Origin of the sequence: Geothrix alkalitolerans, from assembly GCF_022808885.1 — a bacterium.
GTDB lineage: Bacteria > Acidobacteriota > Holophagae > Holophagales > Holophagaceae > Geothrix > Geothrix alkalitolerans.
Genome location: NZ_JAKZLE010000008.1, coordinates 1 through 55,202 on the forward strand (window position 1 = coordinate 1; position 55,202 = coordinate 55,202).

At 67.1% G+C, this 55,202-nt stretch carries 54 protein-coding genes and 1 tRNA gene (1 of these 55 running past the window's edge); 26 read left to right on the forward strand and 29 right to left on the reverse strand.

Annotated elements, in window-relative coordinates; genetic code table 11:
- Positions 1-280: 280 nt before the first annotated feature.
- The 10 genes from MLJ35_RS14365 to MLJ35_RS14405 form a co-directional block, all read right to left on the reverse strand.
- Positions 281-1,120 carry a hypothetical protein gene (locus tag MLJ35_RS14365; protein ID WP_243384891.1) on the reverse strand — a complete coding sequence of 280 codons (840 nt, stop codon included), beginning with the start codon at positions 1,118-1,120 and terminating at the stop codon, positions 281-283.
- 516 nt (positions 1,121-1,636) lie between these two features.
- Positions 1,637-1,972 carry a DUF6572 domain-containing protein gene (locus MLJ35_RS16265; protein ID WP_420843048.1) on the reverse strand — a complete coding sequence of 112 codons (336 nt, stop codon included), beginning with the start codon at positions 1,970-1,972 and terminating at the stop codon, positions 1,637-1,639.
- Positions 1,973-2,100: 128 nt separating this feature from the next.
- Complete coding sequence (locus MLJ35_RS14370; protein WP_243384892.1) at positions 2,101-2,427, reverse strand: hypothetical protein; 327 nt, start codon at positions 2,425-2,427, stop codon at positions 2,101-2,103.
- Between the two features lie 169 nt (positions 2,428-2,596).
- Complete coding sequence (locus tag MLJ35_RS14375) at positions 2,597-3,325, reverse strand: AbiU2 domain-containing protein (protein ID WP_243384893.1); 729 nt, start codon at positions 3,323-3,325, stop codon at positions 2,597-2,599.
- Between the two features lie 159 nt (positions 3,326-3,484).
- Complete coding sequence (locus MLJ35_RS14380) at positions 3,485-4,099, reverse strand: hypothetical protein (protein WP_243384894.1); 615 nt, start codon at positions 4,097-4,099, stop codon at positions 3,485-3,487.
- A gap of 197 nt (positions 4,100-4,296) precedes the next feature.
- On the reverse strand, positions 4,297-4,578 hold the full coding sequence (locus MLJ35_RS14385) for a hypothetical protein (RefSeq protein ID WP_243384895.1): 282 nt from the start codon (positions 4,576-4,578) through the stop codon (positions 4,297-4,299).
- A 165-nt stretch (positions 4,579-4,743) separates the two neighbouring features.
- Positions 4,744-5,166: an energy transducer TonB gene (locus tag MLJ35_RS14390; RefSeq protein ID WP_243384896.1), complete on the reverse strand. Its 423-nt coding sequence runs from the start codon at positions 5,164-5,166 to the stop codon at positions 4,744-4,746.
- A gap of 125 nt (positions 5,167-5,291) precedes the next feature.
- Positions 5,292-5,828 carry a hypothetical protein gene (locus MLJ35_RS14395; RefSeq protein WP_243384897.1) on the reverse strand — a complete coding sequence of 179 codons (537 nt, stop codon included), beginning with the start codon at positions 5,826-5,828 and terminating at the stop codon, positions 5,292-5,294.
- A 1,192-nt stretch (positions 5,829-7,020) separates the two neighbouring features.
- Positions 7,021-8,613, reverse strand: coding sequence for a M28 family peptidase (locus tag MLJ35_RS14400; RefSeq protein WP_243384898.1), 1,593 nt, complete (start codon positions 8,611-8,613; stop codon positions 7,021-7,023).
- Positions 8,614-8,638: 25 nt separating this feature from the next.
- Positions 8,639-9,382, reverse strand: a complete 744-nt coding sequence (locus tag MLJ35_RS14405; protein WP_243384899.1) for an RsmE family RNA methyltransferase — start codon at positions 9,380-9,382, stop codon at positions 8,639-8,641.
- A gap of 105 nt (positions 9,383-9,487) precedes the next feature.
- Between MLJ35_RS14405 and MLJ35_RS14410 the strand changes: the two genes are divergently transcribed.
- Together MLJ35_RS14410 and MLJ35_RS14415 are read left to right on the forward strand one after the other, a co-directional pair.
- Complete coding sequence (locus MLJ35_RS14410; protein ID WP_243384900.1) at positions 9,488-10,432, forward strand: TerC family protein; 945 nt, start codon at positions 9,488-9,490, stop codon at positions 10,430-10,432.
- On the forward strand, positions 10,429-11,379 hold the full coding sequence (locus MLJ35_RS14415; RefSeq protein ID WP_243384901.1) for a bifunctional riboflavin kinase/FAD synthetase: 951 nt from the start codon (positions 10,429-10,431) through the stop codon (positions 11,377-11,379). The genes MLJ35_RS14410 and MLJ35_RS14415 overlap by 4 nt, the downstream gene beginning before the upstream one ends.
- Before the next feature lies 1 nt (position 11,380).
- On the opposite strand, the gene MLJ35_RS14420 is transcribed toward MLJ35_RS14415, so the two are convergent.
- The 3 genes from MLJ35_RS14420 to MLJ35_RS14430 form a co-directional block, all read right to left on the reverse strand.
- Positions 11,381-11,581, reverse strand: a complete 201-nt coding sequence (locus MLJ35_RS14420; protein WP_243288494.1) for a hypothetical protein — start codon at positions 11,579-11,581, stop codon at positions 11,381-11,383.
- Between the two features lie 159 nt (positions 11,582-11,740).
- Positions 11,741-12,055, reverse strand: coding sequence for a hypothetical protein (locus MLJ35_RS14425; RefSeq protein WP_243384902.1), 315 nt, complete (start codon positions 12,053-12,055; stop codon positions 11,741-11,743).
- A gap of 166 nt (positions 12,056-12,221) precedes the next feature.
- On the reverse strand, positions 12,222-12,866 hold the full coding sequence (locus MLJ35_RS14430) for an acyltransferase (protein ID WP_243384903.1): 645 nt from the start codon (positions 12,864-12,866) through the stop codon (positions 12,222-12,224).
- Here MLJ35_RS14430 and MLJ35_RS14435 point away from each other — a divergent pair.
- Positions 12,865-13,551, forward strand: coding sequence for a MarC family protein (locus tag MLJ35_RS14435; RefSeq protein ID WP_243325020.1), 687 nt, complete (start codon positions 12,865-12,867; stop codon positions 13,549-13,551). The genes MLJ35_RS14430 and MLJ35_RS14435 overlap by 2 nt on opposite strands.
- On the opposite strand, the gene MLJ35_RS14440 is transcribed toward MLJ35_RS14435, so the two are convergent.
- Positions 13,552-14,019 (reverse strand): glutathione peroxidase, encoded by a 468-nt coding sequence (locus tag MLJ35_RS14440; protein WP_420843050.1) that lies wholly within the window; start codon positions 14,017-14,019, stop codon positions 13,552-13,554.
- 188 nt (positions 14,020-14,207) lie between these two features.
- On the opposite strand from MLJ35_RS14440, the gene MLJ35_RS14445 reads away from it, so the two are divergent.
- A complete protein-coding gene (locus tag MLJ35_RS14445) occupies positions 14,208-15,638 on the forward strand; it encodes a two-component system sensor histidine kinase NtrB (protein ID WP_243384905.1) in 1,431 nt (476 codons plus the stop codon).
- Here the strand turns inward: MLJ35_RS14445 and MLJ35_RS14450 are convergent.
- The 4 genes from MLJ35_RS14450 to uppS are packed head-to-tail and all read right to left on the reverse strand — an operon-like array spanning position 15,592 to position 19,469.
- Positions 15,592-16,728 (reverse strand): M50 family metallopeptidase, encoded by a 1,137-nt coding sequence (locus tag MLJ35_RS14450; RefSeq protein WP_243384906.1) that lies wholly within the window; start codon positions 16,726-16,728, stop codon positions 15,592-15,594. The two genes, MLJ35_RS14445 and MLJ35_RS14450, sit on opposite strands and share 47 nt — an antisense overlap.
- 14 nt (positions 16,729-16,742) lie before the next feature.
- Entirely contained in the window at positions 16,743-17,897 is a 1,155-nt protein-coding gene (dxr, locus tag MLJ35_RS14455) for a 1-deoxy-D-xylulose-5-phosphate reductoisomerase (protein ID WP_243384907.1), read from the reverse strand.
- 1 nt (position 17,898) lies between these two features.
- Complete coding sequence (locus MLJ35_RS14460) at positions 17,899-18,783, reverse strand: phosphatidate cytidylyltransferase (protein WP_243384908.1); 885 nt, start codon at positions 18,781-18,783, stop codon at positions 17,899-17,901.
- Positions 18,783-19,469 (reverse strand): polyprenyl diphosphate synthase, encoded by a 687-nt coding sequence (gene uppS / locus MLJ35_RS14465; protein WP_243384909.1) that lies wholly within the window; start codon positions 19,467-19,469, stop codon positions 18,783-18,785. Before uppS ends, MLJ35_RS14460 begins: the two co-directional genes overlap by 1 nt.
- A gap of 232 nt (positions 19,470-19,701) precedes the next feature.
- Here uppS and MLJ35_RS14470 point away from each other — a divergent pair, with 232 nt between their 5' ends.
- The gene (locus MLJ35_RS14470) at positions 19,702-22,095 is read left to right on the forward strand and encodes a PAS domain S-box protein (RefSeq protein ID WP_243384910.1); all 2,394 of its coding nucleotides are present in this window, start codon (positions 19,702-19,704) and stop codon (positions 22,093-22,095) included.
- Positions 22,096-22,152: 57 nt separating this feature from the next.
- On the forward strand, positions 22,153-23,343 hold the full coding sequence (locus MLJ35_RS14475; protein ID WP_243384911.1) for a hypothetical protein: 1,191 nt from the start codon (positions 22,153-22,155) through the stop codon (positions 23,341-23,343).
- A gap of 85 nt (positions 23,344-23,428) precedes the next feature.
- Here MLJ35_RS14475 and MLJ35_RS14480 read toward each other — a convergent pair whose 3' ends face one another.
- Together MLJ35_RS14480 and MLJ35_RS14485 are read right to left on the reverse strand one after the other, a co-directional pair.
- Positions 23,429-24,001: an outer membrane beta-barrel protein gene (locus MLJ35_RS14480; protein WP_243384912.1), complete on the reverse strand. Its 573-nt coding sequence runs from the start codon at positions 23,999-24,001 to the stop codon at positions 23,429-23,431.
- A 103-nt stretch (positions 24,002-24,104) separates the two neighbouring features.
- The gene (locus MLJ35_RS14485) at positions 24,105-24,824 is read right to left on the reverse strand and encodes a response regulator transcription factor (RefSeq protein ID WP_243384913.1); all 720 of its coding nucleotides are present in this window, start codon (positions 24,822-24,824) and stop codon (positions 24,105-24,107) included.
- A 52-nt stretch (positions 24,825-24,876) separates the two neighbouring features.
- On the opposite strand from MLJ35_RS14485, the gene MLJ35_RS14490 reads away from it, so the two are divergent.
- Together MLJ35_RS14490 and MLJ35_RS14495 are read left to right on the forward strand one after the other, a co-directional pair.
- Positions 24,877-25,827 carry a glycosyltransferase gene (locus MLJ35_RS14490; protein WP_243384914.1) on the forward strand — a complete coding sequence of 317 codons (951 nt, stop codon included), beginning with the start codon at positions 24,877-24,879 and terminating at the stop codon, positions 25,825-25,827.
- A gap of 3 nt (positions 25,828-25,830) precedes the next feature.
- Complete coding sequence (locus MLJ35_RS14495; RefSeq protein ID WP_243384915.1) at positions 25,831-26,607, forward strand: methyltransferase domain-containing protein; 777 nt, start codon at positions 25,831-25,833, stop codon at positions 26,605-26,607.
- Here the strand turns inward: MLJ35_RS14495 and MLJ35_RS14500 are convergent.
- The gene (locus MLJ35_RS14500; protein ID WP_243384916.1) at positions 26,604-26,795 is read right to left on the reverse strand and encodes a DNA gyrase inhibitor YacG; all 192 of its coding nucleotides are present in this window, start codon (positions 26,793-26,795) and stop codon (positions 26,604-26,606) included. The genes MLJ35_RS14495 and MLJ35_RS14500 overlap by 4 nt on opposite strands.
- 163 nt (positions 26,796-26,958) lie before the next feature.
- On the opposite strand from MLJ35_RS14500, the gene dnaK reads away from it, so the two are divergent.
- The 7 genes from dnaK (at position 26,959) to MLJ35_RS14535 (ending at position 35,989) form a co-directional block, all read left to right on the forward strand.
- Complete coding sequence (gene dnaK, locus MLJ35_RS14505) at positions 26,959-28,860, forward strand: molecular chaperone DnaK (RefSeq protein ID WP_243384917.1); 1,902 nt, start codon at positions 26,959-26,961, stop codon at positions 28,858-28,860.
- Between the two features lie 77 nt (positions 28,861-28,937).
- Positions 28,938-30,017 carry a molecular chaperone DnaJ gene (gene dnaJ, locus MLJ35_RS14510; protein ID WP_243384918.1) on the forward strand — a complete coding sequence of 360 codons (1,080 nt, stop codon included), beginning with the start codon at positions 28,938-28,940 and terminating at the stop codon, positions 30,015-30,017.
- Complete coding sequence (locus MLJ35_RS14515) at positions 30,010-30,384, forward strand: MerR family transcriptional regulator (RefSeq protein ID WP_243295331.1); 375 nt, start codon at positions 30,010-30,012, stop codon at positions 30,382-30,384. The genes dnaJ and MLJ35_RS14515 overlap by 8 nt, the downstream gene beginning before the upstream one ends.
- A 66-nt stretch (positions 30,385-30,450) precedes the next feature.
- Positions 30,451-31,317 (forward strand): sigma-70 family RNA polymerase sigma factor, encoded by an 867-nt coding sequence (locus tag MLJ35_RS14520; protein WP_243318676.1) that lies wholly within the window; start codon positions 30,451-30,453, stop codon positions 31,315-31,317.
- Positions 31,318-31,354: 37 nt separating this feature from the next.
- On the forward strand, positions 31,355-32,248 hold the full coding sequence (locus MLJ35_RS14525; protein WP_243384919.1) for a P-loop NTPase family protein: 894 nt from the start codon (positions 31,355-31,357) through the stop codon (positions 32,246-32,248).
- Positions 32,218-34,809: an MMPL family transporter gene (locus MLJ35_RS14530; protein ID WP_243384920.1), complete on the forward strand. Its 2,592-nt coding sequence runs from the start codon at positions 32,218-32,220 to the stop codon at positions 34,807-34,809. Before MLJ35_RS14525 ends, MLJ35_RS14530 begins: the two co-directional genes overlap by 31 nt.
- A 115-nt stretch (positions 34,810-34,924) precedes the next feature.
- Positions 34,925-35,989, forward strand: a complete 1,065-nt coding sequence (locus MLJ35_RS14535) for an SAM-dependent methyltransferase (protein ID WP_243385021.1) — start codon at positions 34,925-34,927, stop codon at positions 35,987-35,989.
- 74 nt (positions 35,990-36,063) lie between these two features.
- Here the strand turns inward: MLJ35_RS14535 and MLJ35_RS14540 are convergent, their stop codons facing one another.
- Positions 36,064-37,986 carry a CocE/NonD family hydrolase gene (locus tag MLJ35_RS14540; protein WP_243384921.1) on the reverse strand — a complete coding sequence of 641 codons (1,923 nt, stop codon included), beginning with the start codon at positions 37,984-37,986 and terminating at the stop codon, positions 36,064-36,066.
- A 175-nt stretch (positions 37,987-38,161) separates the two neighbouring features.
- Between MLJ35_RS14540 and MLJ35_RS14545 the strand changes: the two genes are divergently transcribed.
- Together MLJ35_RS14545 and aguB are read left to right on the forward strand one after the other, a co-directional pair.
- The gene (locus MLJ35_RS14545) at positions 38,162-39,187 is read left to right on the forward strand and encodes an agmatine deiminase family protein (RefSeq protein ID WP_243384922.1); all 1,026 of its coding nucleotides are present in this window, start codon (positions 38,162-38,164) and stop codon (positions 39,185-39,187) included.
- On the forward strand, positions 39,184-40,053 hold the full coding sequence (gene aguB / locus MLJ35_RS14550) for an N-carbamoylputrescine amidase (protein WP_243384923.1): 870 nt from the start codon (positions 39,184-39,186) through the stop codon (positions 40,051-40,053). The genes MLJ35_RS14545 and aguB overlap by 4 nt, the downstream gene beginning before the upstream one ends.
- Positions 40,054-40,059: 6 nt before the next feature.
- Here aguB and meaB read toward each other — a convergent pair whose 3' ends face one another.
- The gene (gene meaB / locus MLJ35_RS14555) at positions 40,060-40,998 is read right to left on the reverse strand and encodes a methylmalonyl Co-A mutase-associated GTPase MeaB (protein ID WP_243384924.1); all 939 of its coding nucleotides are present in this window, start codon (positions 40,996-40,998) and stop codon (positions 40,060-40,062) included.
- 103 nt (positions 40,999-41,101) lie between these two features.
- Between meaB and MLJ35_RS14560 the strand changes: the two genes are divergently transcribed.
- From MLJ35_RS14560 to MLJ35_RS14570, 3 genes are all read left to right on the forward strand, one after another.
- Positions 41,102-41,512 (forward strand): hypothetical protein, encoded by a 411-nt coding sequence (locus tag MLJ35_RS14560; RefSeq protein ID WP_243384925.1) that lies wholly within the window; start codon positions 41,102-41,104, stop codon positions 41,510-41,512.
- Between the two features lie 13 nt (positions 41,513-41,525).
- Entirely contained in the window at positions 41,526-42,656 is a 1,131-nt protein-coding gene (locus MLJ35_RS14565; protein ID WP_243384926.1) for a hypothetical protein, read from the forward strand.
- 15 nt (positions 42,657-42,671) lie between these two features.
- Positions 42,672-42,748: transfer RNA gene (locus tag MLJ35_RS14570), tRNA-Pro, on the forward strand.
- Positions 42,749-43,148: 400 nt separating this feature from the next.
- Here MLJ35_RS14570 and MLJ35_RS14575 read toward each other — a convergent pair.
- On the reverse strand, positions 43,149-43,733 hold the full coding sequence (locus MLJ35_RS14575; RefSeq protein ID WP_243384927.1) for an acyltransferase: 585 nt from the start codon (positions 43,731-43,733) through the stop codon (positions 43,149-43,151).
- Between the two features lie 254 nt (positions 43,734-43,987).
- Between MLJ35_RS14575 and MLJ35_RS14580 the strand changes: the two genes are divergently transcribed.
- Genes MLJ35_RS14580 through MLJ35_RS14605 form a run of 6 tightly spaced genes read left to right on the forward strand, consistent with a single transcriptional unit; the run spans position 43,988 to position 50,525 of the window.
- Positions 43,988-44,257, forward strand: a complete 270-nt coding sequence (locus MLJ35_RS14580; protein ID WP_243295342.1) for an acyl carrier protein — start codon at positions 43,988-43,990, stop codon at positions 44,255-44,257.
- Between the two features lie 10 nt (positions 44,258-44,267).
- Complete coding sequence (locus MLJ35_RS14585; RefSeq protein WP_243384928.1) at positions 44,268-45,773, forward strand: class I adenylate-forming enzyme family protein; 1,506 nt, start codon at positions 44,268-44,270, stop codon at positions 45,771-45,773.
- A gap of 8 nt (positions 45,774-45,781) precedes the next feature.
- On the forward strand, positions 45,782-47,770 hold the full coding sequence (gene asnB, locus MLJ35_RS14590) for an asparagine synthase (glutamine-hydrolyzing) (protein ID WP_243384929.1): 1,989 nt from the start codon (positions 45,782-45,784) through the stop codon (positions 47,768-47,770).
- A gap of 9 nt (positions 47,771-47,779) precedes the next feature.
- Positions 47,780-48,778 (forward strand): NAD(+) synthase, encoded by a 999-nt coding sequence (gene nadE, locus MLJ35_RS14595; protein ID WP_243325076.1) that lies wholly within the window; start codon positions 47,780-47,782, stop codon positions 48,776-48,778.
- A gap of 30 nt (positions 48,779-48,808) precedes the next feature.
- Entirely contained in the window at positions 48,809-49,738 is a 930-nt protein-coding gene (locus MLJ35_RS14600) for a hypothetical protein (RefSeq protein ID WP_243384930.1), read from the forward strand.
- A 52-nt stretch (positions 49,739-49,790) separates the two neighbouring features.
- Positions 49,791-50,525: a N5-glutamine methyltransferase family protein gene (locus tag MLJ35_RS14605; RefSeq protein WP_243384931.1), complete on the forward strand. Its 735-nt coding sequence runs from the start codon at positions 49,791-49,793 to the stop codon at positions 50,523-50,525.
- A 3-nt stretch (positions 50,526-50,528) separates the two neighbouring features.
- On the opposite strand, the gene MLJ35_RS14610 is transcribed toward MLJ35_RS14605, so the two are convergent.
- The 5 genes from MLJ35_RS14610 to MLJ35_RS14630 all read right to left on the reverse strand — a co-directional run.
- Complete coding sequence (locus MLJ35_RS14610) at positions 50,529-51,512, reverse strand: alpha-ketoacid dehydrogenase subunit beta (RefSeq protein WP_420843051.1); 984 nt, start codon at positions 51,510-51,512, stop codon at positions 50,529-50,531.
- 21 nt (positions 51,513-51,533) lie between these two features.
- A complete protein-coding gene (locus tag MLJ35_RS14615; protein WP_243384933.1) occupies positions 51,534-52,493 on the reverse strand; it encodes a thiamine pyrophosphate-dependent dehydrogenase E1 component subunit alpha in 960 nt (319 codons plus the stop codon).
- A 45-nt stretch (positions 52,494-52,538) separates the two neighbouring features.
- Positions 52,539-53,522: a hypothetical protein gene (locus MLJ35_RS14620; RefSeq protein WP_243384934.1), complete on the reverse strand. Its 984-nt coding sequence runs from the start codon at positions 53,520-53,522 to the stop codon at positions 52,539-52,541.
- A 14-nt stretch (positions 53,523-53,536) separates the two neighbouring features.
- The gene (locus tag MLJ35_RS14625; protein ID WP_243384935.1) at positions 53,537-54,094 is read right to left on the reverse strand and encodes a hypothetical protein; all 558 of its coding nucleotides are present in this window, start codon (positions 54,092-54,094) and stop codon (positions 53,537-53,539) included.
- Between the two features lie 143 nt (positions 54,095-54,237).
- Positions 54,238-55,202 carry the 3' portion of a GAF domain-containing protein gene (locus MLJ35_RS14630; protein ID WP_243384936.1) on the reverse strand. The gene runs 382 nt beyond the window's last position, so only the last 965 of its 1,347 coding nucleotides appear in the window; its start codon lies off the right edge, out of view; it ends in the stop codon at positions 54,238-54,240.

Sequence of the window (55,202 nt, forward strand, 5' to 3'; positions counted from 1 at the left end):
TACAGGATATCTACCTGGATTCGTGGTGTTTTGACCCAAGAAGTGGCCAACGTGACCACGGCAGAGAGCGCACCAACGACAACGAGCCCTAATGGTAGGGAGATCGGTTGTTTGGGCCAGAGCGCGTACATGCGAGACGCCTAACGAATGAAGCTAACCGGCCCAACCTGCGGCCGAAAGCTAAACAGAGACGAGAAAGACGTGAACAAGAGAGAAGAAAGTAGTCCGTGCAGGTTGGGTCCGAGTTGAGCGCAGGGTTAGGGCGTGGCGATACGATGGGTCAATCTAAGGTGTATTCAGGTGAAATCCTAAAACCAGGAGCTTTCCCATCTTTCGTGGGAACAAGTAAGAGAATTTCTTTGGCGTTAGATTGGATATCCGGGATCTCACTTTCAGATAATGATTTCAAGATCGAATCAGATTGCAGCTTGAATTTAACTGAAATACGTTCGCATTCATCCTTTTTCAGTTCGTCGTATTTTTCTCCACCCGGTGTAAATTTAGTAGAAAGTGCATAATAGGATCTGGCTAAGAAATAATTGCTGTAATCAATATATTTTGATTTATATTTTGACTTAGAAAATTTTTGAATATATGAAGTATAAGTGGAAACGTCACCGAAATAATCCCCACTCGAAGGTTCCTCGCAACTGTAAAAGATTCTACTTGAAACTGAGCGATGCCACTCTGCTCTTTCGCTGTAAAACGACTCTGGATATTTGTTTAAAAAAGCACCCCATACTTTTGCAGTTCCCGGGCCCCAATCATCACCTAGATTTTTCCAAAATTTCTCAAAAGACATACATATTGCAAAGCCTTCTTCCATTTCCGTGCAATTTAGATATTTCTCCGGGCTTTGATTAATTTCCTCTAAAATTGGTTTAAGCTTTTTAAGGGTATTCTCGGGCGTACCTTGATCAAAAGATGTTACCCATGATGAGGAAAATAATAGTGGCAATTTTTGTTCGATATTGCTTACAGGCTGATGGCTGGCTTGGGTGAGAAAAAGATCTGATTTCGAAGAGATATTTTTGATTTGTGATTTTTCTCTTTTGCATGAAATGGATGGTATTGAAATTAATAGAGGAAGTATTACCATGTATTTGAATGCGTATTTCATATGTGAATCCCTATCGAATGTTGAGGAATTGGTAAGCCCTAACGAATGAAGCTAACCGGGCCCCGCCTGCACCGAGGCACTGAGCGAAGCCGAGGAAGCGAGAAGTTGAGAGAGAGCGGAAGGCAATGCAGGCGGGGTCCGAGTTGAGCGGAAGGTTAGGCGAGACGCTGCATGAGATCTTTGCGCGCCTCAAGCCGCGGAACCTGGCGTTCTTGGACTCGGAAAGACCGAGGGGGCGTAAGGCGAGAAGTCTTGAAAGGCTGGGCGTGGCCCCAGGGTACCGACCAAGACGGGTGATGATGACAAGAGTCTTGGCGAGAGTGGGTGGGAACCCCTGAACGGTGTTGCTTTGCCGGCCGAACGGTTTCGAAGCCAGATAGAGCCCGGCCTTTGGTAACGCCTAACGAATGAAGGTAACCGGCCCCGCCTGCACCGAGGCGCTGAGCGGAGCCGAGGAAGCGGAACGTTGAGAGAGAGCGGAAGGCAATGCAGGCGGGGTCCGAGTTGAGCGAGGGGTTAGGCGGCGCCGGCCTTTACTTGCCAGGAGAACGAAAGACCGGCTTTTTCGATTATTTGAGCAGCTTTGGGGAGAAAGTTTTCTTTCGCTTGCTGTGAGGGTTCGTGGAGAAAGGCTACTTCTATTCGAACCAAATTGCCCCCGGTTCCTGGGTATTCTCGGGAGAGTTGACCACTCTCAACGAATGCTAGGTAGGCGTTCAACTTGGCTTGGAGTGCAAGAAGGTGCTCGTCTTCGAGAGTCCAATCCAGGTGATCAGCAATCACAAGGCGAGTCAGTGGTTCGCCTGGTCGGATGGCCACGATGTCGATTACGTTTGGTTGATCGACAGCCATAGGTGTAGCCGCCTAACGAATGAAGCTAACCGGACCCGCCTGCACCGAGGCGCTGAGCGAAGCCGAGGAAGCGAAGTGTTGAGAGAGAACGGAAGGCAATGCAGGCGGGGTCCGAGTTGAGCTAAGGGTTAGGCCAGCATGTACCGGCCACAGGTTTGGCAATACTGCCGTTTGGGCGGATTCATTGAATTGCAGCTTGGACACTTGCCATCTGGTGATGCCGGCGTTTGTTCTTCGAGGACGGGAGCAAGTTCTGAATCACCCGACAGCACCCCAATCAGGCCCTTGAGTAATAGGAATAGGCCAAAGACGACTGGACCCCAAGCGACCATGTATGGGCCGCCACCACCGTTGGTTGCAAATGTGTAGGTAAGGATGGTTACGGCAAGACCGCCGAAGAACCAGGCAGCGCCTCGTCTCAGCTCGACTTGTGATTTGGTGCGAACCTTCGACATGCGTGAACTCCAGGCGAAAACGCCATCAATGAAGATGAGCGATGGGTGATGGCCTAACGAATGAAGCTAACCGGCCCCGCCTGCACCGAGGCGATGAGCGGAGCCGAGGAAGCGAGAAGTTGAGAGAGAGCGAAAGGCAATGCAGGCGGGGTCCGGGTTGAGCGAGAGGTTAGGCGTGGGCCGGAGGAGCGTCATTGAGATAAGGCGCAGTTTCGTTGTCTATGTTATGGCGGTGTTGATCAAGACCGGCCTGGGCAAAGCGAAGTAGAGAAATAAAGTCTGTTTCGCCCATCAGCATCGTAGACCATGTGGCAGCTTTGAATAAGGATAGGTATCGATTATAGATTTGAATTGCCATCGTTGAGAGTTCAACAACTTCATCCCATGTAATTTCGTTTGATGACAATATTGCGAAATTTTTTAAAGTTGATTTCGCACCACGATGAGCGAAAATATTGTTTCGCCAAATTAGTAATTTTTGAACCAGAGGATTGGAAGTAGAACAAGCTTCGATATCACTTGCGAGCTGGTTTGAGTCTGGAGCCCTCGATGATTCAGCTAGACTTTCAACGAATGGATTTTTAGCTAGACGAGCCCTGAAGTCCTGCTCAGAAAAGCAATGAAGATTATCGGTTATTATTGTTAGTAAATTTGGAAGGCTTAACGCTGAATCTTCTGTGTCGAACACGCGACATAGTGCATTTAGGGAGGAATCGCTTAGTGATCGCGTTGTATAGTGCCAAAAAGTGTTAGACTGTGCAAAGACATCAGGGAAGTTGATAATTTCGTTGTTAATAGCTAAAAATAATTTGCGATAATGAATGCAATCAACGATATCGGAAGAGAGTCCGTCTAAGAGGTGTTCCAGTTCCTGGGAAGATTTGATTGTGATTGCCACGATGGTGACCTGCTGTCTTTGGTAGACGCCTAACGAATGAAGCTAACCGGCCACGCCTGCGCCGAAGCGCTGAACGGAGCCGAGGAAGCAAGAAGTTGAGAGAGAGCGGAAGACAATGCAGGCGGGGTCCGAGTTGAGCGGAGGGTTAGGCATTCGCCGTTACATTTGAGTTGGGATAAGTGGAGTTTTCGAGGAGACGGCTTCGTGCAGAGCGAGAAACCAGTCGAACTTCTTCTTATGAGCGGGCGAATCTATTGCTAACTGAGAGACCCGAACTGAAGCAGATCGGTACCAAACAATGTTAAACGGATTAACAATTCGAAGCCCATCAAAGAAGAAGACACGGCGATGGAGATTGGGAATGTTTGGATTCCACCAGGTATCAGGGACAGTCACGCTTTCATGAAGAGAGATACAGGGATGCGACACTTCGTTCTCAGTTTTTGCGGCTAACGTTAATGCTTCACTTACAACATAGGTGTTAGAACCATCCCTGAGTTCAACATGTTTTCCAAATGCGATCCCGCCACGAAGAAGGCAGTCATTCCACATTGTGAGCATCTGTAGGGTGTTGACGGCTTCTGTGATGTGAGCCAAGTTCGGGCTCGTCAATAAGAGTGAGTCAGAATAAATTGTAAGAGGCACTTCATTGGCATGTTCGTAATGGAAATTCCAGCTATTAATTAAGAGCTGATATTGTTCAATAGTGTCTTCAAAATTGTTGAGAACTTTATTGCTGAACCCGAGAACGTCCAAAAAGGCAACGTACTGCATCGCGGGCGAGGTGTCCGCGAAAGATCTGTTTTCGAGGAAGGAATCTTGTTCTGCGCTCATAGGAAGAATGCCTAACGAAGGAAGCTAAGCGGCCCCGCCTGCACCGAGACGACGAGCAGAGCCGAGATAGTAAAATGCTGAGAGAGAACGGAAAGCAATGCAGGCGGGGTCCGACTTGAGCGGAGGGTTAGGCCGATCTACAGGGAGGCCACCTGTTTTCGGACGAGTTCGCAGGCGTATTGAATAGTTGCCTGATATTTCGGCTGGCTCGGGTGCGTGATCTCTGCGAGCAGATTAAGGCGACCCGCAAATGCCTGAAGGTTTTCAAGTGGGTTACTGGTCTTGACTCCCTTGATGTGGCTGACTGCTTCAATAACCACATTCTCGGTTGGAGATTCGAAGGGCTCGCCTGCAAGTGCCTTTGCAGCGATTGTCTGGATCTTGGAGATGTAGATGTGGATCAGACCTTCATCGTGCATGTGATCTCCTGATGAGGTGGTTGAAGAGGCCTAACGAATGAAGCTAACCGGCCCCGCCTGCACCGAGGCGATGAGCGGAGCCGAGGAAGCGAGAAGTTGAGATAGAGCGGAAGGCAATGCAGGCGGGGTCCGAGTTGAGCTGAGGGTTAGGCGTTACGGGCTGGATTATTGAGAATCGAGTGGTCGAAACTGCTTGTCGTTGTTAGTGCGTAAGTGGATTTCGTGTTTAGGTGTGTTGAAGATTACTTTGATTCTAAATGTACAATCTGTCCACTTCCCATCGAATTTGGCGGGTTGAAATTCGCACGCCATAACATAGTTTTCGGCGGGTAAAGCAAAGGCAGATGATTGTGCTATAGCTTTTGCAGCAGTTGGGTGTCCCTGCTTATCAATCTGAGTATCGACATCAATAACCACCTTCTCCGAGGTGGCGGGGTTTGATGGGAACTTGAATCCAGTCGGAACTGATTTCAACGTTGGTTCCCAATAATCACGGGAATCAACTTTCAGCGGTCGATATGACTCTGGTGAAGGAGCCGGTGGTGTGCAGGCCATGAGTGGAATGACCATCCCGAGTAGCGATTTCATGGGTAACGCCTAACGAATGAAGCTAACCGGCCCCGCCTGCGCCGAGGCGGTGAGCGGAGCCGAGAAAGCGAGAAGCGGAGAGAGAGCGAAAGGCAATGCAGGCGGGGTCCGAGTTGAGCTAGGGGTTAGGCTGCTGATGAAGTGAGGATTTTCTTTTTGAATTCATCAGTTGCCTTAATGAAGGAATCTATGGCCTGCTTTGCTGGTTCATGAAGATTTAGTTCGTTTTCTTTTCCAAAATTCTTGGCTGATGCATATGCTACCCAGACAGCAGCAAGAGCACGAAAGGCGCTCATGAGAGTCACCCAGTGTGGGACCAAATCCGGAAAGTAGGCATTCACACGGTACTCAATGATGCCAACTTGGATATCCGGATTCTCTTTGACATTACCTGTATGTTCTAGGTACTGATCCCATGTTGATCGGCCTTGTATCAAGGAAATAAATGCAACATGTCTTGATGTTGTCGTTCCAGTCCAGTTGAAAATTGCATGATAAATTTGTTCACGCATCTCACGCAGCGCCTTGTCGCGTTCCTTTTCATGATCTAGTTTTGCCTGATGGTCGAGGCGCTCAAGATTAGCCTTGTTAGTTAGATGTGAGGCGAGAATCGCCGTGCCGGCGGCTAGTACGCTTGTGATGATTGTTTGGAGAGCATCCATGCATTACCTCATGAGAAACCCTGCAGCCTAACGAATGTGGCTAACCGGCCCCGCCTGCACCGAGGCGCTGAGCGAAGCCGAGGAAGCAGGGAGTTGAGAGAGAGCAAAACGCAATGCAGGCGGGGTCCGAGTTGAGCTAAGGGTTAGGCGCCACCGGAACGGGGTAAATGGTGATGCGAAGGTTGGCGCCAATTTCAGTGATTCTTTGAAGTGTGGAGGGATCGAAGTTGTAAGAGAGTGATGCAGGCTGTGTGCCGCTCTCGAAGCCAAAATCGAAGGTCCTTTCTGAACAAGTGAGCCAAGACGGTAAGAGCGAACCAGGCAGGTCTTCGACTAAGCCTGCTATGTATTTGGCGTGATCGTCCGGGCTTTCGCTGAGCTCAGAGCCGTGTGGCGGTTCAAGGACTGCATAGAACCCGCCGGCCTCATCGGAGCCGTTGTAGACAGTGAAGACACGCTCCCCAAAAGCTCCGACAAGCGGAGACAGATCCACTCCAGACCGGAGCAGGAGGTCGAGTGTCAGGTACCTTGTTTCTTCTGACTGACTCAAGTGACGCCTAACGAAAAAAGCTAACCGGCCCCGCCTGCACCGAGGCACTGAGCAGAGCCGAGGAAGCGGGAAGTTGAGATAGAGCGGAAGGCAATGCAGGCGGGGTCCGGGTTGAGCGAGAGGTTAGGCACCCCATGAAACTGGAGCCCACGCGAGCTGCCGAGACGCTGGGATGAGAACGGCTGAAGGGAATGCCGACCGAACAAGGACGGGCATTCACGCAGACGAGCCCAAAGGCAAAGAACCAAAGCGGATTGCGCCAACGGTGGAGCGAGTTGAGGAATGGCGAAGCCAGGATGCCATGGGAAGCCGATGGATTCACCGCGACCCCCGCAGGAGAACGACGAAAGGGCGCACCGGCGCAAGCCCGCCATTCATGAGCAGCCGAGACAGCCAGGCCCGAGAGATTCACGACCAGCGAAGCCAGGGGGGCCGAACCCGAAACCCGATTGAGAAGGACCAGACCCAGAAGACGAAGGGAGGACGCCGAGTGTGCCTAACTTTGAATTGGACGATGAGGGGGGATGGGTTCGAGGTTCGTCTAGTTCGGGGGGTGGGGATGGTAAGTGTTGAAAATCCCCCAGGACTACAGAGGCAGGGTGACTGATTAGGCAGACTAAAAAAAGGCGGATGGGGGTGGGGCTAGCGGGCGGCTTTGAAGGTGGGTTTGGTGGGGGCGTTGGCGACGGCTTGGCCGAGGTCGAGGGTGAACTGGGCCTGCTGGAGCATGCCGCGCAGGTCCCAGGTGGGGTCGTATTCGTCGGTGACCTGGTGGTAGCGCTGGCCATAGGCTGCGGCCTTGGCTTTGAGGGTGGCGGGGTCGGCGCCCAGGTAGTCGCGGCCGCCGCCCACGGAAAGCGCAGGCACGCCCGCCTGGACGAAGCTGAAGTGGTCCGAGCGGAAGTAGCCGCCGGCGGTGTCGGGTCGGCTGGAGGCGACGGCGAGGCCCGAGGCCTTGGCCACGGCGGCGCCCAGGTCGCCGAGGGTGCTGCGGTTGCCGAAGGGCAGGCCGATGTCCCGGGCGGGAGCCACGAAGTTGAGGCTGTCCAGGTTCAGGTCCGCCGCCGTCTTCGCCAGGGGCCAGAGGGGGCTGGCGGCGTAGGCCTTGGAACCCAGCAGCCCCTGCTCTTCCCCGCAGACGAAGAGGAACATCTGGCTGCGCCGGGCGGGGGTGTGGACGGCGGTCTGGGCCATGGCGAGCAGGGCCGCGCAGCCCGAGGCATTGTCCACGGCGCCGTTGTAGATGCCGTCGCCCTCGTGACCCGGGTGGCTGTCCGGGGCCGGGGCGGCGCCCTGGCCTAGGTGGTCCCAGTGGGCGGAATAGATGACGACCTCTTCCTTGAGGGCCGGGTCGGCGCCGGGGATCACGCCGGCCACGTTGAACTGGTCGAGGGTGCGCACCGCGCTGGCGAGGGTGCCCTTGAGGCGCAGGTCCAGGGGCACGGGGCGGAAGTCGCGGCGCTGGGCGGCGACCCGGAGGGCGTCGAGGTCCCCTCCCCCCTGCTTCACCAGGGCCCGGGCCACGTCCTCGGTGACCCAGCCCTCGAGCGGCGCCCCCTCGGGGCCCTTGGCCAGCCGGAAGCGCTCCGCGTCCCAGCCGTTGCGCACCACGGGCCAGCCATAGCTGGCGGAGGGGGTGGTATGGACGAGCAGGATGCCGGCGGCGCCCTGGCGGGCGGCCTCCTCGAACTTGTAGGTCCAGCGGCCGAAGTAGCTGAGGTCGGGGCCCTCGAACCGTCCCGGCTCCTCGGGGGTGGGGGCGGGTTCGTTCACGAGCACCAGCAGGACCTTGCCCGTCAGATCCATGCCCTTGAAGTCATCCCAGCGGTCCGAGGGGGAATGGATGCCGAAGCCCGCGAAGACCACGGGCGCATCGAAGGCCTGCTCGGCCCTGGCGACGCCGGAACCGTAGACGATGGCCGGGCCGAAGGCGGGCGTGGCGCAGGCCCCGCCGCCCATGAAGCTGAGGATGCTGCGCTCGGGGAGGGTGCGGAGCCCCAGCAGGGGGACGGCCTGCCGGTACGTCGTTCCCTGGACGGGCTTCAGGCCCAGGGCCTGCAGCTGGGTCTCCAGGTAGCGCACGGTCAGCTCGGCCCCCCGCTGCCCGGTGCCGCGGCCCTCCAGCAGGTCGTCCGCCAGGAAGGCCAGGTGGGCGCGAAGGGGCCCTTCCGGCACGGGGGGCGCCGCCTGGGCAAGAAGGGAAACCGTGGCCAGGAGGAACGGCAGCACGCGCATGAAGACTCCGGAGGGAGCCTTCAGTTTACCTCGCAAGATGGGGTTTGTCGGGGGACCTTCCCAGCTCGAACTGCACGGCCCCCAGCAGGGCCACGGGGGCGGTGACGGCGCGGAGGATGCTGCGGCCCAGGCTCACGGGGCACCAGCCGGCGGCGGACAGGGCGGCATACTCGGCATCCGTGATGCCCCCTTCGGGCCCGCAGGTGAAGGCCAGGGCCTCCCGGCGCAGGTCCGGGTTGGCCTGGTCCGTGGCCAGCTCGTAGGCCACCCACTTCTGGGGCGCGTCCCAGGCCGGTAGCGCCGGGAAGGGGATGGTCGGGCGGAGCTCGGGCAGACGGCTGCGGTGGCTCTGCTCGCAGGCGGACTGGAGGATCCGCGCCCAGCGCTCGGCGCGGGCGGCGGTCTTGGCGGCATCGAACTCGCTGCGGGCGTAGGCCACGGGCTGGATGAGCGTGACGCCGAGCTCCACCAGCGGCGCCAGCCAGTCGTCGAAGAGGCTGAGCTGCGCGGGGATCGGCAGGCAGGCCTGAAGGGGGATGGGCGGCTCGCGGTCCTCGTGCAGGGGGGCCACCAGGCGGGCCACCGCCCGGCCCCGGTCCAGCTCGGCCAGGTCCGCCTTCCAGGGCTGATCCCCCAGGACCAGCTCCAGGGCATCGCCGGGCTGGAGGCGCAGGGCGCGCAGGTGACGCGCGGCCTCGGCGCCCAAGGGCAGGGTGAGGTTCTCGGCGGCGTCAGCCGGGGGGGCGAGGAAGAGTCGGGGGAGGCTCACGGGCATCATCATCCCATGGGCATCCCATGGGCATCCCACGGGAGAGCGCTCCCCCTGGCCAGGGGGCTTCCGGCATTCGATAAGCTGGATGTCCTGGAGGACTCCTTGGTCGACGCCCTGCTGCAAGCCGCTCCCTGGTGGGCCTGGGGGGGCTTCCACGCTTTCGTGTTCCTGATGCTCACGTTGGATCTGGGCGTGTTCAACCGGAAGATCCACGCGCCCAGCATGCGGGAGGCCGGGATCTGGAGCGCGGTCTGGATCACGCTGGCCCTCATCTTCAACGCGGTGATCTTCCAGACGGAGGGCACCCAGAAGGGGCTGGAGTGGTTCACGGGCTACGTGCTGGAGAAGTCCCTCAGCGTCGACAACCTCTTCGTGTTCGTCCTGGTGTTCCAGAGCTTCCAGGTGGACCTGCGGCACCAGCACCGGGTGCTGTTCTGGGGTGTGCTGGGGGCCCTGGTCATGCGGGCCGCGATGATCCTCGCGGGCACGGCCCTGCTGAACCGCTTCGAGTGGATGATGTATGTCTTCGGGGGCTTCCTCCTCTACACCGGCGTGAAGATGCTGCTGGTGAAGGGCGAGGATCCCGATCCCACCCAGAACCCCATGGTGCGGGCCTTCCGCCGCTTCGTGCCCTACGACGAGCGGGGCGGCCACGAGCACTTCTGGTCGTACAGAGAAGGCCGTCGCTTCGCCACGCCCATGCTGCTGGTGCTCATCACCATCGAGGTGACGGACCTGGTCTTCGCGGTGGATTCCATCCCGGCGGTGCTGGCGGTGAGCCGCGATCCCTTCGTGGTCTACACCTCGAACATCTTCGCCATCCTGGGCCTGCGGAGCCTCTACTTCCTGCTGGCCAAGATGATGGACCGCTTCCATCGCCTGAAGACCGGGTTGGCTATGGTGCTGGCCTTCGTGGGCGTGAAGATGTGCGTCGCCAACTGGGTGCACATCCCCGTGCAGTACAGCCTGCTGATCATCGCCGCGATCCTGGCCGGCAGCGTGGTGGCCAGCCTGGCCTGGCCCGCGGAGCAGGACGGCGCCGAATGATGCAGGTCTGGCGCCACACCCTGGAGGCGGCCCCCGCCGCGGGGCCCTCCATCGTCACCCTGGGGACCTTCGATGGCGTCCACGCGGGCCACCGGGAGCTGCTGCGCATCGCCGCCAGCCGGGCCCGGTCCGCGGGCCTGCGCGCGGCCGTGGTCACCTTCGACCCGCACCCCGCGGTGGTGGTGGCGCCCCAGCGCAAGCCGAAGCTGCTGATGACCTTGGAGCAGCGCCTGGAGGCCTTCGAGTCCGAGGGGATGGATCTGGCCTGGGTGATCCCCTTCAGCCGGGCCTTCTCGGAGCTGAGTCCCGCGGCCTTCCTGGGCGGCGTGCGCCGGGCCCTTTCGCCCGTGGAGCTGCACGTGGGGCGGGCCTTCTGCTTCGGGCGGGACCGCAGCGGCAACGTGGACACCCTGGAGGCCTGGGGCGCCGAGCACGGCTGCGCCGTGCACACCCTGGCCCTGCGCGCCCCGGATGGCGGGCGCCTCTCCAGCACCCGCATCCGGGAGGCCCTGGATCGGGGCGAGGTGGAGGCCGCCGCCGAGCTGCTGGGTCACCCCTACACCCTCACGGGCGTGGTGGTGGAAGGCGACCGCCGGGGCCGGCACCTGGGCTTCCCCACGGCGAACCTGGCCTGGGACCAGGAGCAGCTGCCGGCCTACGGCGTCTACGTGACCGAAGCCTTCCTGCCGCACCACCATCCTTCGCTGGGAGCCCCCCGCCTGGGACTCACCAACGTGGGCGAAAAGCCCACCTTCGAAGGCCGCCGTCTCACCGTGGAAACCCACCTGCCGGGCTTCGAGGGCGACCTCTACGGCGCCCGCCTCCACCTGCGCTTCCTCCACCGTCTCCGCGGCGAGGCCCGGTTCGCCTCCGTGGAGGAGCTCCGGGCCCAGATCACGCAGGACGTGGCCGAAGGCGCGGCCTGGTGGAAGGCCCGTCAGGCCTGAATCAGCTGGCGGCGGCCACCCGCCAGCGGGTGAGGGGGCGCTCGGAGAGGTCCCAGACCTGGAAGCCCAGGGGGAGGCGGCTCACGCCCAGGCGCTGGCGGATCTGGGCCTTGGCCGCCTCGAGGCTTTCGGCCTCGATGGGGCCGTACTCCATGAAGTAGCCGCTGAACTTGTAGCCGAAACTGCGAAAAGAGGTCCGCATGGGGGCTCCGTCAATCCCGTTTCCAAAATATTCGTCTTTTATTCGCTTTCGTCAAGGCGGAATCACGAAAAAAGTTTGGAAGAGGGGAGGAACCCTTCCAGCTTGGGCCCACCCATGGGACAAGGGCTGTCGAATCCGCGGGCGGCTGGATCGCCCGGCTCAGCGGAACCACAGCTCCACACGGGCCTGGAAGGGGGCGGCCAGGGGGCGTGCCAGGGGCCGAGGCAGAGGCCGGGGCAGCGGCCGGAGGACCAGGCGGCCCTCATCACAGTCCTCGTCGCGATAGGGCCGGACACAGGCTTCGGGGTAGTCGCCCCGCTGTTCCCAGCGGTCGTCGTCCCAGCGGCGGTAGGAATCCCGGCAGGCGTCCCGTTCCACGATCACCACGCGGCGGGAGGGGCGGCGCCAGGGGCTGTGGGCCGAGAGGGGGAAGGCGGCGAGGGTGGCGAGGGCGAGCAGGGCCAGACGGCGCATGGGACCTCCTTGCGGGGACGGGGCGGGTTGCCCCGCGACGAAGGAAGTTCACGACCCGTGCCAGATGGGGAAGTGGAGCAATCAGGATGGTTGGCTGCCTGAAGGCGTCGGGGCGTCGCGCGAAATGCAACATCGGATCCCACGGGCGTGGCAGGGGACGACGCGATCAGCGTTGGCGGCGATCCCCCACCACCACCGCGGGCACCCCGGCGACGATGGCCCATTCGGGCACGTCCTTCGTGACCACGGCCCCCATGGCCACCACGGCGTGGTCGCCGATGGTGACGCCATCCGTGACGCCGGCGTTGGCGCCGATCCAGACATCGCGTCCGAGGCGGATGCCGCGGGAGCGCACGGGCTGGTCCTTGAGGTCGCGGTCCGGCTTCATCCCATGATCGAAGGCGTAGATCGCCGCCCCGCTGGCGATGCGCGTGCCGTCGCCGATGGTGATGCCCTTGCGCCCGCCGTCGAGCCGGGCACCGGCGTTCACGCTGACATCATCGCCCAGGGTGAGGGGGCCGTGCAGGAAGGCCTGGGCGGCGATGGCGCAGCGGTCGCCCATCACGATGCCACGCCCGGGCTCGCCGAAGATGGCGGCATCGGGCGCGATGAAGCAGCCCGCGCCGAGGGTCACGGTCTCCTGGGCCACGAGGCGCGCCTGCACGTCGGCCTGCCAGGCCTCGGCCCAGGCCCGGTGGCGGGGCTTGAGGGCGAAGTACAGCCAGGGCATCCAGGCCAGGCGGCGCTGGTGCTGCTCCCGCAGGGCCTCGAGGTCGCGCATGGGGTCATGGTAGCGGGTACAGTGGGCCATGCCCCACCTCGGCCCCCTGCCCACCTTGTCCTTCGCCCTCGGCGTGGCCACGTCGCTGTTCTCGGTGCTGAACCCCATCAGCGCCGCGGCCATCTTCGCCAGCGCCACCACGGGCATGGAGCAGCCGGCCCTGCGCCGCAGCGCGAAGAAGGCTGCGCTCACGGCGGGCGCGGCCATGTTGGCCTTCGCCCTGGTGGGCCAGTTCATCTTCAGCCTCTTCGGCTTCACGGCCCTGGCCATGCGCTTCGTGGGCGGGGTGCTGGTGCTCTACCGCGCCATCGCCATGCTCTACGGCGAGGATCCCCGCGAGCGCAGCACCGAGGACGAGAAGGCCGAGGCCAGCCGCAAGCTGCCTGAGGATTTCGCCATCATCCCCTTCGGCATCCCGCTGGTGGCGGGCCCCGGCACGCTGTCCACCGTGATGGGCATGATCGCGGGCATCGGCTGGCTGGAGTACGGCGTGGTGCTGCTGGCCATCCTCCTGAACACCTGGATCGTCTACCTCTTCCTGCGCAAGGCGCCGGCCGTCTTCGCCCGCCTGGGCGCCATCGGCACCAAGGTGGTGAACAAGCTCATGGGCCTCATCCTGGCCGCCGTGGCCATGCAGTTCCTCATCAACGGGGTGAAGGCCCTCTACGTCGAGATGCGCGAGACGCCGCCGGCGGCCGTCATTTCGACGAAGTAGCTACTTCAGGGCCGCCTCGATGGCGGCGCGAAGGTCGGGGCTGTCGGGGGCGACCTTGCTGGGGAAGGCCTGGAGCACCTGGCCGTCCTTGCCCACGAGGTACTTGTGGAAGTTCCAGGCGGGCTCGCCGTGCTTGGCGGTGAGGAACTGGTACACGGGGGCCTGGTGCGCGCCCTTCACGTCCAGCTTCTCGAAGAGGGGGAAGGTCACGCCGTAGTTCTTCTGGCAGAAGCTCTCGATCTGGGCCGCGGTGCCGGGCTCCTGGGCGCCGAACTGGTTGCAGGGGAAGCCGAGCACCACCAGGCCGCGGTCCTTGTAGTCCGCGTAGAGCTTCTGCAGCCCCGCGTACTGGGGCGTGAACCCGCACTCGCTGGCCACGTTCACGGCCAGCACGACCTTGCCCTGGTAGGCGGCCAGGGACTGGGGCTTTCCGTCCAGGGTGCGGAGGGTGATCTCGTGCAGGGACATGGGGACCTTCCTTTCGGCGGCGGGCAGGGACAGGGCGAGGAAGAGGGCGAGGGCGGCGCGCAAGGAACCTCCGGGGACACCGGTTGGATGCCCCCGCGGGAGAGGCCGTGCCGGGCTGGGGAAAAGATTGAAGAGCCACGGTCTCCGGCGAGGATCTGCGTTAGTCTTTGAATCGACTGGACCTTCCCATGCCCGAATCCAGCCCGTTCCGCCCGACGCCACCGGAGGCCGCCGTCACCGGCGCAGCCCGGATCGCGCTGACCTACGCGATCCTCTCGGCCGCCTGGATCCTGTTCTCGGACCGCCTGGTGCAGGCCCTCACGACAGATCCGGCCTGGATGACCGTCCTGAGCATCCTCAAGGGCTGGGCCTTCGTGGCCGTCACCGCCACGATGCTGTTCCTCATGGTGCGGCGCCTGGTGGCCCGCGTGGCCCACCGAGAGGCCCAGTTCCGCACGCTGATCCACGCCATTCCCGACATGGTGTGGTTGAAGGATCCCCAAGGCGTCTACCTCGCCTGCAACCCGGCCTTCGAGCGGTTCTTCGGGGTCCCGGAGGCCGCCATCCAGGGGAGAACCGACCATGACTTCCTCCCGAAGGAGGAGGCGGACTTCTTCCGGCAGAAGGACCGGGAGGCCATGGACGCGGGGGGCCCCCGGGCCAACGAGGAGTGGGTCACCCTGGCGGACGGCGGCGGCCGCATCCTGCTCGAGACCTTGAAGACGCCCATGCGGGACCGCTCCGGCGCCCTCATCGGCGTGCTGGGCATCGCGCGGGACATCACGGAGCAGGACAGCCACACCCGGGAGCGGGCGAAGCTCCAGGCCCAGCTCTTCGAGGCGCAGAAGCTGGAATCCATCGGGCGCTTCGCGGGGGGCGTGGCCCATGACTACAACAACATGCTGGGGGTGATCCTCGCGAACGCCGACCTGGCCCTGGACCGGATGGGGACGGACCGGCCCGAGCGGAGGTACCTGGAGGAGATCGTCAAGGCGGCCCGCCACTCGGCGGACCTCACCTCCCGGATGCTGGGCTTCGCCCGGCGGCGGGCGCTGGAGGCGAAGGAGGTGGATCTCAACCGGGCCGTGGCGGAGCTCCTGCCCGTCCTGGGCCGGCTGGCGGGCGAGCGCATCCGGATCGACTGGGAGCCGGCCGCGAACCTGTGGCCCGCGCTGGCGGACTCCACCCAGCTCGAGCAGGTGCTGACGAACCTGGTGGCCAACGCCCGGGATGCCATCGAGGGGCCGGGCCGGATCCGGCTCGAGACCACCAACTGGACGCTGGTGGATGGGGATTGCGCGGCCTGGAACGAGGCGGAGCCGGGCCAGTACGTGGGCATCCACGTGGCCGACACCGGCGCCGGCATGGCGCCCGGGCTGGTGCCCGACATCTTCGAGCCGTTCTTCACCACCAAGGCTTCGGGCCACGGTACCGGCCTGGGGCTGGCCATGGTCCACAACATCGTCCGGCAGCACCGGGGGACCTTGCAGGTGGACACGGCTCCCGGGCGGGGCACCACCTTCCGCGTGCTGCTGCCGCGGGCCGGGGGCGGCGCGCGGGACGAGGCTTCCGCTACTTCCGCAGCTTCATCAGGTCCAGGAAGATCACCAGCGCCATGAGGGAGGCCAGGAGGATGAAGCCGCCCGTGAGGATCTTCTCCTTCAGCTCGATGGTGAGATCCTTCCGCCGCGCCCGCTCGAAGGCCAGCAGCGCCATGTGGCCGCCGTCCAGGGCCGGGATGGGCAGGGCGTTGAGGATGGCGAGTTGGAGGCTGATGGCCCCGCACATGAAGAGGAAGGTCTCCCAGCCATGCTGGGCGGCCTTGCTGCCCTGCTTGATGATGCCGATGGGACCTGCCACCTCGGCGCTCTTGGCCTGGAAGGTGACCAGGCGCCTTAGGAAGCCGAAGACCTGGCCCGTGAGCCGCCAGGAGGTCTCCACCGCATAGCGGCTGCCGGTCCACAGGTCGCCCGCCTGGAAGGGGCGGAACTCCAGGGGGGTGGCCACGGGCAGGGGCATGAAGCCCAGGCGGCCCTTGCCGCCCTCGGCCCTGGGCGTGAGCGGGAATTCCATGGGCTTGCCGTCCCGGGTGAGGCGGAAGGGCACGGGCTGGTCCGGGTGGGCCTGGATGTAGGCCACGGCCGCCTCCCACTGGGCGCCGGGGAAGCTCAGGTCGCCGATGCCGCGCAGCTCGTCGCCCACCTTGAGGCCGCCCTGCTCCGCGGCGCTGCCGGGCACCACCTCCACCACGGTCCAGGTCTCCTGCACCTTGGTGACGCGGGCCTGGTGGACGCCCACGAGGCCGAAGAGCACCAGCGTGGTGGCCAGGTTGGCCAGGATGCCGCCGCTGTAGAAGAGCATGCGCTTGCCGAAGGGCTGCTGGAGGAAACCGTAGGGATCCTCGGCGCCGGGTTCCTCGGGGTTGAAGCCGGCCAGCTTCACGTAGCCGCCCAGGGGCAGCAGGGAGAGGCGCACATCCGTCTCCCGCCACTTGAAGCCGATCAGGCGGGGGCCAAAGCCCAGGGAGAAGACCTCGACCGGCATGCCCATCCACTTGGCCGCCAGGAAGTGGCCGCCCTCGTGGAGGAAGATGAGGCCGCCCAGCATGAGCACGGGGCCCCAGAACCCGGCTCCGGGCAGCTTGAAGGCGAACAGGAAGGCGGCAACGAAAGCGAAGCTGAACGACAAGGGCAGGCGGAAACGGTTCATGGACGTCCGAAAGGTCAGGCCCGGGCTTGGACCCATCCTTCAGCATGACGCCTCGCGGCCCGATCCGCATCCAGCACCTGGCCCAGGGAGGCCAGGGGCGCGGCGGGAATCCGGGCCAGGGTGTCCCGGTTGCAGGCCTGGATGTCCCAGAACCCCAGCTGACCTTGGAGGAAAGCGGCCACGGCCACCTCGTTGGCGGCATTCAGCAGGGCCGGGGCCGTTCCGCCCTCCCGCAGGGCCTCGAAGGCCAGGCCCAGGCAGGGGAAGCGCGCCAGGTCGGGAGCCTCGAAGGTCCAGGCGCGGGCTTCTTCCCAAGGGTACGGGGCCACGGGACCGGGCTGCTTCTCCGGGTAGAGCAGGCAGTACTGGATGGGCAGCTTCATGTCGTTGGCGCAGACCTGGAGCTGGTAGCTGCCGTCGTGGAAGCCCACCATGGCGTGCACCTGGCTCTGGGGATGCACGGTGACCGCGACCTGGTTCGCCGTGAGGCCGAACAGCACCGAGGCCTCGATGACTTCCAGGCCCTTGTTCATGAGCGTGGCACTGTCGATGGTGATCTTGGGGCCCATCTTCCAGGTGGGATGGTTGAGGGCCTCCTGGATGGTGGCGGCCTGGATGCGGGCCAGGGGCCAATCGCGGAAGGGCCCGCCGCTGGCGGTGATGCGCACCTCGCGGATGGAGGCCCGGTCGCGGCCGTCGAGCAGCTGGTGCAGGGCCGCGTGCTCGCTGTCCACAGGCAGCAGCTCGCCGCCGCCGGCGCGCGCCGCCTCGTGCATGAGGGCGCCGCCCACCACCAGGGATTCCTTGTTGGCCACGCAGACCCGGCGGCCCGCGCGCAGGGCGGCCTCGGTGCTGGCCAGCCCGGCGCTGCCCACGATGGCGGCCACCACCGTGTCGGCGTCGGCATGGAGGGCGCAGGCCAGGAGGCCGTCGTCCCCCCAGTGGACCTCGGGCCGGTAGGCCAGGTTCGCCCGCAGCCACTCCGCATCCTCCCGCGAGCCCACGGACACGCACCGGGGCCGGAAGGCGTCGCACTGCTCCTTCAACAGCTCCCGGTTCCGTCCCCCGGCCAAGGCCACCACGGACAGCCGCTCCGGGTGGGCTCGCACCACATCGAGCGTGGAGGTGCCGATGCTCCCCGTGGAGCCGAGGAGGGCGAGGTGTCTCACGTCAGTTGAACCCATGGACGAAGTGGACATAAGCGAACAGCACCGGGGCCGCGAACACCAGGCTGTCCACGCGGTCCAGCACGCCGCCGTGGCCGGGGATGCTCACGCCCACGCAGGAGTCCTTCACGCCAGCGCTGCGCTTCCAGGTGCTCTCCACCAGGTCGCCCAGCTGGCCCACGACGCCCAGCAGGAGGCCCAGGGCCGCGGCGTCCACCACGGACCATTCGGAGCAGACCGTGGCCTTCATGAGGAAGGCGCCGAGCAGGTTGCCGCCCAGGTTGCCGAGGGCGCCCTCCCAGCTCTTCTTGGGGCTCACCCGGGGGGCGAGCTTGTGCTTGCCGAGGAAGGTGCCCACGAAGTAGGCGGCGCTGTCGCCGAACCAGGTGATGATGAAGAGGGCGAGGATGAGGCGGCTGCCGGTCCTGGGCAGGGTGCCCTGCAGCATGAACAGCTTCTGCTGGAAGCCCAGGCCGAAGCCCATGTAGAGCGCCCCGAGCCAGGTGATGGCCTGGCTGGGCAGGGCCTCCTCCAGCTTCCGGTCGAAGAACAGGGCGCCGAAGTGGATCACCAGGCCCCCGATCGTGAGGACCAGCCAGAGCGGCAGGGGATCCTGGCCCCCCGTGGCCAGGAAGAAATGGGCGAGGATGCCCCAGCCCACCAGGGTTCCCGCGGCCAGGGAGGGGTTGAAGCCCCGCACCCGGGCCATGAGGGTCATCTCGCGGACGCCCCCGAGGATGGCGAGGGCCATGAGGGCCAGGTAGGTCCAGGGCGCCCAGGGCTGGTCGCCGAACCAGAGGAGGCTGAAGAAGAAGACTCCGAAGACCAGGGCCGTGGTGATGCGCACGGTCATGTTCTTCCTGTCGACCTTGGGCGTGGTCCGTTCCATCAGATCCCCCCGAAGCGCCGTTCGCGTTGGGCGTAGTCCTCAAGCGCTTCCTTCAGCTCCGCGGGGCCGAAGTCCGGCCACAGGAGGTCGGTCATGTAGAGTTCCGCATAGGCGGACTGCCAGAGCAGGAAGTTCGAGATGCGATGCTCGCCGCTGGTGCGGATGAGCAGGTCCACGTCTGGCACCCCGGCGGTCCAGAGGCGGGCGTCCAGGGCGGTCTCGTCCACCTGGTCGGGCCGGAGGCCGTCCTCCAGGCAGCGCCGGGCGGCCTGGGCCAGCTCCAGGCGGGACCCGTAGTTCACGGCCAGGTGGAAGGTCATGCCCGGATTCCCGGCGGTGGCCTTCTCCAGGGCCCGCATGTCCGCCTGGATGCCGTCGGGCATTCCCTCGAGGGCGCCCAGGTGATGGAAGCGGATGCCCTTGCGGGCCAGCTGGTGGACGAACATGCGGAGGTACATGCGCAGGAGGGCCATGAGTGCGGCCACCTCCTGGGGGGGGCGCTTCCAGTTCTCCGTGGAGAAGGCATAGAGGCTCAGGTGCCGGATGCCCGCGTCCGAGGCGGCCTCCAGGATCCGCTCCACCGCCTGCACCCCGGCCTTGTGGCCCTTGATGCGGGGCCAGCCCCGCTGCGCCGCCCAACGGCCGTTGCCGTCCATGATGATCGCGACGTGGGTCGGGACGGTCATCGTGGGCCCCCGGTTGGGTGGAAGCCCACCCCTTCCGCGTGGCCGGCCTCGCGCATGCCCAGCGGGGATGCCGGGATGATCACGGCGACATAGGTCGGGACGGTCATCGCGCCGGAAACCTCGGAAAGGTGAAAAAGGTCATGCTATCACGGGGCCTGCCGTAAAGCTGGGGAGCGGCTTGTCTTCCGAAGGCCCGTGTTAGGCTTGACTCCACTTTTTCCCTGGCGAACCCATGGTTCAGTTCAATACCCGCGCCAATGAGATCCTGCTCAAGCTGGTCTATTACGGGCCGGGCCTCTCGGGCAAGACGACCAACCTGCAGTCCCTGCACGCCATGTGTTCGGACCGCCAGCGCGGAGAGCTTTTTTCCGTCAACACCCAGGAAGACCGCACCCTCTTCTTCGACCTGCTGCCCATCAACCTGGGCTATGTCTACGGCAACTCCATCCACCTGCAGATCTACACCGTGCCGGGCCAGGTGCAGTACGACGCCAGCCGGCGGGTGGTGCTGGGCGGGGCGGACGGGGTGGTCTTCGTGGCGGATTCCAGCGAAGCCAAGATGCAGGACAACGTGGACTCGCTGTCGAACCTGTACCACAACCTCAATGCCAACCGCTTGAACATCAAGCAGATCCCCTTTGTTCTCCAGTACAACAAGCGGGACCTGCCGGATGCCATGGCCGTGGGCGTCATGAACCGCCGCCTGAACTTCCGCAACGTCCCCTACTTCGAATCCGTGGCCAACCGCGGCCCCGGGGTGCTGGACACCTTCCTGGCCATCACCCGGGAGACGGTGGATTACACCTTCCGCAAGTACCACCTGGACAAGAAGATCAAGGACTTCGACGGGATGCTGGCCCTCATCGAATCCAACGTGCGCTCGACCCTGCGGGAGCTCCCGCCCCCGCCGGAACCGGCCGGGGCGGAACCCGCGCCGGCGGCGGATGTGACGGTCCTGAAGCAGGGCAACGTGACCGTGGCCGACCTCCAGCCCGGCCGGGCGGCGGATCCCCAGGAGCTGCTGGAGAGCGCCCTCCAGTCGAACATGGAGACCGCCCGGCTCTATTCCGAGCTGAAGCAGGCCAAGGAGTCCCTGGAGAAGAAGAACGAAGAGATGACCCAGCTCTACGCCCAGCTGGAGCGGGTGAACCAGGACAACCAGAAGACCCGGAAATACCTGGAAGGCCTCATCCAGAACATGGGCGAGGCCCTGGTGTCCTTCTCCGCCGACGGGAAGATCCTCACCTGGAACGCCGCCGCCGAGCGCATCTTCGGCTATTCCCGGCCGGAAATCGTGGGCCGCAGCATCTGCAAATTGACCCCCGGGGGCGAGCGGGGCGACCTGGACCAGGTCATCCAGCAGGTGAGCCGGGGCCAGGTGGTTCGCGACATCGACACGGTCCGGGTCCGGAAGGCGGGGGAGACCTTCCCCGCCAGCGTCACCTATGCCCCGGTGCGGGGCGCCGACGACCGCGTCCTGGCGATATCGGCCCTGGTGCGGGATACGAGCGAGACCCAGGCCCTGGAGACGCAACTGGTCCGTTCCCAGAAGCACGAGGCCCTGGGGCGGCTGGTCCCGGCCCTCTTCCACGAGGCCTCGAACCGCCTCACCCCCGTGCTGCTGGAGGCCCGGCTCATCTCCGAATCCGCCCTGGATCCCCACCAGGCGGAGCAGGCCGCGCGGCTGGTGAAGGCCGTGGACTCGGTGCAGAGCCTGCTGGATCCCCTCCAGACGGTGCTGAACCCGCCCTCCCCCACCCGGGTGCGGACCCAGCTCAACCAGGTCATCCAGGAGGCGGTGGACCTCGTGGAACTGAAGGCCCGGCGCATGGAGGTCGACCTGGACCTGAGCCTGGACCCCGCCCTGCCCGAGGCGCCTTTGGATCCGGTCCTCATGCGCCAGGCCCTGACGAACCTGATGCTGAACGGCCTCCAGGCCCTGGCCGCCAGCCCGGTCAGGCGCCTGCGCGTGGCCACCCGCGCGGTGGACGGCCACATCCAGGTGGTGGTCCAGGATTCAGGCACCCCACTGCCAGAGGCCGAACTTCCGGCCTTGTTCGATCCCGCCTCCGCCTCGACCCCGGAGGCCCTGGGCCTGCCGGTGGCCCACCTCATCGCCCGCCAGCACGGCGGGCAGCTCACGGTGCGGAGTCAGGCCGGCCTGGGGAACGCCTTCCTGATGGAGCTGCCCCTCGCGGGGACGGCGGAGGCAGCAGGGACCCCCGCGGCCGGGACCACGGGGCTCCAGGGGCGCCGCGCCCTGGTGGTGGACGACGAAGCCTTCCTACTGGAGTGCCTGGTGGACGCCCTCCAGGTCTGGGGATTGGAGGTCACCCCGGCCGCGCGGGGCGAGGAGGCGGTCGAGCGCCTCAAGGCCGCGACCTTCGATCTGATCGTTTCCGACATCCGCATGCCGGGGCTGTCGGGCGTGGACCTCTTCGAGTGGCTGCGGACCCAGCAGCCGGCCCTCACCCACCGCATCCTCTACACCACGGGCGATTCCTTCGACGCGAAGACCCGGGACTTCCTGGAGACCAACCAGGTACCCCACCTGGGTAAGCCTTTCGATCTAAAACAATTGAAACGAAGCCTGGAGCAATTGCTAGAGACTCCGATCGAGGCGTGAGCCCCCCTGCTGCGGCATAATGGGGACTCTCATCGCACCCTCAACGAGGAGCCTCCTATGCAGCGCCGCTGGGTCTTGGCAGTCATCGTGGGTTCGGGCCTCCTGGCCCAGACGCCCCAACCCGTCCCCCCTCCTGCGCCCGCCCCTGCACCGGCCCCCGCGCCGGCGCCAGCCCCTGCGCCCGCTCCCGCGCCGGCACCGACCCAGGGGCCCGAGCCCAAGGCCGAGCCCCAGCCCGCCGAGGTGAAGGCCGAGACCCCGGCCACGCCCCAAGCCGAAGCGAAGCCTGAGGTGAAGTCCGAACCCAAGGCCTTCGACCAGCTCCGTCCCAGCCAGCGGAAGCTGGCCTACACCCTGCAGCGCGCCGCCCTGTCCGCCCACGAGCTGGGCTACTACCGGAGCCACCCCAAGGCCGTCGAGGTCCGCGACGCCCTGGGCGCCCTCCTGGCCGTGAAGGCCATCCTCCCGGAGAAGGCCTCGACCGCGCTCCCCGCCGTGGAGACGTACCTGGCCAAGGTGCGCGCCCAGCACGGGCTCTATGAAGCCGACGGGAAGAAGCTCCTCCTCGAGACCACCTGGAAGAACCTGCAGGTCGCCGCCCGGGCCGCCGCGAAGGCCGATGCCAAGGGGCTGGAGCCGCGCCTCGCCAAGCTGCGGGGCCTCCTGCTCGATCCCAAGGTGGACGCCGTCGCTCCCACCTGGACCGCGCCCGAACCTCCCGCCAAGGGCAAGAAGGCCAAGGCCGCCAAGGGCCCCAAGGCGCCCGAGGGCTTCGCCAACCAGAAGGCCATCACGGCCCTGTGGGTGAAGCGGGCCCAGGCCTGGATCGACAACACCCGTCAGGAGGTGGACGTCAAGGGCGAGAAGAAGATGCGCAGTGTGCCCGATCCCGCGCAGACCAAGGCCCTGAACGCGCTGATGATCTGGCTGGAGAACGAGGACCTCGACCTGCTGCGCGATCCCGGGTTCGGCTGGCTGGACCTGCGCCGCCTGGGCGCCACGCCCGGCGCCGCCCTGCTGGCCCACGCCAACGACATCGCCACCTCCAAGGCCCCCGAAGGGCCGGCGGGCGAGCTGACCCTGCTGCCGACCCTCGAGCCCGTCATGGCCGAGAGCAAATTCAGCAAGGGCGACGAGAAGCGCCTGGTGCTGTCCGACGTGAAGCAGGGCGCCCCCGCCGCGGATCTCGCCGCGCAGATGACAGCCTTCGAGAAGCTGGCCCGCAGCCGGGAGTTCGACGTCAAGTAGATCGAAAGCCGGCCGCAGAAAGGGAGGGGGCGCCTCGGCGCCCCCTCCCTTTCTGCGTGAACCGGGATCGCGAACGCCGGACCCCTCAGAATCGGAACGTCATCCCGATCTGGATGGCGTTGGCCTTCGGGTCCCAGGCCGTCTGGTTCGCATAGCTGCTCCCGACGTACCGCAGTTCGGCTCCCAGGGTGGCATTGAAGGTGTACCCAAGCCCGGCCGAGTATCCGAAGCGGGTCGAGGTCTGGGACGCCGACGTCGCGGGGAAGGAACCGATGGCGGAGATCGTGGTGTCCACGCTCCAGCGGTGGAGGCCGAGCCCGGCGGTCAGGTAAAGTCCATCCGGCTTTCCGCCCGGGAAGTACAGGTAATCCGCGCCGAGGCTGAGATCGCTCGCCTTGGTCTTGAATCCGTCGACCGTGCCTTCGGGATAGAACACCGCATCGAACCTCGGCCTGATCACGTGGCCCGCGCCCAGGTCGAAGGTGACGTGGGCGCCGAGCCCGGCACCGGGCTTGTTGTCGACCGCGGTCTTCAGGTCGCCGGTCGGAACGTTCGCGTGGAGCTGAAGGCCGAAGCCCGGCCCCTCGGCCCGGGCCTGGGCCGCCCCGAAGGCGAGGGCCACGGCCAGCGCGATGGACAAACGAGGACCAACGGGCATGAAGCCTCCGGATGGCATCCATTGAGGATGAGTGGGTAAAAGACTCCCATTGAATGAAGCCATCCCGCCCGAAGTTTCAGGCGATCGAATCAGCTGGGCCGATTCACTCCTCGCCCTTCCGCTGCTTCCCTTCCGGATCGAACTGGTAGCCCACGCTGCGGATGGTGTGGACCCAGCGGGGATGGTGGGGATCCAGCTCCATCACGCGCCGGATGCGGACGATGAAGTTGTCCACGGTGCGGCTGGTGGGGTAGGCGTCCTCGCCCCAGACCTTGTCCAGGATGTCCGTGCGGCTCACCACCTGGCCGGGCCGCTCCATGAGCAGGCGGAGGATCATGCATTCCTTCATGCCCAGCTGGAAGGGGCCGTTGGGCCCCTCGCCGCAGTAGTTGTCGAAGTCCACCCAGTGGGCGCCGAAGGCCTGCCGGCTGCTCATCTCGCGGTTCTTGTACCAGGCCTCGCGGCGGAGGATGGCCCGCACCCGCAGCAGCAGCTCCTTCACCTGGAAGGGCTTGCCCAGGTAGTCGTCGGCGCCGGTCTCGAAGCCGTGCACGCGGTCGTCGTCCGTGTTCTTGGCCGTGAGGAAGAGGATGGGCGTGAAGTTCTTCGCCTCGCGCACCTTCTGGCAGATGGTGAAGCCGTCCATGCCCGGCAGCATCACGTCGAGGATCACCAGGTCGTAGGCCTCGGCCAGGATCTGCTTCAGGGCCTGGTCGCCGCGGGGAATCCAGGTGCAGGCGAGGCCCTCCAGCTCGAGGTTGAGCTTGATGCCCTCGGCGAGGCTGAGTTCGTCTTCCACCAGCAGGATCTTGGGCTCGGGCATGGCAAACTCCGGCAACTCGTTGATCCTACTAGAATAGGGGCCTGGAGCGCCCATGGACCCGTATCTCAGCGTCGTCATCCCCATCTACAACGAGGAGGAGAACATCCCCACGCTGTGGGCGCGCCTGTCCAAGGTGATGGCGGAGTCCTTCGCGGACCCCTCGAAACCCTGGGAGGTCATCTTCACGGATGACGGCAGCCGCGACCGCAGCCTGGCCCTGCTGGTGGCCATCGCCAGGGAGGAACCCCGCGTGAAGGTCGTGGAGTTCAACCGGAACTATGGCCAGCACAGCGCCATCTTCGGCGCCTTCGCGGAGGTGAAAGGCCAGGTCGTCATCACCCTGGACGCCGATCTCCAGAACCCCCCCGAAGAAATCCCCAAGCTCGTGGCCAAAGTGGAGGAGGGCTACGACGTGGTGGGCGGCTGGCGCCAGGGCCGCCAGGCCAACGACAGCTTCTTCCGCACCATGCCCAGCAAGATCGTCAACGCCGTCACCCGCAAGACCACGGGCGTGAAGCTCCACGACTACGGCTGCATGCTGCGGGCCTACAGCCGCGAGGTGGTGGACGCCATGCTGCTCTGCAAGGAGCGCTCGAGCTTCATCCCCGCCCTGGCCAACAGCTTCGCCAAGCGCATCACCGAGGTGCCCGTGGCCCATGCGGAGCGTGCCGCTGGCGAGAGCAAGTACGGCCTCTGGAAGCTCATCAACCTCCAGTTCGACCTGCTCACCAGCTTCAGCCTCATCCCCCTCCAGGCCCTCAGCGTGTTCGGCGTCGTCACGGCGGGTTTCGGTTTCATCCTCTTCCTGGGCCTGGTTGTCTACCGCTTCCTGCACCCCGAGGGCACGGCCCAGGGCGTGTTCACCCTGTTTGCCATCCTCTTCTTCTTCGTGGGCTGCCAGTTCATTGCGTTCGGCCTGCTGGGCGAATACATCGGGCGCATCTACCAGGAAGTGCGCGATCGGCCCCGCTACATGGTGAAGAAGGTCCACCAGGCGAAGTAGGCCATGCCCTGGGATCCGGCCCAGTACCTCAGCTTCGGCTCCGAGCGCCTGCGCCCGGCCCTGGACCTGCTGGCGCGGGTGCCTCTGGAGGCTCCCCGCCTCGTGGTGGACCTGGGCTGCGGCCCCGGCCACGTCACGCGGATCCTCCAGGCCCGCTGGCCCTCGGCCCGGGTGCTCGGGGTGGACCGGTCGCCGGACATGCTGTCCCGCGCTTCGACCGATGTCCCTGGGCCGGCCTGGCGGCAGGCGGACCTGGCCACGTGGACGCCGGAAGCGCCGGTGGACCTGCTCTTTGCCAACGCCTCCCTGCATTGGCTGGAGGACCATGCGGCCCTCTTCCCTCGCCTGATGGGCTTTCTGAGCCCCGGTGGCTGTCTGGCGGTGCAGATGCCCCGCAACCATGACCGACCCTCCCACCAGGCGGCCTTCGCGGCGGCCGAGGAAGGTCCCTGGCGGGAGCGCCTCGTGCCGCGCCTCCGTCGCCATCCCGTGTCAGAACCCGAGACCTACCTGGAATGGCTCGCCCCGCGGGCCGCCACCCTCGACATCTGGGAGACGGACTACGTCCACCGCCTGGAGGGGCCCGAGCCTGTGGTCGCCTGGACGCGGGGCAGCCTGCTCGTGCCCCTGCTGGAGGCCCTGGAACCGGGCGAGCGCGAGGCCTTCCTCGCGGCCTACCGGGACCGGCTGAGAAGGGCCTACCCGCCGGACGCCTCGGGTCGGACCACCTTCCGGTTCCGCCGGCTCTTCATCGTGGCCCGGCCTTCGGCTCTGGCCTAAACGCCCTCTTCCCCTTCGCCGCTCCAGCCCTCCCCGTCCTCCTCCTGGGGCTTCTCCGGGAGGCGGTAGCTCTCGCTGGCCCAGGCACCCAGATCGCGGAGCCGGCAGCGCTCGGAGCAGAAGGGCTTGAAGGGGTTGCCCTCCCAGGCGGTGGGGGTGCGGCAGATGGGGCAGGGGCGAAGCGTCATGATGTCAGCATATCTCTTTGGAGTTCTCGATCAAACGCGAAGAAAATATGAGTGAAATTTTGAAGATCATGTTGACAAGAAACGTTCATCTCCTATCCTCATAGGGTCAGGGTGGGCGCAACCCAGTCTGACCCCCAAGAGCAGACCCCCCAGGAGGCACGACATGGGCAAGATCATCGGCATCGACCTCGGCACCACCAACAGCTGTGTGGCCGTCATGGAAGGCGGGCAGCCCAAGGTGATCCCGAACCCCGAGGGCGCGGACACCACGCCGTCCGTGGTGGGCTTCAACCCCAAGACCAGCGAGCGGCTCGTGGGCGCCCCGGCCAAGCGCCAGGCGGTGGCCCAGCCCAAGAGCACCATCTACTCCATCAAGCGCTTCATGGGCCTGCCCTACGCCGACTCCGACAAGGAGCAGAAGCTCGTGCCCTACACCGTGGAGCGCGCCGACAAGGGCGGCTGCGCCGTGGTGGTGAACGACAAGCACCTCAGCCCCGAGGAGATCAGCGCCGCGGTGCTGACCAAGATGAAGGAAGCCGCCGAGGCCTACCTGGGCGAGAAGGTCACGGAAGCCGTCATCACCGTGCCGGCCTACTTCAACGACGCGCAGCGCCAGGCCACCAAGGATGCCGGCGCCATCGCGGGCCTGGACGTGAAGCGCATCGTCAACGAACCCACGGCCGCCGCGCTGGCCTACGGCCTCGACAAGAAGAAGGACGGCACCATCGCCGTCTTCGACTTCGGTGGCGGCACCTTCGACATCAGTATCCTCGAGGTCTCCGAGGGCGTGGTGGAGGTGAAGTCCACCAACGGCGACACCCACCTGGGTGGCGACAACATCGACCAGGCCATCATCGACTGGCTGGCCGACGAGTTCCAGAAGGCCGAGGGCATTGACCTCCGCAAGCAGGCCGACGCCATGCAGCGCCTGAAGGAAGCCGCCGAGAAGGCCAAGATCGAGCTCTCCAGCACGACCCAGACCGACATCAGCCTGCCCTACATCACCGCGGACGCCAGCGGCCCCAAGCACGTGAACCAGACGCTCTCGCGCGCCAAGTTCGAGCTGATGATCGAGCCCATCCTGCAGAAGCTGAAGGGCCCCTGCGAGAACGCGGTGCGGGACGCCAAGCTGGCCCACCACGAGATCGACGAAGTGGTGATGGTGGGCGGCTCCACCCGCATCCCCAAGGTGCTGGAGATGGTGAAGTCCATCTTCGGCAAGGAGCCCAACCACAGCGTGAACCCCGACGAGGTCGTGGCCCTGGGCGCCGCCGTGCAGGCGGGCGTGCTGGCGGGCGACGTGAAGGGCGTGCTGCTCCTCGACGTGACGCCGCTCAGCCTCGGCATCAACGCCAACGGCGGGCAGATGAGCGTCATCATTCCGCGGAACACCACCATCCCGACCAAGCGCTCGGAGATCTACACCACCGCCGTGGACAACCAGCCGGGCGTGGACATCGAGGTCTTCCAGGGTGAGCGGCCCGTGGTGGAAGGCAACAAGCTCCTGGGCCAGTTCCATCTCGGGAACATCGCGCCCGCGCCGCGCGGCATGCCGCAGATCGAGGTCACCTTCGACATCGACGCCAACGGCATCGTGCATGTGACCGCCAAGGACAAGGGCACGGGCAAGGACGCCAGCATCACGCTGACGGGCAGCACGGGCCTCTCCAAGGAGGAGATCGACGCCAAGGTGAAGGACGCCGAGGCCCACAAGGCCGACGACGAGGCCCGCAAGGCCCTGCTGGAGGAGAAGAACCACCTCGACCAGATGGTCTACCAGGTGGAGAAGCTCCTGAAGGACAGCGGCGACAAGCTGCCCGAGGGCGACAAGAAGGAGGCCGAGGAGGCCATCACCGAGGCCAAGGCCGCCCTGGCCAGCCTGGACAAGGACCGCATCAAGAAGGCCCTGGAGACCCTCACCGCCAAGAGCCACAAGCTGGCCGAGACCCTCTACAAGCAGGAGCCTCCCGCGGATGGCGGTCAGGCTCCCGGGGCGCCTGGCGCACCAGGAAGCGAGAAGAAGGGCGGCGATGACAATGTGATCGACGCCGAAGTCGTGAGTTAGTCCACCGTACAAAATGGGGGAGCTGCGGCTCCCCCTTTTTGTGGCTAGAAAAAATCTTAGTGACATACACTAAAGCCATGTCCCACCCCGACTACTACCAGATCCTGGGCGTGCCCCGGACGGCCTCCGACGAGGAGATCAAGCGGGCGTACCGGAAGCTGGCCCGCAAGCACCACCCGGACCTGAACCCGGGCGATGCCAAGGCGGAAGCCGAGTTCAAGAAGCTCTCCGAAGCCAACGAGGTGCTGTCGGACCCCGAGAAGCGGAAGAACTACGACACCTACGGCGATCCCAGCGGCCCCGGGGCCCAGGTGCCGCCGGGCTTCGAGCAGGGCGGGAGCTTTTCCTTCGAGGACATCTTCGGGGGCTTCGCGGGGGGCGGCTTCGGCGGGCGGCCCATGCGCCATGGCCCCGAGCGGGGCGAGGACTTGGTCCATACCGTGCGCCTGGGCTTCCGCGAGGCCTTCGAGGGCACGCGCCTGAGCCTGCGCGTGAACCGCTCCGAGCCCTGTCTGGCCTGCCGCGGCACCGGCGAGAGCTCCCGGAAGCAGGAGGTCTGCCGCACCTGCAACGGCAAGGGCAAGCTGGGCGGCGGCGGAGGGTTCCTCTCCTTCGGCCGCACCTGCCCCGACTGCCAGGGCCGCGGCACGCGCGCCCCGGCCTGCCCCGAGTGTGGGGGCGCGGGCCGGCATCCCCGCCAGGAGACCGTCACCATCGCCATTCCGGCCGGCGTGGAGGACGGTGCGAAGCTGCGCGTGGCGGGCAAAGGCGAGGCGGGCCGCCGCGGCGGCGGACCCGGCGACCTCTACCTGCAGATCAGCATGGAGGCGGATGCCCGCTTCGAGCGCAAGGGGCCCAACCTCTACGTGAAGCTTCCCGTCAGCTTCTCCGAGGCGGCCCTGGGAGCCAAGGTGGAGGTCCCCACCCCGGAAGGCCACCAGACCATCAAGGTTCCCCCAGGCACCCAGACCGGCGCCCGGCTGCGCCTCAAGGGCCAGGGCATGCCCATCCCGAGGGGCAGCCAGCGGGGCGATCTCATCGCGGAGGTCGCCGTGGTGACGCCCCAGATCCAGGACGAGCGCAGCAAGGAGCTCCTCCGCGAGCTGGCGGAGCTGAACGACGCGGACGTGCGCAAGCAGCGAGGACATCATGGCTAAAGATCCGCGCCTCGGCGCCTACATGATCGGCGTGGTGTCCATGCGGTACGGCGTGCATCCCCAGACCCTGCGCCTCTACGAGCGGGAGGGCCTGCTCACGCCCAGCCGCACCGAAGGCAAGACCCGCCTCTACAGCGACGAGGACCTCGAGCGCCTGGAGTTCATCCTCAACCTCACGCGGGACCTGGGTGTCAACCTGGCCGGCGTGGAAGTGGTGCTCACCCTGCGGGACCGCCTCAATCGCATGCAGGAGGACCTGGAGCGCCTGGCCCAGGCCCTGGAGGCCGCGGGCGTGAAGGACGTGCCCCGGCCGGCGAGCGGCACGGGCCTGGTGAAGCTCACGCCCCACGGGCTGCGCAAGCGCTGAAGCCGATCGCAGTTGCCCTGGGGGCGCGGATCGCTTGCTATGCTGGTTCCTCCCCCAAGGTGTTCCGTGCCCCTCCGGCATCTCGAAGAGCGTTCGCTCGACAAGTACTTCGACTCCATCCGCCACCTGCCCCTGCTGACGGCGGAGGAGGAGCGGATCAACGGGCGCCTGTGGCAGAACGACCGCAACCCCGAAGGCCTCCGCAAGCTCGTCGAGGGCAACCTGCGATTCGTGGTGAAGGAGGCGCGGAAGTTCGAGGGCATGGGCCTGGACCTGCTGGACCTCATCAGCGAGGGCAACCTGGGCCTCATCGAGGCCGCCAAGCGCTTCGATCCCGAGCGGCAGAACAAGTTCCTCACCTACGCCTCCTGGTGGGTGCGGCAGGCCATCTTCCACGCGCTGGCCGAGCACGGGAACAAGATCCGCCTGCCCCAGAAGGTGGCGGGCCACCTGGTGCACCTGAATCGCGTGACCCAGCGGCTGAGCCAGTCCCTGGGCCGGGTGCCGATGCTCCAGGAGATCGCGGACGCCGCCAACCTCACGGTGGAGGAAGTGGAGCGCCTCCAGCTGCTCCAGCAGACCACGTCCACGGTCTCCACCGAGCAGGGGCTGGGCGACTCCGACCTCACCGTGGGCGACAGCCTGGAGCAGGAGGTGGAGCCCTCCGCCATGCACACGCTGGACCAGGAGGCGTTCCTGGAACAGATCGAGGCCAGCCTCCAGACCCTCAGCGAGAAGGAGCGCAAGATCATCTCCCTGCATTTCGGGCTGGGCGGCCAGGAGCCCCTGACCCTCGAGCAGATCGGCAAGCAGTTCAACCCGCCCATCTCCCGGGAGCGGGTGCGGCAGCTGGAGGAACGCGCCTTCTCCCGCATCCGCGAGCGCCGCCGCGAGGTGCTCGGCGGCTTCCTGCGCGGCGGGGACGGGCCATGAGCGCCGCGGGGGAAGCTGGCCCGGCCGGAGCGGCCTCATGGTGAAGGGCCGCCCTGACTGCCCCCACTGCCAGGGGCAGGGCCTCATCTTCGATCCGGACCCCCAGAAGCCGGTGCGGATCTGCGGCTGTACGGCCGATGTGGCGCCGGACGCGGAGACCCTGGGCCTTCCCGCCCGCTACCGCGAGGCGGATTTCACCCGCTTCTGGAAGTGGTGGAACAACGCCCAGGCCAGCGGGGCCCGGTCCATGCTGGAACGCGTGCCGGACCTGGAGGAGTGGCTGGCCCGGCCCGAGGAGGAGGTGGGGCCCATCCCCTTCCGGGACGACTTGGCCCGGCTTCTCACGGCCCTCCGCAAGCGCCCCGAGCACGGCATCCGCCCGGCGGGCGCCGAGGCCCTGTCCCAGTGGGCCACCACCGGCAAGCACAAGTTCCGCCACGGCTGGGAGCTGTGGTGGATCCATGGGCCCGCCCAGAGCGGCCGAAGCACCCTGGCCGCCGCCGCCCTGAGGGCCTGGACCGAGCGCACGGGCCGGGGCGGGCGCTTCGTCTCCGTGCGGACCCTCAGCCAGAGCATCAAGGACGCCTACTACGACATCCGCAGCTTCCAGAACCAGGCCTTCCAGAGCGTGCGCGACCTCATCGAGCCCCTCCAGGACCCGCCCCTCCTGGTGCTGGACGACTGGGACCGCATGGACTCGGACCTCCGCGTGGCCGCGGCCCTGGCGCAGCTGCTCGACCACCGCTACAGCGAAGAGCTGCCCACCGTCCTCACGGCGGCCGGCCCGCCCGAGGCCCTGGACCGCCGGGAGAACCATCCCTTGGCCCGGCTGGAGGATGGCAGCCTGATGGAGCGGCTGCGGGGCGCCGAGCGGGTGGAGATGGTGCCGGCCCTGAAGCCATGGATCGATCGCGCGGGCGCGGACAGGTGATGAAAGCCCTGCTGCGCGGCCTGCTCCGCCTGCACCTGTCCCGGTCCCGGGGACTCTGGATCCTCACGGCGGGCCTGACGCTGGCCCTGGGCTGGGGCACCCTGCGTGTGGAGCGGGCCCTCGACTTGATGAGCCTGCTGCCCTCGGAGCATCCCGCCGTGCGGGCCAACCTGGAGGCCGGTGTCGGCCAGCAGGAGCTGATCTGGCTGGTGGCCGAGGGGAACCCGGCCGATCTGGAGGCCCGGCGCGCCTGGGCCGAGGGCCTGGTGGACCGCCTGCTCACCAAGGGCGAGCTGCCCCTCAACGGGCTGGCCGCCGAGGGCCGCCTGTCCGATCCCATCCCCGTGCCCGGGCCGGGCGGCGTGAGCCCCTGGCCCGCGCTCCTGGCCGTGGGGGCCATCACCGAAGGTGATGCGGCCGTGAGCCGGCTCACCACGGAAACCCTCTATTCCCTGGCCCCGGCCTGGCTGGGCGACCGCCTGGAGCCCCTCCGGGATCCGGCGGAAGTGAAGCGCCGCCTGGAAGCCACCGCCCGGGCCCTGGGCTCGCCGGAGCCGCTCGCGGCGGCCCTGGCGCGGCTGGATCCACTGGGCCTGCGGACCCTCGCCCCCCAGAACGGCGAGGGCATGGCCAAAGCCGTGCAGCTGGGCCGCGCCTTCACCCTGCGCATGAGGACCGGCTACCTGGAGACGAAGGATGGCCGCTTCGTCCTGGTGCCCCTGGTGGCGAGCTTTCCCGCCTCGGACGTGAAGGCCACCACCCGGGTCCTGGCCTGGCTGGGGCGGGGCGCCGAGGGCCCCCTGCCCCCGGCCGCGGCCCTGAAGGCCGTGGAGGCGGCCCTGACCCCCCGGGCCGACCGGCCCTTCGCCCTCCAGGTCACGGGCGCCCATGCCATCACCGCCTGGGAGTCCCACCGGCTCACGGGCGAGGTGCTCCTCAGCCTGGCCCTCAGCTTCGTCCTCATCGGCCTCGTGTACTGGCTGGGCTTCCGCACCCTCGCGGGCTACGGCTTCGTCATGGGGCCCCTGCTCGTGGGCATGGTGTGGGCGCTGGGGCTCACGGGGTGGATCCTGGGGCGCGTCAACCTCATGGCCGCGGGCTTCGGCGCGGTGCTGCTGGGCGTGGGCGACGACGTGGGCATCATGCTCTTCAGCCGCTACCGCGAGGAGCGCCGGGCGGGACGGGCCAAGGCGCGGGCCCTGCGGGCCGCGATGCTGGGCACGGGCCCCGGCGTGGTGGCCGGCGCCCTGGCCACGGCCCTCGCCTTCCTGGCCCTCGCCTTCGCGCCCTTCCCCGGCATCCGGGACCTGGGGCTCACCACGGGCCTCGGCCTGCTGGCCTGCCTGGCCGCCACCTTCCTGGTGATGCCGCCCATGCTGATGGGGCTGGACCGGGGCCGGGGCACCTTCGCCCCGGGGCCGCCCCCGCCCCGGCCCCGCCGCCGCGTCTGGGCCCCCTGGGCCGCCCTGGCCCTGCTGGTCCTGGCGCTGGCGGGCGCGCCCCGTACCCGCTGGGAGGAGGACCTCCGGCGCTTCCGGGCCCAGGGGAACCCGGCCCTCACCCTCCAGGCGCGGCTGACGAAGACCCTCGGCGCCAGCCTCCAGCCCCTGGCCCTCCAGATTCCGCTGGATGACCCGGACCGGCTCCCGGCCAGGTGGAACCGGTTGAGCCCCATCCTCCGCGAGGCGGGCCTGCCCGTGCCCGACTGGCAGAGCCTCGATCCGGAGCTGCAGCACGCCCTGGGTTCGGAGACCTGGCGGCACCAGGTGCTGGAGGCCGCCGCCAAGGCGGGACTGGACCCCGCGGGGCTGGAGGGGCCCCTGTCGGCCCTGGCCGCCGCCGCGGTGGATCCTTCCCAGCCCGTGCGGGCACTCCAGGTCCTGCTGCCCCGGTCGGCGCCCGCTCCGGAGGGCCACCACCCCTGGACCCTCTGGGACCACCTGCGCCACGGATCGGCCCCCGCCTCCCTGGCCCCGGCCCTGACGGTCCCCATCCGGCTGGACGAGGCCTCCCTGCTCCGGCTCACGCCGGAGGTCGAGGCGGCCGGCGGGCGCTTCGTGGGCACCCAGCCCCTCTTCCGCGTGGTGAAGGGCATCGCCCGCGATACCGTGCGGGAGGCCGTGTTTCTGGCCCTGGCGGGCATCTTCGCCGTCATCGCCTTCTTCGGCCGCAGCCTGCGCTTCGCCCTGCTGGCCCTGGTGCCCCTCGCGGCCAGCCAGGCGGGGGCCCTCGGCGCCCTGGGCTGGACCGGGGAGCCTCTGACCTTCCTGTCGCTCATGGCCATCCCCATCGCCCTGGGCGTGAGCGTGGACACGGCCTTCAACCTCCTGCACCGAGCCCGGGGAGAAGCCGATGCCCCGGAGCGCGTGGCCCGCGTGAACGCCGTCTGCGCCGGCACCACCCTGGCCGGCTTCGGCGGCATGGTCTTCAGCGGCTACCGCGGCCTGCGGGGGCTGGGCCTGGCCTGCCTGGGCGGCGTGGCCCTGGCCCTGGTCCTCACCCAGTGGCTGCTGCCCGTGCTGCTGGAGAAGTGGCCCCTGGGGGCTGGGGGAAGGAAATGAAGAAAATGAACACCGGAGATGGACGGAGATGAACGGAGATCAGGCGGATCTTTTTATCTCTGTTCATCTCCGTTCATCCCTGGCTTTTTTCTCGTCGAGGTAATCCTTGGCTGACATGAATCCCCTGCAGGATCTCCTCCAAAGCCGTCTCGCCCAGGGCCCCGTGCCCGCCTCAGAGGTCATGGCCCTGGGCCTCTATCATCCGGAGCATGGCTACTACCGCCGCCCGACGGGCCCCTGGGGCTTCGAGGGCAAGGACTACTACACGGCCCTGGACCTGGGGCCCCTGCTGGGCCAGACGATCGCCCTGAGGCTGGAGGCTGCCTGGGAACGGCTGGGCCGCCCGGCGCGCTTCACGGCCCTGGAGCCCGGCGCCGGCCGCGGCTGGCTGGGCCGCGATGTCCTGGGCGCCGTCACCGGCCCCTTCGCCGAGGCCCTGGTCTACGTCCACCGCGACGACAACCCCGCCGCGAAAAAGGCTGCTGAGGAAGCCCTTTCGCCCTTCCTTGCGGCCAACCGCGCGCGGTTCGCCGCAGAACATGAACCGTTGGAGCCGTTCACCGGCGCGGTGTTCAGCAATGAGCTCTTCGACGCCCTGCCCGCCCAGCCCTGGCGCTGGGACGGCGGGCGCTGGACGCGTGAGGTGCTGACGTCTGCAGGTCCCCAGTGGCAGGCGGCGGATCCCGGCGAGGCCGGCGCCTGGTTCGCCGAGCAGACCGACGGCCTGGAACCCCGGGACGGCAGCATCTGGTGCGAGGCCCTGCCGGGCCTGGTGCACGACCTGGCGGCGCCCCTGGAGGCGGGCCTCTTCCTGGCCGTGGACTACGGCGAGTCCGCGGACCGGCTGCTGGCCAAGGGCGCGGACCTGCGCCGCTTCAAGGCCCACACCGTGGACGGCAACTGGCACGAGGACCTGGGCGAGGCGGACCTGACCGCCGATGTCGACTTCACCCGCCTGGCGCGCCTGCTGGAGGGCGAGGGCTTCACGGGCCTGGGCCACATGGAGCTCAGCAAGTGGATTCGCACCCACGCCCCCCTGGAGCAGTGGGCCCCCGGGTGGATGGCCCTGCCCCCCGCCGAGCGCGTCAAGCGCACCGAGAACCTCCTCCAGCTCACCCTGCCGGACCGCATGGGCAGCCGGTTCCGGGTGCTGGAGGGGTGGAAGGGAAGAGCGATTTAGCCACAGATGAACACGGATGAACGCGGATAAAAACCCACGCCCTTCATCGGTGTTGATCCGTGTTCATCCGTGGCTTATTTCTGCTCTTCTGACCAGATGCCCACCCCGATCCCGCTGGGCCGTGCAGCGTCATGGAAGACCGTGTGGGTGGCCTTCTGATAGTCCCCCGGCTTGGCCTGGTTGATGTCCATGAACACCTGGGGATTACGGTCCATGAGGGGGAACCAGGTGCTCTGGATCTGGATCATCACCCGGTGGCCCTGCTTGAAGGTGTGAAAGATGTCGTTCATGGACCAGCTCACGCGGGTGGGCTGGCCGGGGACGAAAGGCGCGGGCGTCGAGAGGCTGTCCCGGAACTTGCCGCGCATGACCTCGCCCCGCACCAGCTGCTGGTAGCCGCCCATGGGGTTGGGCGTGCGATCCCAGGGGGAGCCGCCCTCCTTGAAATCCGGGTTCCTGAAGTCGTCGGGGTAGACGTCGATGAGCTTCACCACCCAGTCCGCGTCCGTGCCCGTGGTGGCCACGAAGAGCTCGGGCCGCAGGGGGCCCGCCAGGGTCAGGTCCTCGGCGAGGGGCCCGGTCTCGAACACCAGTACGTCCGGACGCCGGCCGGCGAAGCGCTGGTCCGCGGTCATGTAGTCCTTGGGCATGCCGATGGCGACTTTCTCGATGAAGGGCACGGGCTTGGCGGGATCGGAGACGAAGGCATCGGCGCCTCCTTCCGTTCCAGGCGGCGTGAAGGCCAGCCCACCGTGGGGCTGCAGGTAAAACCTCGCCTCCCGGGCCTGTTTCGGTGGCCAGGCATCCAGCTTGCGCCAGCGGTTGGCGCCGGTCTCGAAGACCGTGGCTTTGGGCAGGGCGGCCTCCTTCGCGCCCTTCAGGTGCTGCATGAAGAAGGGGAAGAGGATTTCCGTCTGGAACCAGGTGGAGGTGTCCGCCCCGAACTGCACGGGGCCCAGGTGGTCGCCCTTGCTGCGCTCCCAGCCTCCGTGGAACCAGGGGCCCATGACCAGGCGGCTGTCGGTGGCGGGGCTCTGGCGGCCCAGGGTCTTGAACACCTGCAGGGTGCCGAAGAGGTTCTCCGCGTCGAACCACCCGCCCACGGTGAGCACCGCGGGCTTCACGTCCTTGATGTGGGGGCGCAGGTTGCGGGTCTGCCAGAAGGCGTCGTAGTTCGGGTGGTCCAGCATCTCGTTCCAGAAGGCCACGTCTTTCGTGTACTGCCGGGTGGCGCCCGTGGATCCCAGCCCCAGGAACCACTCGTACCCGTCCGAGGTGGTGCGACGGAACGGCGTGCCCCACTCCGAGGTCGGCTTGGGCCGGGGCTTGCCGAAGTTCACCATGAAGTTGAAGGCATGCGGCAGCCACAGGGCGCCGTTGCGGTGGAAATCATCGCCCTGGAACCAGTCCACGATGGGCGCCTGGGGGGAGACGGCCTTGAGGGCCGGGTGGCCCGACAGCATGCCCACGGCAGTGTAGAAGGCGGGGTAACTGATGCCCCACTGACCGACCCTCCCGTTATTGTGCTCGACGTGCTTCACCAGCCAGTCGATGGTGTCGTAGGTGTCCGTGCTCTCGTCCACGGCGGCGCCGCTGGCGGCGCGCTGGGGCCGCATGTTCACGAAGTCGCCCTCGGACATCTTCCGTCCGCGCACGTCCTGGTAGACGAAGATGAAGCCCTCCTTCTGGAAGGGGGCCGAGGGGCCCAGGTGGGACGGGTAGGCCTCGGGGCCATAGGGGTAGACGCTGTAGGGCGTGCGCTGCAGGAGGATGGGATAGGTCCGGCCGGTGGCCCTGGGGGTGTAGATGGCCGTGAACAGCTTCACCCCGTCGCGCATGGGGATGAGCACCTCGCGCTTGTCATACTGGTCGCGGACCGAGGCGGCGGCCGCCGATTCCAGGGCCGGTTCCGCCGCCGGTCCAGCGGCTGGGGCGCCCAGGGCGCCGAGAAGAAGGAGCGGAAGGAGCGCGGCGCGGAGGGCGCGGGTCAGGGACATGGAGGCTCCGGGGCGAGGCATCATGATACGCGGCATGATGCCAGCCCAGGGGATTCCTGTCATTGCATCAATTCAGGTCTGCCTTCCCGCAATAAACCTCGACGGAAGAAGGCCCTTTTGATGAACTGGAGGGTGCTCCCGTCCGGGGCCGCATCCGCTCCAGAGGTTCCGCATCATGTCCCATCCGACCTGCCGACAACCCGCCGAGTGGGATCTCCACAGCGCCTGCTGGCTGGCTTGGCCCGGCCACGGCCACCTCTGGCGGGAGAACCTGGCCCCGGCCCAGGCGGAGTGGACGGCCCTCTGCCTCGCCATCGCCGGGGAGGGCGGCGAGGCCCTGGACATCCTGGTGGGGGACGAAGGCTCTGAAGCGGCGGCCCGGCAAGCCCTGGCCCCGGTGGCGGACCGGGTGCGCTTCCATCGGGTGCCCGTGGGCGACATCTGGCTGCGGGACACGGCGCCCATCTTCGTTCGGGATGGCGCGGGCGCCCTGCAGGCCGCCTGCTTCGGGTTCAACGGCTGGGGCGGGAAGTACGTCCTGCCCGGCGATGACCGGGTGGCGGGCCGCGTGGCGGCCCTCAGCGGCGCGCCCCGCCGCGACCACGCCTTCATCCTCGAGGGGGGATCCGTGGAGGTGGACGGCGAGGGCACGGTGCTCACCACCCGCCAGTGCCTGCTGAACCCCAACCGCAACCCGGGCCTGGACCAGACAGAGCTGGAAGCGGCCCTGGCCGACGGCCTCGGCGCCGAGAAGGTGCTGTGGCTGGACGAGGGCCTCCTGAACGACCATACGGACGGCCACATCGACACCCTGGCCCGCTTCGTGGCGCCGGGCGAGGTGGTCTGCATGGAAGCCCGGGACCCGGCCGATCCCAACGCCGCCACCCTGGACCGCCTCGCCGCCGACCTCGCCGCCATGACCGACGCGCGGGGCCGGCGACTCCAGGTGGTGCGCATCCCCTCGCCGGGCGTGGTGCGCGACGAGGAGGGCGAGCTGATGCCCGCCAGCTTCGTGAACTTCTACATCGGCAACCGCAGCGTGGTGGTGCCCACCTACGGCACGCCCTACGATGAAGAGGCCGTGGCCGCCCTGGCGCGGCTCTTCCCGAACCACCGCGTGGTGGGCCGCTCCGCCCGCGCCATCCTCAGCGGCGGCGGCGCCTTCCACTGCATCACCCAGCAGCAGCCGGAGGTCCGATGAGCGCCGAGTCCTGCCCCGAGTCTCGCATCATCCGCGTCGCCGCCACCCAGTGCGCCTTCACGGGAAGCCTCGACGAGAACGTGGCCCGGGTGGAGGGCCTCGTCCGCGAGGCCGCCGCCACGGGGGCCCAGGTGATCCTGCCCTCCGAGCTCTTCGAGGGCCCGTACTTCTGCCGCGAGGAGAAGGACGCCTTCTTCGACTGGGCCCGGCCTTCCGAGGGCCATCCCACCATCGCGCGCTTCCAGACCCTGGCGAGGGAACTGGGCGTGGTGATTCCGGTCTCCTTCTTCGAGAAGGACGGGCCCCACCACTACAACAGCCTGGCCATGGTGGACGCGGACGGCTCCGTGCTCGGCATCTACCGCAAGAGCCACATTCCCGACGGCCCCGGCTACGAGGAGAAGTTCTACTTCCGCCCCGGGAACACGGGCTTCAAGGTCTGGGAGACCCGCTTCGGGAAGCTGGGCGTGGGCATCTGCTGGGACCAGTGGTACCCCGAGTGCGCCCGGGCCATGATGCTCATGGGTGCGGAGGTCCTGTTCTACCCGACCGCCATCGGCACCGAGCCCGAGAACCCCGAGCTGGACACCAAGGATCTGTGGCAGCGGGCCATGATCGGCCACGCCGTGTCCAACGTGGTGCCGGTGGTGGCCGCGAACCGCGTGGGAACGGAGGGCGGCCAGACCTTCTACGGCCACTCCTTCATTGCCAACCAGCGCGGCGACAAGGTGGCCGAGCTGGGCCGCACGGACACCGGCGTCATCACCGCTGACCTCGACCTTGAGGAGATCCGCCGGAACCGCGCCTCCTTCGGCTTCTTCCGGGACCGCCGGCCGGAGCTCTACGGGATCATCTCCAGGGCCTGAGAGTCTCTAACCTTCGCCGAGGATGTCCGCAACGGCGGTGTAGGGGTCCTGGGCGTGATTGGCGATGGCCTGGATGGCGGCCTCCAGGCGGTCGGAGCCAGCGTGCTCCCGCACGCGGCGCAGGGCGGCCTCGGCCAGGAGCGACTCGAAGCGCAGGCGGGCCCGCTCCCGGGCCTTGCGGGCCAGCCCGCCATGGGCCCGCAGCCAGGCACCATGCTGGCGGACCTGCGCCAGCAGCTCCGGCACGCCTTCGCCCAGCTGGGCCACGGTGCGGAGCACCGGCGGATCCCAGGGCCGTGTGGCCGCCATGGACTTCATGGCCACCAGCTCCTGCTCCACCTGGTCGGCGCCGTCGCGATCGGCCTTGTTGATCACGAAGAGGTCCGCCACCTCCATGATGCCGGCCTTGATGGCCTGCATCTCGTCGCCCATGCCCGGCACGAGCACCACGCAGCAGGTCTGGACGCAGCTCACGACATCCACCTCGTCCTGCCCCACGCCCACGGTCTCCACGATCACCGTGTCGAAGCCCGCGGCGTCCAGCAGGTCGATGGCGTCCTGGGTGGCCCGGGCCAGGCCGCCCAGGGCCCCGCGCGTGGCCATGCTGCGGATGAAGATGCCGGGATCGGCGGCGATGCGCTGCATGCGGATGCGGTCGCCCAGGATGGCCCCGCCGCTGAAGGGCGAGGTGGGGTCCACGGCCAGGATGCCGACCCGCTGACCTTCCGCGCGCAGGGCGCGGGCGAGCTGGTCCGTGAGGGTGCTTTTGCCGGCGCCGGGGGATCCCGTGATGCCGATCACGACTGCCCCGCCCAGGTGGGGCCAGAGGCGGGCCATGAGGGCCCGGGCCTCGGGGTGGCCATTTTCCATCCAGGAGATGGCCCGGCCCAGCGCCCGCGGCTCCCCGCGGCGCAGGGGCTCCAGGAGATCGGCGGCAGAAGGCATGGGCCCAGGATGCCATCACCCCGCCGGGACCGGAACTCGCCCCGGAATACCCGATGGGGTACCCTAAACCTTCCGGCCCGCGCCGCAGTAGGACCATACAACGATGATCAAAGGGCTGAAACCCTCGAAAGACCCCGCTTCCGGGGACGCGGCGCCGGAGGCGACGCGCGGGCCGGGCCAGGCCCCGATCCGGCTGACCAAGCGGGCGCCCGTGGCGCCTCCCGACCCCAAGTCGCCCCGGGAGAAGATCTGCGCCGAGTGCGGGATGCGCTTCAAGGTGGAGACCGGCCAGAAGTTCTACCTCTGCCCCGACTGCTACCGCCGCTCCTTCACCTACAAGCGGAAGGGGGGGAAGGAGGCCACCCGGGTGCTCACGCACATCACTTGCGCCACCTGCGGGGCCCAGGAGTACCTGCCCTTCGTGCCCGAGGATCCCGCCAAGGCTCTCTGCCGGGCCTGCTATGCCAAGGACCGGCCGGAACCCAAGGCCGCTCCCCGGCACTCCCGTTCATGAGTCAGGAGATCTGATGCGCCACACCGTTCTGCCTCTGTTGCTCACCGCGTCGCTGCTGCCTGCCCAGGGCCCGGCCCCGGCCAAGCCTGCTCCCAAACCCACCCTGAAGGCCACCCCGAAGGCCGAACCCACCTCCGAAGCCGCCCGCCGGGCCTTCCTCCAGGTGCTCGACGCCGTGGATGCCGGGTGGTTCGGCCAGCCCTACCAGGGCATCACCTCCGTGGAGATGCAGGGCACCCTCGGGGTGGCCCTCAGCGGCGCCGCCGTGAACCAGAAGGTGGACAGCCTCAGCCAGGGCCAGGTAAAGGGCAACAGCCAGGGCGGCCAGGCCAACCTCCGCCTCCGGGGCACCTACTTCGCCAACGGAGACTTCCGCACGGACCTGGCCGGGGACTTCGGCAACCTGCTCTACACCCGCCGCGGCACCCGGGGCTTCCTGTACAGCAAGGAGCAGAATGCCTACACCACCCGGGTGGAGCCGCCCCCGTCCGACGCGCCGCGAACCTACATGTCCTGGTTCCGGCAGACCCTGAACGACATCAAGGCCGTCTACATCGACGCCCCCACCTTCAAGGCCAGCCTGGCCGGCGAGGAGACCGGCGGCGGCCGGACCCTCCAGCACCTCGTCTTCAACGCCCCCACCAAGCCCTGGGATGCCAAGCGCCGCGAGCAGAGCATGGCCCAGAGCCTGGGCTTCTGGAAGCGGGGCCGCCTGGAGGTGATCGTGGACAAGGCCACCCAGATGCCCCAGCGCCTGGAGTTCCGGAACGACGAGCAGGGCATCCACACCCGCATGGACTTCACCTACGGGGCCGGAAACAAGCTCCAGGCCGTGAACCTCACCAACAGCAGCCGCGGCTTCGAGGGTCCGGGCTGGCTCCGCCTCGGCTACGGCGGGGACGGCCTCATGTCCCACATCGCCGGCGAGCTGGCCAGCCAGGACAAGAAGATCTCCTTCGCCATGGACCTGACGTGGTCCAAGTCCCGCACCCCCAACGACCTCATCGCCATCCCTCCCGCAGGCGCCACCAAGCGTGGCCGCGAGGACATGGAGATCCAGCTCATGGTGGGCCTCGCCTCGAAGATCTTCGACCTCCAGCGCGCCGGTCTCAACCTCCGCAGCGTCGCCATCGGCGGAAAGTAAGTAGACTGGATCCATCGGAGCGTGGCGCAGCCTGGTAGCGCATCTGCTTTGGGAGCAGAGGGTCGCGAGTTCGAATCTCGCCGCTCCGACCAATGGGTTCCAACAATCGCCTGTCGGCGAGATTCGAACTCGCGAGTGGACTTTCGGAGGCAGGACTAGATGTCCTGCCGGAGAAAGGCCGGCGGCTGGCGAAGCCAGGCGCAGTTCGAATCAGCCCAAGTGGGTCGGTCAGGCCGTCGGAGCCTGTCAGCGAGATTCGAACTCGCCCTGGCCGCGCGGGCGTGGCCAGGATCCAGCGTCGAGTGGACTTTCGGAGGCAGGACTAGATGTCCTGCCGGAGAAAGGCCGGCGGCTGGCGAAGCCAGGCGCAGTTCGAATCAGCCCAAGTGGGTCGGTCAGGCCGTCGGAGCCTGTCGGCGAGATTCGAACTCGCCCTGGCCACGCGGGCGTGGCCAGGGTCTGGCGTCCAGCGAATCAGCCCAAGGCCGCCCTTCAGGTCGACTCGGATTCTCCGGAAGGCGCCTCTGATCCGGGCTCCGATCCGGCCCCGGGCGCCCGGGACGACCCCCGTATCGGGAACTTCAGCAGGAAGGCCTTCTTGTCCCGCTGGTACTCCGCCGGATCGTAGTCCGGCGTCGCGGCCAGGCACCACTCCGCGTATTGATGGATGGACATGACGGGCTTGGCGGGGTTCCCGCTGGCCAGGACATTCGGGGGGATGTTCCGCGTCACGACGGATCCCGCGGCGATCACGGAGTTGGGGCCGATGGTCACGCCGGGAAGGATGATGGCCCGCTGGCCGATCACGCAGTTGTCCAGCACCGTGATCCGGCCGTACTTGATGACTTTCTTGTAGCGCTCCTGGTTGCGGAAGACATGGGTGCCGCCGTCATGCGTGAGAAAGCAGACTTCCGCGGCCATGGCCACATGGTGCCCGATGGTGACCAGGTAGGGTTCTGAGCCGAAGTCCGGAAGTCCCCCCAGTTTGCAATCGTCCGGAAGGGTCAGGCCGGCCCTCCTGAGCTGCCAGAGGCGGAGGCGATTGTAGAATTTCCGCACGGAACTGACGATGAGCATGGATCCCCCTGGGGGCGCCCCGGATCGCGAAGAAGGCCCGATCGGGGCGGGGCTTGCAGTTTGGCAACTCCTCCAGAATCTGGAGAGAAAAGAACTGGCACATTCACGTGGATGATAAATAGTGGAACCGTTTTTTCAATAGTCAAATCTATTGAATAACTGTAAAACAAGCATACATTCTGTGAATGCTGATGCCAGGAACGAATTGCCCCGAGCATCCCAATCCAAGGACACCGAAGGCAAGGAGAAAGACCATGGTCGCGGACCCCAATGCTGTCGCCCCAGAGCTCCGCGAGTTCATCTCGCGGAACTTCCTGTTCAGCGACCAGGGCTTCAAGTACGGAGATGACGCCTCCTTCCTCCGGGAAGGCATCATCGATTCGCTGGGGGTCATGGAACTGGTGACCTTCGTGGAGAAGCAGTACGGCATCGCGGTGGCCGACCATGAGCTCCTGCCGAGCAACTTCGATTCCGTGAGCCGGCTGAGCTCGTTCATCACCAGCAAGCTGGCGGGCCATTCATGAGGGGTTCCGGGTGCTTGTCCACGAATTCCTGACCCGCTCGGCCGCCCGCTTCCCGCAGAAGGTCGCCCTGGTGTGCGATGGTCGGCGGCTGACCTACGCGGAGCTGGATGACATGACGGACCGGCTCGGGAACGCCCTCGTCCGGGCGGGGGTGGACCGTGGCGACCGGGTCGCCCTCCACCTGCCCAACTCGGTGGAGGCGGTGGTCGGGATCTTCGCCGCGCTGAAGGCGGGCGGGACCTTCGTGTGCATCAACGCCTCCACCAAGGCGGAGAAGCTGGCCTACATCCTGAACGATTGCCGTGCCAAGGCGCTGTTGATGCAGGAGCGGTCCGGAGGCTGGGAGGCCGTTCCCTCGCTCTCCCTGGGCATCCTCTGCGGCGCGCAGGAGATGCCCGCGGATCCGCGCTTGCGGCGCTTCGAGGAGATCCTGGCCGAAGCGCCGGCAACCCCCCTGCCCCTGCGCAACATCGACCTGGACCTGGCCTGCCTGGTCTACACCTCGGGCAGCACGGGCGAACCCAAGGGCGTGATGTGCGATCACAGCAACGTGGATTTCGCCAGCACCGCCATCATGACCTACCTGGAGAACCGGGCGGAGGACGTCATCCTCAGCGCCCTGCCCCTGTCCTTCGACTACGGCCTGTACCAGCTCCTGATGGCGTTCAAGATGGGCGGGACGCTGGTGCTGGAGCGGTCCTTCATGTACCCGACCGTGATCCTCCAGCAGATCCAGGAGGAGCGCCCCACCGGATTTCCCGGGGTTCCGACGATCTTCGCCATGCTGGTCCAGAAGGACCTTCGCGCCTACGACACCTCCAGCCTCCGCTACCTCACCAACACCGCGGCCTCCCTGCCGCCCGGCCGAATCCTCGAGCTGCAGGCGGCCTTCCCGGGCGTGGCGCTCTATTCGATGTACGGCCTCACCGAGACCAAGCGCACCCTCTACCTGCCCCCGGACCAGCTTGCCACCCGGCCCGGCTCCGTCGGCATCCCCATTCCCGGCACCGAGGCCTGGATCGAGGACGAATCCGGACGGCGCCTGGGACCGGGCGAGACGGGGGAGCTGGTGGTGCGCGGCCGGCATGTGATGCGCGGCTACTGGGAGGCCCCGGAGGCGACGGCCCAGAGGTTCCGTCCGGGCCCCATCCCGGGCGAGCGCCTCTGCTACTCCGGGGACCTGTTCCGCCAGGACGCCGAAGGCTACTTCTACTTCCTCAGCCGGAAGGACGACATCATCAAGAGCCGCGGGGAGAAGGTGGCGCCCAAGGAAGTGGAGAACGTCCTTCACATGCTCCCCGGTGTCACCGCCGTGGTGGTGGGCGTTCCCGACCCCACGGCCGGAGAGGTCGTGAAGGCCTTCGTCGTGGCCAACGGGACGCCGCTGACGGAAGCCCAGGTGATCGCCCATTGCCGGGCGCACCTGGAGGATTTCATGGTTCCGAAATACGTCGAATTCAGGACCGACCTGCCCATGACCTCCTCCGGGAAGGTCAGCCGGCTCGGACTGCGGTAGGAGCGTCCATGTGCGGCATCGTGGGCATCTGCGCGCTCAACCGGGAACCCCCGGCCGAGGCCTCGATCCTGCGTCGCATGCTGGGGATGATCCGCCACCGGGGCCCGGACCAGTTCGGGATCTACATGGATGACCACGCGGCCCTGGGCAGCGCGCGGCTCAGCATCATCGATCTGAGCACGGGCCAGCAGCCCATCTCCAACGAGGACGGCACCCTCTGGATCGTGTTCAACGGGGAGATCTTCAACCACCCGGAGCTCCGCCAGGAGCTGGAGCGGCGGGGGCACCGGTTCGCCACCGCCTGCGATACGGAAACGGTCCTTCACGCCTATGAAGAGTACGGTCCGGGATGCCTGGCGAAATTCAACGGCCAGTTCGCCATCGCCATCTGGGACACGCGGAACCGCGCCTTGTTCCTGGCCCGGGATCGGCTGGGCGTGCGGCCTCTGTTCTACACCTTCGCCGACGGCCGCCTGGTGTTCGGCTCCGAGATCAAGGCGCTCCTGGCTGCCCCCGGTGTGGTGGCCGCCGCGGATCCCCTGGCGCTGGATCAGATCTTCACCTTCTGGAGCCCCCTCTCGCCGCGGTCCTTCTTCCAGGGGATCGAGGAGGTCCCGCCGGGCCACTTCCTGAGGTTGCAGGAAGGCCGCGTGGCCCTGGAACCCTACTGGCAGCTGACCTTCCCGGAAGGGCGCCCCGAGGCCGTGCGCTCCAAGGATGAGTACGCCTCGGAATTGCGGGAGCTCCTCATCGATGCCACGCGCATCCGGCTGCGGGCGGACGTGCCCGTGGGCGCCTACCTGAGCGGGGGGCTGGATTCCTCCACCATCACCGCGATCATCCGCCACCACACGGCGAGCCCGCTGGAGACCTTCTCGATCTCCTTCTCGGACGCGGACTACGACGAAAGCGGGTTCCAGACCCGGATGGCCCGGCACCTGGGCACCGATCACCACGTGGTTCACGCCTCCGATGCCGACATCGGGAGGGTGTTCCCGGAGGTGGTCTGGCACGCGGAGACCCCGCTTCTCAGAACCTCTCCGGCGCCGATGTTCCTCCTGTCCGGGTTGGTCCGGGAGAAGGGGTTCAAGGTGGTCCTCACGGGCGAGGGGGCCGATGAGTTCCTGGCGGGCTACGACCTGTTCAAGGAAGCCAAGATCCGCCGGTTCTGGGCGGCCCAGCCCGACTCCAAGCTCCGTCCGGCCCTGTTCAGCCGGATCTACCCCTGGATCTCCGGGCTGACCCAGGGCGGGTCGGCCTATGCGACGGCCTTCTTCGGCCTGGGACTGGAGGAAACCGCCTCCTCCAGCTATTCCCACAGCCTCCGCTGGCGCACCACCAGCCGGGCCAAGCGCTTCTTCAGCGACGACTTGGCGGATCGAATCCGCGCCGCCGGCTCCGGCGACCATCTGGATCCGGCCTTCCCCGCCGGCTTCGACGGCTGGGATCCCCTTCACCGGGCCCAGTACCTGGAGATCTCCATCTTCTTGTCCCAGTACCTGCTGTCCTCCCAGAGCGACCGGGTGGCCATGGGGCATTCGGTGGAGGGACGGTTCCCTTTCCTGGATCATCGGGTGGTTGATTTCTGCAACCGGCTCCCACCGGACCTGAAGCTTCGTGGCCTCAAGGAGAAGTACCTGCTGAAGGAGGTCAGCCGCGAGTGGCTGCCCGCCGAGATCACCGACCGGCCCAAGCAGCCCTACCGCGCCCCGATCCATCGGGCCTTCTTCAACGACTCGCCTCCGGACTACCTCGAGGAGCTGCTCTCGTCCTCCGCCATCCGCGCCTCGGGCTTCTTCAATCCCGCGGCCGTGGACCATCTGGTCGCCAAGGCCCGGCGGGGTCAGGGCCTGGGTGAGACCGACGACATGGCCCTGGCAGGCATCATCTCCACCCAGCTCGTGGACGCGCAGTTCCTGTCCGGATTCGTGCCGGCCCACCCCCTGGACGATGACGACGACGTGAAGGTCGTGATCGGTCGGGGCGTCTGTTCCTGAGGAATGCCCATGCCCATGAACCCGCGAGTCCTGGATATCGATGCTGCCGCCGAGACGGATCGGATCGTGCAGTGGCTGAGGGAGAACATGCGGGGCCTCCACCGCATGGGCGCCGTGCTCGGCATCAGCGGGGGAATCGATTCCTCCGTCTGCCTGGCGCTCTGCGTCAAGGCCTTCGGGCCCGAGCGGGTGGTGCCCCTCCTGCTGCCGGAGAAGGACTCGGATCCAGCCTCGGAGGATCTTGCCCGGATGCTGGCGGCCCACTTCGGCGTCACCCCCGTGCTGGAGGTCATCACGCCGGCGCTGGATGGGTATGCCTGCTACCAGCGGCGGGACGAGGCCATCGCACGGGTCTTCCCCGAGTACGACGCCAGCGCCGGCTACAAGGCCAAGATCGTCCTGCCCCCGGGGCTCCTGGACCAGGGCACGCTGAACGTCTTCTCCCTGACGATCATCACCCCCGAAGGCGAGGAGAGGAGCGCGCGGCTGCGCCCCGCGGAGCTGGCCCAGATCGTGGCTGCGTCCAATTTCAAGCAGCGAACCCGCACGGCGATGCTCTACTACCACGCCGAACTGAGGAACTACGCGGTCATCGGGACGCCCAACAAGAACGAGCACGACCAGGGGTTCTTCGTGAAATACGGCGATGGCGGCGTGGACCTGATGCCCATCGTCCACCTCTACAAGACGCAGGTGTACCAGCTCGCCCGCCACTTGGATGTCCCCGAGGTCATCCAGAAACGCACCCCGACCTCGGATACGTACAGCGCCCCCTCGACCCAGGAGGAGTTCTTCTTCCGCATCCCGTTCAGGATCATGGACCTGCTCTGGTACGCCCTGGAGAACCAGGTTTCCGTGGAGGAGACGGCCGCGGCCCTGGACATGACGTCCGACCAGGTGCAGCGCGCCTTCGACGACTTCACCCAGAAGAAGCGGTCGACGTACTACCTGCGGACCCCTCCCCTCGACATGACCTCCCTTGGAACGCCGGCCTTCGCGGGCCGCTGATTCGGCTACCGCCTCCTTGGAGGGCTCCCCATGACCGCGATGCCCGGACTCCCGCCCCCGAAACCCATCCTGGTGTGGATCAGGAGGAGCTTCCTTCCCGTGGTGGCGGCCCTCCTCCTGACCTGCTCCCCCGGGGTGGGGACCTCCGGAGCCGCCCAACCCAAGGAGCGCGCCGTGCCGCACGAACCTGCCTCAAGGATCCTCTTCCTGCACCACAGCACCGGCGAGGCCATCTGGGATGCGGGTCTGCCCCAGTTCTTCCAGACCTGGAACGCGACCCACGGCACGCGTTACGCCATCACCGAGATGACGTATCCGATGGCCAACGGCGGGCACACCCGGCTGGACCGGATGCTCCCCACCCGGGTGTTCCGGCTCCTGGTGCACGACCGCTATCCCTGGGAGAACAACCCCTACGACTACTGGAACCTGTGGGTGGCCCACGCCGGGGCCGCGAGGGACCGGCAGGAGCCGAACCTGGACGACCTCGTCGCGTCCCACGACGTCATCGTCTTCAAGCACTGCTTCCCCATCAGCCGGGTCCTGCCCGAGGACGGAGCCCCCAACGTGGCTTCCCCGAAGAAGACCCTCGCCAACTACCGCCTGCAGTACGAGGCCCTCAAGACCCGCATGCACCAGTTCCCCCACACGACCTTCATCGTGTGGACGGGTCCGGCGCTGACAGAGGCCTCCACCACCCCGGAAGAGGCCGAGCGCGCCCGGCAGTTCGCCACCTGGGTGAAGGAGACCTGGGACGAGAAGGGCGACAACATCTTCGTGTGGGACTTCCGCGACCTGGAGACCGAGGGAGGCTTGTACCTGAAGCCGGCCCATGCCGACGGACCCACCAATGCCCATCCCTCCCGGACCTTCGCCGCGAAGGCCGCTCCGCTCCTGGGGCGACGGATCGTGGACGTCCTCGAGGGGCGGGGAGACCGGTCCAGCCTGACCGGAGGCTGAGGCCCGCCACCCGCGACGACAGAAAGCTTCTGGCATGGCCAGGGAGGAACCGATGAAAGACGACCAGATGGGTGAAAGCGCCAGCTCCGCGAACTCCGCTGGGGACCAGACCCCCGCTGCCCTGCTTGCGGCCGGCCATCACAGCTTTCTGGGAGTGGACCTGCTGGTGGGCGAGGATGTCCTGGTCCCCCGAGAGGAGACGGAGATCCTGGGACGGGAAGTCCTGGCCCTCCTCCGCGCTCGGTCGGCCGAGGCACCGGAGCGGGAGCTGCGGATGATCGACATGGGCTGCGGGGCGGGGAATCTGGCCTGCATTGCGGCGCTGGGGGTGCCCTCCGTGAGGGCGTGGGCCGCGGACATATCGGACGCCTGCGTCCGCCTGACTCGGGCGAACGTGGCTCGACTCGGCCTGGAAGATCGGGTCATGGTCGCCCAGGGGGATCTCTTCGCGGCCCTCGCGGGCGAAGGCCTGGAAGGCACCATGGACCTGGTGGTGATGAACCCGCCCTACATTCCTTCCCATGTGCTGGAGGCCACCCTGGCCGGCCTCCTTGAGCATGAACCGAGGGCGGCCTTCGACGGCGGCCCGTACGGGATCACGATCTTCACGCGGCTCCTGCAGGAGGCGCCGGCCTTCCTGAAACCAGGGGGGCACCTCCTGTTCGAGTTCGGGTTGGGACAGGCCAAGATGGTGCAGGCGCTGGCGGAGCGAAACCGGCGCCACTCCACCATCCGGTTCGTCGCGGATGCCCAGGGGCAGCCGCGGGTGGCTGTCCTCGGGCTGTAGCCCTCACCAGATGGGCGCCGCCTCCAAGGTTCGTGCCACCAGCTGCCGGGCCGCCGCGGCGATGGCGTCGGCCTGCGGCGCAAAGGCCTGCTCCAGGGGGTAGCTGGAGGGGGCCGGGGCATCCGGGCCCGTGAGGCGGACGATGGGAGCCTTGAGGGCCTCGAAGGCCTGCTCGGCGATCAGGGCCGCCACCTCGGCACCCACACCGCAGAGGCGGCTGGCCTCGTGGACGAGGACGGCGCGGCCCGTCTTGCGCACCGAGGCGAGGAGGGTGGCCTCGTCCAGGGGCTTGAGGGTGCGCAGGTCGATCACCTCGGCGGAGACGCCCTCGGCCGCCAGGGCTTCCGCGGCGGCCAGGCAGGTGTGGACGGTCTTGGCGTAGGAGATGAGGGTGACGTCCGAGCCCTCGCGGCGGACGGCGGCCTTCCCGAGGGGGACGACCTCGTCGGCCTCCGGCACTTCGCCCGGTGCGAAGGCCAGGCCGATGTCCATGAAGAAGAGCACGGGGTTCTCGTCGCGGATGGCAGCCTTCATGAGGCCCTTGGCGTCCGCGGGCGTGGCGGGCATCACCACCTTCAGGCCAGGCGCGTGGACGAACCAGGCCTCCAGGTTGTGGTTGTGCTGGGCGCCCACGCTCCAGCCCCCGCCGGTCATGGCCAGCGCCACCATGGGGAAGGAGAACTGGCCGCCGGACATGTAGCGCAGCTTGCCCGCGCTGTTCACCAGCTCGTCCATGGCGAAGCAGAGGAAGGGCGCGAAGAGCAGGTCCACCACCGGGCGCAGGCCCGTGGCGGCGGCCCCGGCGGCGGTGCCGGCGATGATGCCCTCGGCCAGGGGCGTGTTGCGCACGCGCTGGGGCCCGAAGGCCTTGAGCAGGCCCTTGCGCTTGGTGGCGGTGCCCTCGCCGAACATGAGCACGCGGGAGTCGCGGGCCATCTCCTCGTGGAGGGCGGCTTCGACGGCGTCGTGGAAGGTCATCTGAATCATCTGGGTCATGGGTCGGGCTCCTCAGGCGTAGACGCCGGTGGCGAGGTCGGCGGGATCGGGATAGGGGGAGGCGGCGGCGAAGGCGGCGGCCTCCTCGATGGCCTGGCGGGCCTGGGCGTGGAGGGCCTCGAGGCCGTCCGTCGTGAGCTCGCCGGCCTCCAGCAGGCGGGCCTCCAGGCGGGCGATGGGATCCTTGGCCATCCAGGCCTCGAGCTCCGCGGGATCCACGTAGGACTGGTCGTGGGGCTCCATGTGGCCGCGCTGACGGTAGGTCCAGGCCTCCAGCAGGAAGGGCCGGCGCGTCTCGCGCACCTGGGCGGCGGCGTGCAGGGCGGCCTTGCGCACGGCCTCCACGTCGTTGCCGTCCACGGTGAGGCTGTCGATGCCGTAGGGGGCGGCCCACGGGGCCACGTGGTCGCCCACCATGGTCTCCTTGCGGTGGACGAAGGCCTGCCACTGGTTGTTCTCGCAGACGTAGAGCACGGGCAGGTTCCAGACCGAGGCCAGGTTCAGGGACTCGTGGAAGATGCCCTCGCAGGCCGCGCCGTCGCCAAAGAAGCACACGACGATGCCCTCGCCGCCCAGCATGGCCCGCGACAGGGCCACGCCCGGGGCCAGGGACAGCTCGCCGCCCACGATGGTGGAGGTGAGCACCACGCCCAGCTCCTTCACGGAGATATGCAAGGTGCCGCTGCGGCCCTGGCAGTAGCCCGTGCTGCGGCCCATGACCTCGGCCAGCATGCGGCCGGGGTCAGCCCCGCGGGCCAGCAGGTGGCCCGCGCTGCGGTGGTTGGTGAGGATCTGGTCCTCGGCGCGCAGGGCGGAGACCACGCCCACGGCGGCGGCCTCCTGGCCCACGGAGGTGCAGACATTGGGGAAGGGGCCCGCGGCATGGAAGGCCACGATCTTCTCTTCGTAGGCCCGGATGCGCAGCATGGCCGCGAGCAGCTCCGGACGGGTGGGGGTGGGGGACAGGCTCATGCGGACCTCCGGTGTCGGGGATGGGAAGGGGATCGGGAGGGAAGGTCAGTGGGACGGCTGGAGGGGCAGCTCGGCGATCCAGCGACGGACATGGTCCACGGCGGCCTGGTCCACCCGCACGGTGCCCAGGGGCGGCATCTGGGCGATGGGGTCCCGGCTGCCCATGCGGTGCAGCAGGGCGCTGCGCTCCGGGTGGCCGGGGCTGAGGATGCGGCTCTCAGGCTGGTTGGGCACGGGGAAGCTGCCGGGGGCCAGGGCCGTGCGGAGAGCGTGGGCGGGGCGCAGATCCAGCTCCAGGCCCGGGATGGGCCGGTCCGCCCGGTGGCAGGTGGCGCAGTTGGCCTGGAGGTAGCCCAGGGCCGACCGCGTGGGGGGATCGCCCGCGATGCGGGGCGGGCGGGCCAGGAGGTCCGGCCGGGCGCCCTGGAGGAGGCCCCGGGCCACCAGGTCCTTCAGGGTGATCAGGCCGGGCCGGAGGGGCTCGCTGTGGAGGGCGCCGGGATCGCGGTCCGGCGAGAGCTGGAGGGCCGTGAAGCCGAGGATCTCCACCTGCTCCTGGCCGTGGCAGTCGCGGCAGTCCGAGCGGGAGGGGATGGCGTGGCGCAGGCCCGGGGCCACCTCGGCGGCATCCGGCAGGCCGCCCTCGGGCACGAGGACGGCGTCAGTCTGGGCCTCGTTCCAGGCGTAGCTGGCGAAGATCCAGGTGGCGGGCCCGGTCTTCCAGAGCAGGCGCGTCTCCACCTTGCGGCCCCCGAAGGCGAACTCCTTCCAGGCCTTGGTGCCCACGGGGAACACCCAGCCCACCTCGTCGCGGCCGTCGATGGCCGCCGGCAGGTGGATCCACCGGGCCTTGGCCGCGCCATCCGTCCACAGCGGGTACTGGGGCGCGTAGGCCAGGTTCCGGGCCGCCACCACGCCCGGCGCGGCGTAGAGGCCGGTCTGGGAGAGCAGGCGGGGCGGGGCGGGTGGCTTCGCGAGCCCCGGCAGGGCGCCGAGGGCCAGGAGGGCCAGAAGGAGGAGGGGGCGCACGGCAGGGCTCCGGCTCAGTGCATGGGGATGGGCGTGGGCGCGGGCGCTTCGGGCGCGGGCACCTTGTTCTTCACGGCCGGGATGGACTGCAGGTAGGCGAAGATCGCCTTCAGGTCCGCCTCGTTGACCTTCTGGAGGTTCTGGATGGGCATGGGGGGCAGGATGGCGCGGCCCTGGCCCAGGTGGCGGGCCGAGCGCACCATCCGGAGGAACTGGGCCTCGGTCCAGCTGCCCAGGCCCGTCTCCTTGTCCGGCGTCAGGTTGGCGGCGTAGCTCACGCCCCAGGGGCCGCTGAAGGCCGTCATGGTCAGGGAGCCCGCCCAGCCCCAGGGGGCCTCGGTCAGCTTCGGGGCCGGGGGCATCTTCAGGCCCTCAGGGTGGCCGGAGAGCATGCGGGTCATGTCCGGCTCGGGGCCCTTGGGGCCCATCTTCAGGGGCGTGTGGCAGTCGTGGCAGCCCGCGATGGTGACCAGGTAGCCCCCGTGCTGGATCTGCTTGGTCTGGGCGGGTGTGCCGGCCTGGGCCAGGACGAAGCCCAGGAGGGCGTAGGGGAGGGCGCGAAGCAGGGTCATGAATCACCTCAACAGGGAAGGGGTCGGGTCGAATCCCGATGAGGTGTTTATCGCACTCCTGAGCGTAGGTTTATATGTTTTTTCCACATTTAAGAAAGAATTAGCAAGGCTTTAAGAAGGTTTTAAGAAAGGGCAGGTCTCGGTCAAGTGCCGGTGTCCATGTCCTCCAGCTCCAGGGGCCGGGCCACCAGCAGCCGGAAGCGCCCGCGGCCCGTCTTCTCCAGCCGCACACAGGCCTCACGCTCCGCCAGGCGGCGGTGCAGGAGCACCAGCCGGGCCTCCAGGTTGTCGCTCTGGTCCGGCAGGCGCACCCGGGGGTCGGCCCGCAGCTCCCGGTTGCTGAAGTGCGTGCGGCCCAGGGCCTGGTGATCCTGGAGGAGGGTCCAGAGGATGTTGCCCGCCACGCCCTTGATGAGGTAGTCGTCGCCCAGGAAGACGCTGTCATTGGCGGCGTAGTGCCGCACCCGAAGGGGCGGCCCCTGGGGCCGGGACTCCCGGGCGAGGCCGGGCTGGGCCTCGTCACCCAGCTCCAGTTCTGCCAGGAAGAGCCGGAAGAGGCCGCCCACCTGGGTGGCCAGGGCCACCAGGGCGTCCTCCTCCGCATGGGTGAAGCGCATCTCCGTGGGGCTCTCCACGAAGAGCACGCCCAGGGGCTCCTGGGCCCCGGGGATGGGGACGGCCAGCTGGCTGCCGGGGGAGGCCAGGCCCGGGAAGGGGATCTCGGTCTCCAGCCGGTCGCCCATGCCCTGCCGCTCGGCCCCCTCGCGCATGGCGAGGCCGTAGGCGTACTCGGAGGTGACGTGGGAGATGCGGATGGGGGCTCGCTCCCGGGCGGCCACGCCGATGACGCCCTCGCCCACCGGGATCTCCGAGCCCACGCCCGAAGTGGCGTACCCGCGGCTGGCCACGGTGTAGAGCCGGTCCCGGCGGGGGTCCAGCATCATCACCAGGGCGTGCTCGATGGCGAAGTGGGCCTGGAGCCCGTCCAGCAGCGCATCCAGGAGGGACTCCGCATCGGGGCTGGTGGGCAGCCGCGCCATGCAGGTGCGCAGGGCCAGAAGCGGATCCACCAGGGGGGACGGGGCGGGCAGCGTGCTTCCCGGCACCA

Coding starts and splice junctions, on each gene's coding strand:
- MLJ35_RS14365 (WP_243384891.1), bottom strand. CDS start 1,120: ATGAAATACGCATTCAAATACATGGTAATACTTCCTCTATTAATTTCA.
- MLJ35_RS16265 (WP_420843048.1), bottom strand. CDS start 1,972: ATGGCTGTCGATCAACCAAACGTAATCGACATCGTGGCCATCCGACCA.
- MLJ35_RS14370 (WP_243384892.1), bottom strand. CDS start 2,427: ATGTCGAAGGTTCGCACCAAATCACAAGTCGAGCTGAGACGAGGCGCT.
- MLJ35_RS14380 (WP_243384894.1), bottom strand. CDS start 4,099: ATGCAGTACGTTGCCTTTTTGGACGTTCTCGGGTTCAGCAATAAAGTT.
- MLJ35_RS14385 (WP_243384895.1), bottom strand. CDS start 4,578: ATGCACGATGAAGGTCTGATCCACATCTACATCTCCAAGATCCAGACA.
- MLJ35_RS14390 (WP_243384896.1), bottom strand. CDS start 5,166: ATGAAATCGCTACTCGGGATGGTCATTCCACTCATGGCCTGCACACCA.
- MLJ35_RS14395 (WP_243384897.1), bottom strand. CDS start 5,828: ATGGATGCTCTCCAAACAATCATCACAAGCGTACTAGCCGCCGGCACG.
- MLJ35_RS14400 (WP_243384898.1), bottom strand. CDS start 8,613: ATGCGCGTGCTGCCGTTCCTCCTGGCCACGGTTTCCCTTCTTGCCCAG.
- MLJ35_RS14415 (WP_243384901.1), top strand. CDS start 10,429: ATGATGCAGGTCTGGCGCCACACCCTGGAGGCGGCCCCCGCCGCGGGG.
- MLJ35_RS14420 (WP_243288494.1), bottom strand. CDS start 11,581: ATGCGGACCTCTTTTCGCAGTTTCGGCTACAAGTTCAGCGGCTACTTC.
- MLJ35_RS14425 (WP_243384902.1), bottom strand. CDS start 12,055: ATGCGCCGTCTGGCCCTGCTCGCCCTCGCCACCCTCGCCGCCTTCCCC.
- MLJ35_RS14435 (WP_243325020.1), top strand. CDS start 12,865: ATGCCCCACCTCGGCCCCCTGCCCACCTTGTCCTTCGCCCTCGGCGTG.
- MLJ35_RS14430 (WP_243384903.1), bottom strand. CDS start 12,866: ATGGCCCACTGTACCCGCTACCATGACCCCATGCGCGACCTCGAGGCC.
- MLJ35_RS14440 (WP_420843050.1), bottom strand. CDS start 14,019: ATGTCCCTGCACGAGATCACCCTCCGCACCCTGGACGGAAAGCCCCAG.
- MLJ35_RS14445 (WP_243384905.1), top strand. CDS start 14,208: ATGCCCGAATCCAGCCCGTTCCGCCCGACGCCACCGGAGGCCGCCGTC.
- MLJ35_RS14450 (WP_243384906.1), bottom strand. CDS start 16,728: ATGAACCGTTTCCGCCTGCCCTTGTCGTTCAGCTTCGCTTTCGTTGCC.
- MLJ35_RS14460 (WP_243384908.1), bottom strand. CDS start 18,783: ATGGAACGGACCACGCCCAAGGTCGACAGGAAGAACATGACCGTGCGC.
- uppS (WP_243384909.1), bottom strand. CDS start 19,469: ATGACCGTCCCGACCCACGTCGCGATCATCATGGACGGCAACGGCCGT.
- MLJ35_RS14470 (WP_243384910.1), top strand. CDS start 19,702: ATGGTTCAGTTCAATACCCGCGCCAATGAGATCCTGCTCAAGCTGGTC.
- MLJ35_RS14475 (WP_243384911.1), top strand. CDS start 22,153: ATGCAGCGCCGCTGGGTCTTGGCAGTCATCGTGGGTTCGGGCCTCCTG.
- MLJ35_RS14480 (WP_243384912.1), bottom strand. CDS start 24,001: ATGCCCGTTGGTCCTCGTTTGTCCATCGCGCTGGCCGTGGCCCTCGCC.
- MLJ35_RS14485 (WP_243384913.1), bottom strand. CDS start 24,824: ATGCCCGAGCCCAAGATCCTGCTGGTGGAAGACGAACTCAGCCTCGCC.
- MLJ35_RS14490 (WP_243384914.1), top strand. CDS start 24,877: ATGGACCCGTATCTCAGCGTCGTCATCCCCATCTACAACGAGGAGGAG.
- MLJ35_RS14495 (WP_243384915.1), top strand. CDS start 25,831: ATGCCCTGGGATCCGGCCCAGTACCTCAGCTTCGGCTCCGAGCGCCTG.
- MLJ35_RS14500 (WP_243384916.1), bottom strand. CDS start 26,795: ATGACGCTTCGCCCCTGCCCCATCTGCCGCACCCCCACCGCCTGGGAG.
- dnaK (WP_243384917.1), top strand. CDS start 26,959: ATGGGCAAGATCATCGGCATCGACCTCGGCACCACCAACAGCTGTGTG.
- dnaJ (WP_243384918.1), top strand. CDS start 28,938: ATGTCCCACCCCGACTACTACCAGATCCTGGGCGTGCCCCGGACGGCC.
- MLJ35_RS14515 (WP_243295331.1), top strand. CDS start 30,010: ATGGCTAAAGATCCGCGCCTCGGCGCCTACATGATCGGCGTGGTGTCC.
- MLJ35_RS14525 (WP_243384919.1), top strand. CDS start 31,355: ATGGTGAAGGGCCGCCCTGACTGCCCCCACTGCCAGGGGCAGGGCCTC.
- MLJ35_RS14530 (WP_243384920.1), top strand. CDS start 32,218: ATGGATCGATCGCGCGGGCGCGGACAGGTGATGAAAGCCCTGCTGCGC.
- MLJ35_RS14535 (WP_243385021.1), top strand. CDS start 34,925: ATGAATCCCCTGCAGGATCTCCTCCAAAGCCGTCTCGCCCAGGGCCCC.
- MLJ35_RS14540 (WP_243384921.1), bottom strand. CDS start 37,986: ATGTCCCTGACCCGCGCCCTCCGCGCCGCGCTCCTTCCGCTCCTTCTT.
- MLJ35_RS14545 (WP_243384922.1), top strand. CDS start 38,162: ATGTCCCATCCGACCTGCCGACAACCCGCCGAGTGGGATCTCCACAGC.
- aguB (WP_243384923.1), top strand. CDS start 39,184: ATGAGCGCCGAGTCCTGCCCCGAGTCTCGCATCATCCGCGTCGCCGCC.
- meaB (WP_243384924.1), bottom strand. CDS start 40,998: ATGCCTTCTGCCGCCGATCTCCTGGAGCCCCTGCGCCGCGGGGAGCCG.
- MLJ35_RS14560 (WP_243384925.1), top strand. CDS start 41,102: ATGATCAAAGGGCTGAAACCCTCGAAAGACCCCGCTTCCGGGGACGCG.
- MLJ35_RS14565 (WP_243384926.1), top strand. CDS start 41,526: ATGCGCCACACCGTTCTGCCTCTGTTGCTCACCGCGTCGCTGCTGCCT.
- MLJ35_RS14575 (WP_243384927.1), bottom strand. CDS start 43,733: ATGCTCATCGTCAGTTCCGTGCGGAAATTCTACAATCGCCTCCGCCTC.
- MLJ35_RS14580 (WP_243295342.1), top strand. CDS start 43,988: ATGGTCGCGGACCCCAATGCTGTCGCCCCAGAGCTCCGCGAGTTCATC.
- asnB (WP_243384929.1), top strand. CDS start 45,782: ATGTGCGGCATCGTGGGCATCTGCGCGCTCAACCGGGAACCCCCGGCC.
- nadE (WP_243325076.1), top strand. CDS start 47,780: ATGCCCATGAACCCGCGAGTCCTGGATATCGATGCTGCCGCCGAGACG.
- MLJ35_RS14600 (WP_243384930.1), top strand. CDS start 48,809: ATGACCGCGATGCCCGGACTCCCGCCCCCGAAACCCATCCTGGTGTGG.
- MLJ35_RS14605 (WP_243384931.1), top strand. CDS start 49,791: ATGAAAGACGACCAGATGGGTGAAAGCGCCAGCTCCGCGAACTCCGCT.
- MLJ35_RS14610 (WP_420843051.1), bottom strand. CDS start 51,512: ATGATTCAGATGACCTTCCACGACGCCGTCGAAGCCGCCCTCCACGAG.
- MLJ35_RS14615 (WP_243384933.1), bottom strand. CDS start 52,493: ATGAGCCTGTCCCCCACCCCCACCCGTCCGGAGCTGCTCGCGGCCATG.
- MLJ35_RS14625 (WP_243384935.1), bottom strand. CDS start 54,094: ATGACCCTGCTTCGCGCCCTCCCCTACGCCCTCCTGGGCTTCGTCCTG.